This window comes from Massilia sp. 9I, assembly GCF_902506415.1.
Taxonomy (GTDB): Bacteria; Pseudomonadota; Gammaproteobacteria; order Burkholderiales; family Burkholderiaceae_D; genus Telluria.
The window spans coordinates 5,186,505-5,241,089 of record NZ_LR733275.1 but is presented as its reverse complement, the minus strand read 5'-3'; the positions used below and the strand labels follow the sequence as shown (position 1 = coordinate 5,241,089).

The 54,585-nt window shown below is 64.9% G+C and carries 58 protein-coding genes and 1 tRNA gene (1 of these 59 cut by a window edge); 13 read left to right on the top strand and 46 right to left on the bottom strand.

Features of this window, described 5'->3' with window-relative positions; all coding sequences use genetic code 11:
• Window position 1: 1 nt before the first annotated feature.
• From GV068_RS23500 to GV068_RS23455, 10 genes are all read right to left on the bottom strand, one after another.
• On the bottom strand, window positions 2–478 hold the full coding sequence (locus GV068_RS23500) for an NADH-quinone oxidoreductase subunit B family protein (RefSeq protein WP_020654624.1): 477 nt from the start codon (window positions 476–478) through the stop codon (window positions 2–4).
• 3 nt (window positions 479–481) lie between these two features.
• Window positions 482–841, bottom strand: coding sequence for an NADH-quinone oxidoreductase subunit A (locus GV068_RS23495; protein ID WP_159703729.1), 360 nt, complete (start codon window positions 839–841; stop codon window positions 482–484).
• A gap of 165 nt (window positions 842–1,006) precedes the next feature.
• Window positions 1,007–1,091: transfer RNA gene (locus GV068_RS23490), tRNA-Leu, on the bottom strand.
• A gap of 222 nt (window positions 1,092–1,313) precedes the next feature.
• Entirely contained in the window at window positions 1,314–1,790 is a 477-nt protein-coding gene (gene secG, locus GV068_RS23485) for a preprotein translocase subunit SecG (protein ID WP_159703727.1), read from the bottom strand.
• Window positions 1,791–1,837: 47 nt separating this feature from the next.
• Complete coding sequence (tpiA, locus tag GV068_RS23480) at window positions 1,838–2,587, bottom strand: triose-phosphate isomerase (protein ID WP_159703725.1); 750 nt, start codon at window positions 2,585–2,587, stop codon at window positions 1,838–1,840.
• Window positions 2,588–2,683: 96 nt separating this feature from the next.
• Complete coding sequence (locus GV068_RS23475; RefSeq protein WP_159703723.1) at window positions 2,684–3,664, bottom strand: NAD(P)H-quinone oxidoreductase; 981 nt, start codon at window positions 3,662–3,664, stop codon at window positions 2,684–2,686.
• Window positions 3,665–3,745: 81 nt separating this feature from the next.
• Window positions 3,746–4,189, bottom strand: a complete 444-nt coding sequence (locus GV068_RS23470) for a hypothetical protein (protein WP_159703721.1) — start codon at window positions 4,187–4,189, stop codon at window positions 3,746–3,748.
• Window positions 4,190–4,485: 296 nt separating this feature from the next.
• The gene (locus tag GV068_RS23465; RefSeq protein ID WP_159703719.1) at window positions 4,486–5,472 is read right to left on the bottom strand and encodes an MYG1 family protein; all 987 of its coding nucleotides are present in this window, start codon (window positions 5,470–5,472) and stop codon (window positions 4,486–4,488) included.
• A 45-nt stretch (window positions 5,473–5,517) separates the two neighbouring features.
• Entirely contained in the window at window positions 5,518–6,357 is an 840-nt protein-coding gene (fdhD, locus tag GV068_RS23460) for a formate dehydrogenase accessory sulfurtransferase FdhD (protein WP_159703716.1), read from the bottom strand.
• The gene (locus GV068_RS23455; RefSeq protein ID WP_159703713.1) at window positions 6,354–8,657 is read right to left on the bottom strand and encodes an FdhF/YdeP family oxidoreductase; all 2,304 of its coding nucleotides are present in this window, start codon (window positions 8,655–8,657) and stop codon (window positions 6,354–6,356) included. Before GV068_RS23455 ends, fdhD begins: the two co-directional genes overlap by 4 nt.
• A 272-nt stretch (window positions 8,658–8,929) precedes the next feature.
• Here GV068_RS23455 and GV068_RS23450 point away from each other — a divergent pair, with 272 nt between their 5' ends.
• Window positions 8,930–10,279 carry an SGNH/GDSL hydrolase family protein gene (locus tag GV068_RS23450; RefSeq protein WP_159703710.1) on the top strand — a complete coding sequence of 450 codons (1,350 nt, stop codon included), beginning with the start codon at window positions 8,930–8,932 and terminating at the stop codon, window positions 10,277–10,279.
• A 46-nt stretch (window positions 10,280–10,325) separates the two neighbouring features.
• Here GV068_RS23450 and GV068_RS23445 read toward each other — a convergent pair whose 3' ends face one another.
• Window positions 10,326–10,937, bottom strand: coding sequence for a tetratricopeptide repeat protein (locus GV068_RS23445; protein WP_159703707.1), 612 nt, complete (start codon window positions 10,935–10,937; stop codon window positions 10,326–10,328).
• Window positions 10,938–11,015: 78 nt separating this feature from the next.
• Entirely contained in the window at window positions 11,016–11,798 is a 783-nt protein-coding gene (locus GV068_RS23440) for a GIN domain-containing protein (RefSeq protein ID WP_159703704.1), read from the bottom strand.
• 361 nt (window positions 11,799–12,159) lie between these two features.
• On the opposite strand from GV068_RS23440, the gene GV068_RS23435 reads away from it, so the two are divergent.
• Together GV068_RS23435 and GV068_RS23430 are read left to right on the top strand one after the other, a co-directional pair.
• Window positions 12,160–13,521 (top strand): pitrilysin family protein, encoded by a 1,362-nt coding sequence (locus GV068_RS23435; protein WP_229464445.1) that lies wholly within the window; start codon window positions 12,160–12,162, stop codon window positions 13,519–13,521.
• Between the two features lie 11 nt (window positions 13,522–13,532).
• Window positions 13,533–14,945: a pitrilysin family protein gene (locus tag GV068_RS23430; RefSeq protein ID WP_159703698.1), complete on the top strand. Its 1,413-nt coding sequence runs from the start codon at window positions 13,533–13,535 to the stop codon at window positions 14,943–14,945.
• Between the two features lie 60 nt (window positions 14,946–15,005).
• On the opposite strand, the gene sugE is transcribed toward GV068_RS23430, so the two are convergent.
• The 7 genes from sugE to GV068_RS23395 form a co-directional block, all read right to left on the bottom strand.
• The gene (gene sugE / locus GV068_RS23425; RefSeq protein WP_159703696.1) at window positions 15,006–15,323 is read right to left on the bottom strand and encodes a quaternary ammonium compound efflux SMR transporter SugE; all 318 of its coding nucleotides are present in this window, start codon (window positions 15,321–15,323) and stop codon (window positions 15,006–15,008) included.
• 93 nt (window positions 15,324–15,416) lie between these two features.
• Window positions 15,417–17,321 (bottom strand): response regulator, encoded by a 1,905-nt coding sequence (locus GV068_RS23420; RefSeq protein WP_159703693.1) that lies wholly within the window; start codon window positions 17,319–17,321, stop codon window positions 15,417–15,419.
• On the bottom strand, window positions 17,318–18,700 hold the full coding sequence (locus GV068_RS23415) for a sensor histidine kinase (protein ID WP_159703690.1): 1,383 nt from the start codon (window positions 18,698–18,700) through the stop codon (window positions 17,318–17,320). The genes GV068_RS23420 and GV068_RS23415 overlap by 4 nt, the downstream gene beginning before the upstream one ends.
• 1 nt (window position 18,701) lies before the next feature.
• A complete protein-coding gene (locus GV068_RS23410) occupies window positions 18,702–19,724 on the bottom strand; it encodes an ATP-binding SpoIIE family protein phosphatase (protein ID WP_159703687.1) in 1,023 nt (340 codons plus the stop codon).
• Window positions 19,712–20,179 carry an anti-sigma regulatory factor gene (locus GV068_RS23405; RefSeq protein ID WP_159703684.1) on the bottom strand — a complete coding sequence of 156 codons (468 nt, stop codon included), beginning with the start codon at window positions 20,177–20,179 and terminating at the stop codon, window positions 19,712–19,714. The genes GV068_RS23410 and GV068_RS23405 overlap by 13 nt, the downstream gene beginning before the upstream one ends.
• Complete coding sequence (locus GV068_RS23400) at window positions 20,179–20,535, bottom strand: STAS domain-containing protein (RefSeq protein ID WP_159703681.1); 357 nt, start codon at window positions 20,533–20,535, stop codon at window positions 20,179–20,181. Before GV068_RS23400 ends, GV068_RS23405 begins: the two co-directional genes overlap by 1 nt.
• 11 nt (window positions 20,536–20,546) lie before the next feature.
• On the bottom strand, window positions 20,547–21,407 hold the full coding sequence (locus GV068_RS23395) for an STAS domain-containing protein (protein ID WP_159703678.1): 861 nt from the start codon (window positions 21,405–21,407) through the stop codon (window positions 20,547–20,549).
• Between the two features lie 332 nt (window positions 21,408–21,739).
• On the opposite strand from GV068_RS23395, the gene GV068_RS23390 reads away from it, so the two are divergent.
• Window positions 21,740–22,855: an acyltransferase gene (locus GV068_RS23390; RefSeq protein ID WP_159703675.1), complete on the top strand. Its 1,116-nt coding sequence runs from the start codon at window positions 21,740–21,742 to the stop codon at window positions 22,853–22,855.
• Here GV068_RS23390 and GV068_RS23385 read toward each other — a convergent pair.
• From GV068_RS23385 to rpsO, 3 genes are all read right to left on the bottom strand, one after another.
• A complete protein-coding gene (locus GV068_RS23385; RefSeq protein ID WP_159703672.1) occupies window positions 22,838–23,209 on the bottom strand; it encodes a hypothetical protein in 372 nt (123 codons plus the stop codon). The genes GV068_RS23390 and GV068_RS23385 overlap by 18 nt on opposite strands.
• A gap of 164 nt (window positions 23,210–23,373) precedes the next feature.
• A complete protein-coding gene (gene pnp, locus GV068_RS23380) occupies window positions 23,374–25,476 on the bottom strand; it encodes a polyribonucleotide nucleotidyltransferase (protein ID WP_159703669.1) in 2,103 nt (700 codons plus the stop codon).
• Window positions 25,477–25,645: 169 nt separating this feature from the next.
• Window positions 25,646–25,915, bottom strand: a complete 270-nt coding sequence (rpsO, locus tag GV068_RS23375; protein ID WP_027867691.1) for a 30S ribosomal protein S15 — start codon at window positions 25,913–25,915, stop codon at window positions 25,646–25,648.
• A 172-nt stretch (window positions 25,916–26,087) separates the two neighbouring features.
• On the opposite strand from rpsO, the gene GV068_RS23370 reads away from it, so the two are divergent.
• Window positions 26,088–26,591: a hypothetical protein gene (locus GV068_RS23370; protein ID WP_308637575.1), complete on the top strand. Its 504-nt coding sequence runs from the start codon at window positions 26,088–26,090 to the stop codon at window positions 26,589–26,591.
• 3 nt (window positions 26,592–26,594) lie between these two features.
• Here the strand turns inward: GV068_RS23370 and GV068_RS23365 are convergent, their stop codons facing one another.
• Window positions 26,595–27,473: an alpha/beta hydrolase gene (locus GV068_RS23365; RefSeq protein WP_159703666.1), complete on the bottom strand. Its 879-nt coding sequence runs from the start codon at window positions 27,471–27,473 to the stop codon at window positions 26,595–26,597.
• 253 nt (window positions 27,474–27,726) lie between these two features.
• Between GV068_RS23365 and GV068_RS23360 the strand changes: the two genes are divergently transcribed.
• Both GV068_RS23360 and GV068_RS23355 read left to right on the top strand, forming a co-directional pair.
• On the top strand, window positions 27,727–28,593 hold the full coding sequence (locus GV068_RS23360; RefSeq protein ID WP_159703663.1) for a hypothetical protein: 867 nt from the start codon (window positions 27,727–27,729) through the stop codon (window positions 28,591–28,593).
• Window positions 28,594–28,606: 13 nt separating this feature from the next.
• Window positions 28,607–29,665 carry a hypothetical protein gene (locus GV068_RS23355; RefSeq protein WP_159703660.1) on the top strand — a complete coding sequence of 353 codons (1,059 nt, stop codon included), beginning with the start codon at window positions 28,607–28,609 and terminating at the stop codon, window positions 29,663–29,665.
• 24 nt (window positions 29,666–29,689) lie between these two features.
• Here the strand turns inward: GV068_RS23355 and GV068_RS23350 are convergent, their stop codons facing one another.
• The 10 genes from GV068_RS23350 to GV068_RS23305 form a co-directional block, all read right to left on the bottom strand.
• Complete coding sequence (locus GV068_RS23350) at window positions 29,690–31,237, bottom strand: 2-isopropylmalate synthase (protein ID WP_159703657.1); 1,548 nt, start codon at window positions 31,235–31,237, stop codon at window positions 29,690–29,692.
• A 59-nt stretch (window positions 31,238–31,296) separates the two neighbouring features.
• Window positions 31,297–32,169 (bottom strand): CDP-diacylglycerol--serine O-phosphatidyltransferase, encoded by an 873-nt coding sequence (gene pssA, locus GV068_RS23345; protein WP_159703654.1) that lies wholly within the window; start codon window positions 32,167–32,169, stop codon window positions 31,297–31,299.
• A gap of 73 nt (window positions 32,170–32,242) precedes the next feature.
• Entirely contained in the window at window positions 32,243–33,034 is a 792-nt protein-coding gene (locus GV068_RS23340; RefSeq protein WP_159703651.1) for an SIMPL domain-containing protein, read from the bottom strand.
• A gap of 167 nt (window positions 33,035–33,201) precedes the next feature.
• The gene (ilvC, locus tag GV068_RS23335; protein ID WP_159703648.1) at window positions 33,202–34,218 is read right to left on the bottom strand and encodes a ketol-acid reductoisomerase; all 1,017 of its coding nucleotides are present in this window, start codon (window positions 34,216–34,218) and stop codon (window positions 33,202–33,204) included.
• 47 nt (window positions 34,219–34,265) lie between these two features.
• A complete protein-coding gene (ilvN, locus tag GV068_RS23330) occupies window positions 34,266–34,757 on the bottom strand; it encodes an acetolactate synthase small subunit (protein WP_027867685.1) in 492 nt (163 codons plus the stop codon).
• A complete protein-coding gene (locus GV068_RS23325; protein ID WP_159703645.1) occupies window positions 34,757–36,484 on the bottom strand; it encodes an acetolactate synthase 3 catalytic subunit in 1,728 nt (575 codons plus the stop codon). Before GV068_RS23325 ends, ilvN begins: the two co-directional genes overlap by 1 nt.
• A 397-nt stretch (window positions 36,485–36,881) precedes the next feature.
• Window positions 36,882–37,748 (bottom strand): ABC transporter permease, encoded by an 867-nt coding sequence (locus GV068_RS23320; RefSeq protein ID WP_159703642.1) that lies wholly within the window; start codon window positions 37,746–37,748, stop codon window positions 36,882–36,884.
• Window positions 37,741–38,574 carry an ABC transporter ATP-binding protein gene (locus GV068_RS23315; protein ID WP_159703639.1) on the bottom strand — a complete coding sequence of 278 codons (834 nt, stop codon included), beginning with the start codon at window positions 38,572–38,574 and terminating at the stop codon, window positions 37,741–37,743. The genes GV068_RS23320 and GV068_RS23315 overlap by 8 nt, the downstream gene beginning before the upstream one ends.
• Window positions 38,575–38,576: 2 nt before the next feature.
• Window positions 38,577–39,581, bottom strand: a complete 1,005-nt coding sequence (locus tag GV068_RS23310; protein ID WP_159703636.1) for an ABC transporter substrate-binding protein — start codon at window positions 39,579–39,581, stop codon at window positions 38,577–38,579.
• Window positions 39,582–39,594: 13 nt separating this feature from the next.
• A complete protein-coding gene (locus tag GV068_RS23305) occupies window positions 39,595–40,470 on the bottom strand; it encodes a TauD/TfdA family dioxygenase (RefSeq protein ID WP_159703633.1) in 876 nt (291 codons plus the stop codon).
• 212 nt (window positions 40,471–40,682) lie between these two features.
• Between GV068_RS23305 and GV068_RS23300 the strand changes: the two genes are divergently transcribed.
• The 5 genes from GV068_RS23300 to GV068_RS23280 all read left to right on the top strand — a co-directional run bounded on the left by GV068_RS23300 (window position 40,683) and on the right by GV068_RS23280 (window position 43,966).
• Complete coding sequence (locus tag GV068_RS23300; RefSeq protein ID WP_159703630.1) at window positions 40,683–41,252, top strand: RNA polymerase sigma factor; 570 nt, start codon at window positions 40,683–40,685, stop codon at window positions 41,250–41,252.
• Window positions 41,249–41,647 (top strand): DUF3619 family protein, encoded by a 399-nt coding sequence (locus tag GV068_RS23295; RefSeq protein WP_159703627.1) that lies wholly within the window; start codon window positions 41,249–41,251, stop codon window positions 41,645–41,647. Before GV068_RS23300 ends, GV068_RS23295 begins: the two co-directional genes overlap by 4 nt.
• Window positions 41,644–42,402: a DUF3106 domain-containing protein gene (locus GV068_RS23290; protein WP_159703625.1), complete on the top strand. Its 759-nt coding sequence runs from the start codon at window positions 41,644–41,646 to the stop codon at window positions 42,400–42,402. The genes GV068_RS23295 and GV068_RS23290 overlap by 4 nt, the downstream gene beginning before the upstream one ends.
• A 25-nt stretch (window positions 42,403–42,427) precedes the next feature.
• Complete coding sequence (locus tag GV068_RS23285; RefSeq protein ID WP_229464443.1) at window positions 42,428–42,904, top strand: RDD family protein; 477 nt, start codon at window positions 42,428–42,430, stop codon at window positions 42,902–42,904.
• A gap of 96 nt (window positions 42,905–43,000) precedes the next feature.
• Entirely contained in the window at window positions 43,001–43,966 is a 966-nt protein-coding gene (locus tag GV068_RS23280; RefSeq protein WP_159703619.1) for an SDR family oxidoreductase, read from the top strand.
• Here GV068_RS23280 and GV068_RS23275 read toward each other — a convergent pair.
• The 12 genes from GV068_RS23275 to GV068_RS23220 form a co-directional block, all read right to left on the bottom strand.
• Complete coding sequence (locus GV068_RS23275) at window positions 43,963–44,703, bottom strand: rRNA pseudouridine synthase (protein ID WP_373888429.1); 741 nt, start codon at window positions 44,701–44,703, stop codon at window positions 43,963–43,965. The two genes, GV068_RS23280 and GV068_RS23275, sit on opposite strands and share 4 nt — an antisense overlap.
• A gap of 2 nt (window positions 44,704–44,705) precedes the next feature.
• Window positions 44,706–45,740: a low-specificity L-threonine aldolase gene (ltaE, locus tag GV068_RS23270; protein ID WP_159703613.1), complete on the bottom strand. Its 1,035-nt coding sequence runs from the start codon at window positions 45,738–45,740 to the stop codon at window positions 44,706–44,708.
• Between the two features lie 7 nt (window positions 45,741–45,747).
• Window positions 45,748–46,626, bottom strand: coding sequence for an SAM-dependent methyltransferase (locus tag GV068_RS23265; protein WP_159703610.1), 879 nt, complete (start codon window positions 46,624–46,626; stop codon window positions 45,748–45,750).
• Window positions 46,613–46,807, bottom strand: coding sequence for a Fe-S cluster assembly protein IscX (gene iscX, locus GV068_RS23260; protein ID WP_159703607.1), 195 nt, complete (start codon window positions 46,805–46,807; stop codon window positions 46,613–46,615). The genes GV068_RS23265 and iscX overlap by 14 nt, the downstream gene beginning before the upstream one ends.
• 14 nt (window positions 46,808–46,821) lie before the next feature.
• Window positions 46,822–47,163, bottom strand: a complete 342-nt coding sequence (gene fdx / locus GV068_RS23255) for an ISC system 2Fe-2S type ferredoxin (RefSeq protein WP_159703604.1) — start codon at window positions 47,161–47,163, stop codon at window positions 46,822–46,824.
• A gap of 106 nt (window positions 47,164–47,269) precedes the next feature.
• Window positions 47,270–49,159: a Fe-S protein assembly chaperone HscA gene (hscA, locus tag GV068_RS23250; protein ID WP_159703601.1), complete on the bottom strand. Its 1,890-nt coding sequence runs from the start codon at window positions 49,157–49,159 to the stop codon at window positions 47,270–47,272.
• A 94-nt stretch (window positions 49,160–49,253) separates the two neighbouring features.
• Window positions 49,254–49,769, bottom strand: a complete 516-nt coding sequence (gene hscB / locus GV068_RS23245; RefSeq protein ID WP_159703598.1) for a Fe-S protein assembly co-chaperone HscB — start codon at window positions 49,767–49,769, stop codon at window positions 49,254–49,256.
• A 19-nt stretch (window positions 49,770–49,788) separates the two neighbouring features.
• Window positions 49,789–50,112, bottom strand: coding sequence for an iron-sulfur cluster assembly protein IscA (gene iscA / locus GV068_RS23240; RefSeq protein WP_159703595.1), 324 nt, complete (start codon window positions 50,110–50,112; stop codon window positions 49,789–49,791).
• 27 nt (window positions 50,113–50,139) lie between these two features.
• A complete protein-coding gene (gene iscU, locus GV068_RS23235; protein ID WP_036213867.1) occupies window positions 50,140–50,529 on the bottom strand; it encodes a Fe-S cluster assembly scaffold IscU in 390 nt (129 codons plus the stop codon).
• Between the two features lie 24 nt (window positions 50,530–50,553).
• Window positions 50,554–51,810 carry an IscS subfamily cysteine desulfurase gene (locus GV068_RS23230; RefSeq protein ID WP_159703592.1) on the bottom strand — a complete coding sequence of 419 codons (1,257 nt, stop codon included), beginning with the start codon at window positions 51,808–51,810 and terminating at the stop codon, window positions 50,554–50,556.
• Window positions 51,811–51,830: 20 nt separating this feature from the next.
• Window positions 51,831–52,310: a Fe-S cluster assembly transcriptional regulator IscR gene (iscR, locus tag GV068_RS23225; RefSeq protein WP_159703589.1), complete on the bottom strand. Its 480-nt coding sequence runs from the start codon at window positions 52,308–52,310 to the stop codon at window positions 51,831–51,833.
• 196 nt (window positions 52,311–52,506) lie between these two features.
• Window positions 52,507–53,283, bottom strand: coding sequence for a uracil-DNA glycosylase (locus tag GV068_RS23220; RefSeq protein ID WP_159703586.1), 777 nt, complete (start codon window positions 53,281–53,283; stop codon window positions 52,507–52,509).
• A gap of 123 nt (window positions 53,284–53,406) precedes the next feature.
• Between GV068_RS23220 and GV068_RS23215 the strand changes: the two genes are divergently transcribed.
• Window positions 53,407–53,853: a CBS domain-containing protein gene (locus GV068_RS23215; RefSeq protein WP_201303340.1), complete on the top strand. Its 447-nt coding sequence runs from the start codon at window positions 53,407–53,409 to the stop codon at window positions 53,851–53,853.
• Window positions 53,854–53,983: 130 nt separating this feature from the next.
• Here the strand turns inward: GV068_RS23215 and maiA are convergent, their stop codons facing one another.
• Window positions 53,984–54,585, bottom strand: the 3' portion of a protein-coding gene (gene maiA / locus GV068_RS23210) for a maleylacetoacetate isomerase (RefSeq protein WP_159703583.1). 43 nt of this gene lie beyond the right edge of the window; 602 of the gene's 645 nt are visible here — the last part of the coding sequence; its start codon lies beyond the right edge, outside the window — the gene reads right to left on this strand; the stop codon is at window positions 53,984–53,986.

The window sequence follows — 54,585 nt, the reverse complement described above, 5'->3', positions numbered from 1 at the left end:
CTTAGCGCGCGATGGTGTTGGTGCGCTTGATCTTGTTCTGCAGCTGCATGATGCCGTACAGCAGGGCTTCCGCGGTCGGCGGGCAACCCGGCACGTAGACGTCTACGGGGACGATGCGGTCGCAACCGCGCACCACCGAGTACGAGTAGTGGTAGTAGCCGCCGCCGTTGGCGCAGGAACCCATCGAGATCACCCAGCGCGGTTCGGCCATCTGGTCGTACACCTTGCGCAGGGCGGGAGCCATCTTGTTGCACAGCGTGCCGGCGACGATCATCACGTCGGACTGGCGCGGCGACGGGCGGAACACAATGCCAAAACGGTCGAGATCGTAGCGGGCAGCGCCCACATGCATCATCTCGACCGCGCAGCATGCCAGGCCAAACGTCATCGGAAACATCGATCCCGTGCGCGCCCAGTTGATCAGCTTATCGGCTGTGGTGGTAATGAAACCTTCGTTTAATACGCCTTCAATTGCCATGGCTTATTCCCAATCAAGGGCACCTTTCTTCCAGATGTACCAGAATCCGACGATGAATTCGGCGATGAACACCATCATCGTGACGAAACCGGTCCAGCCCAGTTCGCGCATCGAGACGCCCCATGGGAAGAAGAATGCCGTTTCCAGATCAAACAAAATAAACAGGATCGCCACGAGGTAGTAGCGAACGTCGAACTTCATGCGCGCATCTTCGAAGGCTTCGAAGCCGCATTCATACGGGGACAGCTTGGCCGCATCGGGACGGTGCGGACCGAGCAGACGGCCAAGCACCTGGGGAGCAACGCCGACGCCGACGCCAATCAGGATAAAGAGAAGAACGGGGAAGTAATTTTCGAGGTTCACGGTGAAGCCTATTTGAACGATCGGTTAATCAAACACTGCAGGGCTGCAGCGCCGAATCGCGCGAACCTGGCTCGGGCCTTCTACCAGGACCACTCGAATCGTAAAAAAGCCAGCGCAGGCAGGAGAGCGATTGCTCATTGCGCCCTTGCTGGCTTCTTTGTATCTTGGTGCCGACGGCGAGACTCGAACTCGCACAGCTTGCGCCACTACCCCCTCAAGATAGCGTGTCTACCAATTTCACCACGTCGGCTGGAGACCAGTATTTTACCCTGCTTTAGCACTACTTTTCAATGCACAAATTGCGCTAGCACAAGGAAATTACTAAATTACTCAACATTTCCTTGATGCTTGCCAGACTTCATTGCAGGGCTGGCAGCATTGAGCGGGTTTTCACCCATTACCAGAGGCGGCGCGCCCACATGGCGAGGCGCATTCTACCTTGATTCCGGAACGGACGTGCGTCCGTCCCGTTTTACTTGGTCGGTGCCGGTGCCGGTGCGGCCGGTGCAGCAGCTGGAGCTGCGGTCGACGGCGCCGGGTTGGACACGCCCGGGGTCTGCGGAATGTCGTTGACCGGAACGGCCGGGGCAGTTGCCGGGCCGGCGTTCGGGCCTGCGCCCGGGACGTCGTTCGGAATGCCGGTGGCGGGCGCCTTCGACGACGGCACGGTCACGCGCTCCATCACGCCGCCGTCGGTGGTCGGGGCGCTACGGTTGCTGGTGGACCAGGCCAACGCCAGGGTCGACGCGAAGAACACGGCGGCCGCGACGGCGGTCGACTTCGACAGGAAGTTCGACGAGCCCGAGGCGCCGAACAGGCTGCCCGAAGCGCCCGAGCCGAAGGCCGCGCCCATGTCGGCGCCCTTGCCGTGCTGGACCAGCACCAGGCCGATGATGGCCAGGGCCGAAATAACCTGCACAACAATAATCAGATTGAACATGGTGTTCATTGCAATTCCATTTCCAAGTTAACGACGTTTAAATATTGATTCTTATCTTATTGCGCGGCGCGGATGATGCCGAGGAAGTCCGCTGCCTTGAGTGCCGCACCGCCGATCAGACCGCCGTCGATATCCGGCTGCGCCATCAGGTCCGCAGCATTATCCGGCTTCATGCTGCCGCCGTACAGCACCAGCGTCGTTTCGGCCGCTTGAGCGTTGCAAGCGCGCAGTTTTTCGCGCACGGCGGCGTGGACTTCCTGGGCCATGGCCGGGGTCGCCGTCTTGCCGGTGCCGATTGCCCACACCGGCTCGTAAGCCAGCACGATTTGATCGACGGCTTCCGGGCCGACGGCTTCCAGCACGGCGTCCAGCTGGGCGTTCACGACCGTCATGGTCTGGCCGCCTTCGCGCTGCACCAGGGTTTCGCCGATGCAGACGATCGGGGTCAGGCCCGCTTCGAGCGCGGCCTTGGTCTTCTTGGCCACGAGTTCATTGGTTTCGCCATGGTAGGCGCGGCGCTCGGAGTGGCCGACGATCACGTAGCGGCTGCCGAAATCCTGCAGCATCGACATGCACACTTCGCCGGTATAGGCGCCGACCGGATGGCAGGACACGTCCTGCGCACCCCAGGCGATCGGAGAACCCTTCAGGATTTCTTCGGCCTGGAACAGGTAAGGCGCCGGCACGCAGACCGCGACCTGGGCCTTAACATCGGTAATGCCTTCGAGAATGCCGGTCAGGAGCGCAGCGTTGGCGGCGCGGCTGCCGTTCATTTTCCAGTTACCTACGACGAGTTTGGGACGCATAGTACCCTATCGATAAATTAACCCGCTATTCTAGCGGTCGAATATGGTGCGGTCAAACAATGGCTGAGCACGCACTTCCCTTTTTGATTCAATCTCTTAGGCGACTTCCAGCACAATTTTTCCGACGTGCGTGCTGGACTCCATCAGCGCGTGGGCTTCGGCGGCCTGGGCCAGCGGGAAAGTCCGGTAGATCACCGGTTTGAGCTTGCCCTGCCCGAACAGCGGCCACACGCGCTCGCGCAGGCTGCGCGCGATCGCGGCCTTGAAGGCCACCGGACGCGGACGCAGGGTCGAGCCGCTGATGGAGAGGCGCCGGCGCAGCACCTGGCCCAGGTCGATCTCGGCCTTGGCGCCGCCCAGCAGCGCGATCAGGGCAATGCGGCCGTCGTCGGCCAGGCAGTCGATCTCGCGCGGGATGTAGTCGCCTGCCACCATGTCGAGGATGACGTCGACGCCCTTCCCGCCCGTCAGTTCCTTGACCACGGCGGCGAAATCTTCGGTCTTGTAATTGATGCCGCGCTCGGCGCCCAGCTGTTCGCAGGCGCGGCACTTGTCGTCGGAACCGGCAGTCGCGAACACGCGGTGCCCTAAAGCCGTGGCGAGCTGGATCGCGGTCACGCCGATGCCCGAGGTACCGCCCTGCACCAGCAGGGTTTCACCCGGCGCCAGGTGGGCGCGGTCGAAAATATTTGTCCAAACGGTAAAAAACGTCTCGGGCAGCGAGGCCGCTTCGAGCGCCGTGAGCCCTTCCGGCAGCGGCAGGCATTGCTCGGCGGGCGCGGTGCAATACTCGGCATAGCCGCCGCCCTGCACCAGCGCGCAGACCAGGTCGCCCTTGGCGAAGCCGGCCGCGGCGTAGTCGCCATCGACGATCTCGCCGGCCACTTCCAGGCCCGGCAGGTCGGACGCGCCCGGCGGCACCGGGTATTTGCCGAGGCGCTGCAGCACGTCCGGGCGGTTGATGCCGGCCGCGTGCACTTTGATCAAAACCTCGCCGGCTTTCGGCACCGGCATCGGGCGCTCGCACAGCTGGAGGACGTCCGGCTTGCCGGGCTGCGTAATTTCGATGGCGCGCATGGAGAACTCCCGTGTTGAAAAAACCGCAATTGTAAGGGAGTCGGGAAAAATGTGCGCCTGCGCTGGCGTTGCGCGCGCCGCTTACCGATGCCAGGGACTGCCGAATTCCTCGTGGGGCACACAGTGCTCCGTACGTTCGCGAACGCAGGCGCGCCCGTCGTGCGACGCCAGGTGGAGGGTGCAGAGGAAAGGATCGCCATACTCGATGTAGCCGGGGCGCTTCGGTACCGCAGGCAGGCCGAATGTGACTGACAGCCTGGCGACTGCCAGGTCTTCAGGAGAGGCTGCGTGCCGGTGCAGCGCCTGCTTCAGGTAGGACGCCCAGGTGCGGGCCAGGCTCGCACACGCAGGCGTTGCCGGCTGGGCAGTGCCCGCCAGCAGGTCAAATTCCACCCGGTTGGCAGCCGCACGCGCTTCCGTGTACAGCACGCCAAGGGCCCAGTACCACTCGTAGTTGTTATTGCGCCCGATGAACTTGTCGAGCAGTCCCGCCGTCGTATGGCGCAGCTTGTACCTGGAGAGCACGTTCCCTTTCAGTAGCGCGCTTGCCTCTCCGCCTCCTGTGGGGCCACGCTCACGCCTACCAACGTATCCCGGCGCAGCCGTACCCGCGTGTGCGGGACGCGGATGCCGGCCGACATGCCCCACGCGGCAGCCCAGCGCAGCGCCCGATCCGTTTCCGGTCCGAAGGGGCGCGCAGCGGAGGCCCGGTTCAGCGCGGCCGACATACGCTGCATTGCGTAAAGCTTTCTCATCGAAACAATCTTGGCCATGTGACCAAGATAGCGGCGATGGCCGCGGCTGACCGTGCCTTACCTAACTCAGGACGTGATCATCTCGCGCGGGCTGAACAGCGGCGTCAGGCCGGCGTCCACGGCCTGCAGGGCCTGCAGCGCCATTGCGTAGGCGCCGTCGTAGGTTTTCGCGGCAGCAATGAAGCGGCCGTTGTGGCAGAACTTCGCGTCCGCCACGCCGGTCACGGCGGCAAGGTCCTGGTCGCGCAGGCCGGCCCAGCTCTCGGGCAAATCCGCGCGCGCTTCGAAGGTGTCGGTGGTGGCGGGCACGGTGTGCAGCATGTAGCGGTCTTCCGACAGGCTATGGCTGAGCACAAAGAGCACCTTCGGCATTTCCTTGCGCACCACCGAACTCCATGGCAGCGCCGCATTCTTCAGGAACAGCAGGCGGCCGTCTTCCAGCACCTGCGACTGGCGCACCTGCGCGAGCGCGAGGATGGCGCCGACGCGGTACTTGACCGAATTGACGATGACGTCGGTGAGGAAGGCCATCGCCTTGCGGAACTGGGCCAGGCGGTAGGCTTCCGCTTCCGCACCATAGCCAAGGCGCTGCTCGTCCAGCCAGTTCGGGTTGTAGCCGGACACCACGGCCGACATGCCGTAGCCGCCCGGCGCATTCTTGGCCGCACCGACATCCGACAGGTCGAGGTACTGGACGATGTCGGCATCGATGGCGTAGGCCATCTGCTGGGCGGTGTCATCCTCCAGCTGGTGCCCGGTGTGCGCGGCGGCCAGCGCGGCGACACAGCGTGCGCCGTATTCGCGCCAGACCAGGCCCGCGCTGGCATAGGGCACGCCGCTGGCGCGGGCGCCCTCGAAACCTTTCTGGTGGTGGTCGAAGCGGCCGGTGGCCGGATCCCAGATGCCGCCGACGTCGACCACGAAGTCCGCGGCTTCGATGATCGATGGTTCGCGCGTCCTGACGATCTCGGCGTCGGGGAAAAGGATGTGCAGGACGGCCACCGCCCATGCGTCGTCGGCGTGGAACTTGCCGTTGTGGGTCACGATGACCATTGAGTGCTCCAGGATGCTTTGTTCGAGGAGCGCATCATACCGGCTTCACCCATGTTCCGGCGCGAGCCGCTCCGGATGGCTGTAGAGCACGTGCCGCCCTCCCCGCACAAAACCCGCCAGGGTCAGCCCCGCGTTCTGCGCCAGCTGCACCGCCAGCGCGGTCGGCGCAGAGATCGCGGCTAGCAGCGGGAAGCCGGCGCGCGCCGCCTTCTGCACCATCTCGAAGCTGGCGCGGCTCGTCACCACTGCGAAGCCGTTTGTGACATCGACATTGCCGCGCACCAGCGCGCCGACCAGCTTGTCGAGTGCGTTGTGGCGGCCGATGTCTTCGCGCACGCGCAGCAGTTCGCCGTCGGCATTTGCCCAGCCGGCGGCGTGCACGGCGCCGGTCGCATGATGCAGGTCCTGGCGCGCGGCCATCGCCGCCATCGCGCGGTGCAGTGCATCCGGGTCGAAACGCGCAGCGCTGGCGTTCATGCGCAACGCCAGCGCCTCGTCATCGAACCATGCCAGGCTCTCGATGCCGCACAGGCCGCAGCCGGTTTTCCCAAGGCGCGCACGGCGCGTTTCCTTCAGCTGCAGCATGGCGCCGGCCGCGATGCGCATCTCGATGGCGATTCCGTGGGCCGACTCTTCCACCTCGATGTCGTAGATGTCGCGCGCGTCCGGCACGATGCGTTCGGCCAGCGAGAAGCCGACCGCGAAGTCTTCCAGGTCCTGGGGCGAAGCGAGCATCACCGCATGGCTGATGCCGTTGTAGACGAGCGCCACCGGCACCTCGTCCGCCACCAGTTCGGAGCCGCTTTCCAGCTGCCCCTCGGCCCAGCGCGCGGCCGGCAGGCGGCAGGCGCCCGGCGGCGCGAAGAAGCCTTCGCCCGCGTTCATGACGGCCTCCCGCTGCGCTCCAGGACGACGTCGATCGCCTTCGCCGCCGGCACCTTGCTCTCCTTGGCATGGTGCCACAGCGGGATGAGGGGATTCAGCTCTGGGAAGTAGCCGGCGATGCAGCCCTGCGGCACGTCGTAGGGCACCACCGCCAGGCCGGAGACGCGCCGCTCGACGCCGTCGTCGGCGGCGCAGCGCAGGTCGACCAGGTCGCCCTGCGCCAGCGCGTACTTCGCCATGTCGGCGCGTCCCATGAAAATCACCATGCGGCTGCCGTAGACGCCGCGGAAGCGGTCGTCGTGACTGTAAATGGTGGTGTTGAACTGTCCGTCGCTGCGCACCGTGAACAGGCGCAGCGTCGCGGCGCCGCCTTTCAGGTCCGGATTGCCTGCGAGCGCTTCCGGCACTGTGAATTCCGCTTTGCCGCTCTCGGTCTTCCACACGCGGTGCGCGGCGCCCAGCGGCTTGCGAAAACCGCCCGGCGTCCACATGCGCGCATTGAAGTCGTGGAAGATGTCGGGATAGGTTTCGGCGATCGCGTCGCGCACGGTAGCGTAGTCGCCTACCCAGCGGTCCCAGTCGACGCGCGGGTTCGGGGCCAGCGTGGCCTTGGCGATGCCGGCCACGATCGCGGGTTCCGACAGCAGCGTAGTGGCTACCGGCTCGGCCATGCCGCGTGAGCCGTGCATGCAGGCGGTCGAGTCCTCGATCGTCACCGCCTGTTCCACCCCGCGCTGGCGGTCGATCTCGATCCGTCCCAGGCAAGGCAGGATGTAGGAGGCTTTGCCGTGTACCAGGTGGTTGCGATTGAGCTTCGTCGAGACCTGCACCGTCAGCGGAATGTCGCGCCAGGCCGCTTCCATCAAGCCGCGCTCCGGCACCGCGCGCACGAAATTCCCGCCCAGGCCGATGAAGGCTTGCACCTTGCCGGCCAGGATGCCTTCACAGGCCTCGACCGTGTTCATGCCCTGCTCGCGCGGCGGCTCGAAACCATACTGTTCCTTGATCTTGTCGAGCGGCGCCAGCTCGGGCTTTTCGGTGATGCCGACCGTGCGCTGGCCCTGCACGTTGGAGTGGCCGCGCACCGGACACACGCCGGCGCCCGGCTTGCCGACATTCCCGCGCAGGAGCAGCAGGTTGACGACCATCGCCACGTTCTGCACGCCGTTGCGGTGCTGCGTCAGGCCCATGCCGTAGACCGCCATCACGGCGCTTGAGCTGCAGTAGACCTCGGCCGCGCTTTCCAGCGCCGCGCGGCGCAGGCCGGATTCGCGTTCGATGTCGGCCCAGTCGCAGGCACGCACCGCGGCCTCGAATTCGGCCAGGCCGTGGGTGTGCTCCAGCAGGAAGTCCATGTCGAGCACGCGCTGCGCTCCGGCCGCATGGGCTGCGTCGTCGCGCGCGAAGATCGCCTTGCACAGGCCCATGATGGCGGCGGTGTCGCCGCCTGGTTTCACTTGGTGGTACTGGGTGCTGATCGGCGTCTCGGCCCCGGTCAGCATCTCCGTCGGCGACTGCGGATTGGTGAAGCTCACCAGGCCGCGCTCGCGCAGCGGGTTGAAGGTGATGATCGGCACCCCGCGCCGGCGCGCTTCCTGCAGCTGGTGCAGCATGCGCGGGCTGTTCACGCCCACGTTCTGGCCGAAGAAGAAGATGCAGTCGGTCTTCTCGAAATCTTCCAGCAGCACGGTGCCGACCGGGACGCCGATCGTCTTCTTCAGCCCCACGGAGGTGCTTTCGTGGCACATGTTCGAGCTGTCCGGCAGGTTGTTATTGCCGTACATGCGCGCCAGTAGCGCGTACATGTAGGAGGTCTCGAGCGAGGCGCGCCCCGAGCTGTAGAACACCACCTGCTTCGGGTCGAAGCCGCGCAGCGCCGCGCCGATCTCGGCGAAAGCGGCGTCCCAGGATATCTCGCGGTACTTGTCGAGCTGGGCGTCATAGCGCAGCGGGACCGTCAGGCGGCCCTGGTCTTCCAGCCGGTGGTCGTCCCATGCTTCCAGCTCGGTGACGGTATGGCGCTCGAAGAAATCGGCGCCAATCGCCTTGCTGGTGGTCTCCCAGGCGGTGGCCTTGGCGCCACTTTCACAAAATTCGAAGGGATGCGGATTGGCCGGCTTGGCCCAGGCGCAGCTGACGCACATGAAGCCGTCCGGCTTGTTTTGCCGCAGCAGCAGGCGGCTGTCCTTCAGCGGCACGCGCTGGTGCAGCAGGATGGTGGTGACCTCCTGCACCGAACCCCAGCCGCCGGCCGGCATGGTCGGGTTCTCGATCCTCAGGTCTTCGGAATGCTTGCTCATGACCGCTCCCTCGTCAGTGGAACTGCCACGCTAGTCCTGTTTGCCGAATCGCTCGGTGCGCCTGCCCACAGACCGGGCCACAGCATGGGTCAATTACCGGACAAGATTTCTTTTCGATCCACGGAACATTCTTGCAGGAATATTAATCTTTCGAGGCTTCGATGCCGCGCAAAGGAAGGATGCGCCGCGGTCTTGTCCACGGGCGACGGGGTAGCTAGATTGACAAGACGAGCTCATGCGTAAGGCATGTGCACCACCTGGAGGAGCATCCGATGAACCGCTTCCTGTCCGTGCTGCATGATGCAGCCCACCGCTTCAGGGATTTGATCGACGTCCAGCCTGCCCGCATGCCGCCGGCCCGCCGGCGCCTGCTGCTGGGCAGCGCCATGCTGGCCGCCGCGATCGCCCTGCCCTCGCATCCCGCCGGGGCCCAGCCCTGGACCACCGAGCACTGGACCGGCGCCTGGGGCACGGCCCCGGCCGGCCCGCCACCCGAGGCCAGCTTGCAGACCTTTACCGACCAGACCGTGCGCCTGATCGTCCACACCAGCATCGGCGGCAACCGCGTGCGCATCCGCGTGTCGAACGAACTCGGTTCCACCGCCCTGACGATCGGCGCGGCTAGAGTCGGCCTGCGCGCCGGCGGTTCCGACGTGGCGGCCGGCACCAGCCGCCCCCTCACCTTCGGCGGCCGCAGCGTCGTCACGATTCCGCCCGGCGCGCCCGCCGTCTCCGATCCGGTGGAGCTGAACGTGCCGCCCCTGTCCGACCTGGCGGTGAGCCTCTACCTGCCCGGCACCATGCAGGCCACCACCGTGCACCAGCTGGCGCTGCAGACCAACTACGTCTCGTTGCCCGGCAACTTCACGGCCGCCTCGCCGCTGCCGGTGCAGCGAACGATCCAGGTCTGGCCCTTCCTCACCGAGGTCGATGTCGACACCGCAGGTCCGGCCATCGTCACCCTGGGCGACTCGATCACCGACGGCACCCGCAGCACGCCGGACACCAACAACCGCTGGCCTGACTGGCTGGCGCGCCGCCTGCAGACCGAGCGCGACCCGGTCATCGGCATCAATGCCCGCATCGGCGTGGTCAACCGCGGCATCAGCGGCAACCGCCTGCTGAGCAATTCGCCCAACACCCTGTCCGGCCGCAGCGCGCAGGAACGCTTCGACCGCGACGTGCTGGCGACGAACGGCGTGCGCTACCTGGTGGTCCTCATCGGCATCAACGACATCGGTAACAGTTCGGCCACCGCACCGGTGACCGCGGAAGACCTGATTGCCGCCTACCGCCAGCTGATCCACCGCGCGCATGCCAAGGGCATCAGCGTCATCGGCGCCACCCTGACGCCGTTCGAAGGCGCGGCTTATTACTCACCCGAGAAGGAAACGCTGCGGCAGGCGGTGAACAACTGGATCCGCAACAACGACGAGTTCGACGCGGTGATCGACTTCGACCGCGTCACCCGCGACCCGGTGCGGCCGACGCGCTTCCTGCCGGCCTACGACAGCGGCGACCACCTGCATCCGAACGACCTGGGTTACCAGGCAATGGGCAGCGCGGTGCCCTTGACCCTGTTCCGCAGCGCCGCCAAAGCGCAAGTCACACGGCCGCTATGAGGCTCAAATAAAAACAGCCGGGCGGGGCCGGCGGTTCTGGACTGGATCAGGAACTGGTTCCCGTGCGCGAACTGGTCGGCAGCGGCTTGCCCGGCTTCCACAGCCGTGACAGCGACTGCGCCTCCTCGATCTGCTCCTGGGTCATCTGGCGCGAGATCGCGGCGCGCTGCTCGACCGCGTTGTGGTTGCCGCCCGCGGCGGACAGATTCCACAGCATGTAGGCCAGCACCATGTCCTGCGGCATGCCGGCCTGGTGATAGCGGTACATCAGGCCGAGCGCATGCTGGGCCTCGGCATGGCCCTGCTCGGCCGCCTTGCGGAACCAGGTCACGGCGTGGCGCTGGTCCTGCGGCACGGCGTTGCCGGTGTAATACATGGCCCCGACCACGTACTGCGCGTCGGCCTTGCCCTGCTGGGCCGCCTTGAAGTGCCAGGTGAAGGCCTGCTTGTAGTCGCGCGTGACGCCGCGGCCCATGTAATACATCAGGCCCAGCAAATGCTGTGCGTCCGCATGGCCGGACTTGGCAAGCGGGACGATCTCTTTCAGTGCTGTCGCGTAGTTGCGCGCGTTATACGCGCTGGCCCCTTCCGCGAAGCCCGCATGCGCCCCGGCCTGCAGGCCGAGCACGAGTGCGATCGCTACGAATAGTTTTTTCATGTCTCGTTCATGGATCAGGATCTCTGCGTACCCTTGGTCCTGGTTATGGGCTCACTTTGTTCTTGTACGTTCTGCCGCTTACTTCCAGTTCACCTTGCCCAGGCCGTCGACGCTCTGCTTGCGGTTCTGCGGCTTGCCGTAGACCGTCACCGAACCCAGGCCCGACAGGGTCAGGTTGGCGCTGTCCCTGGCGGTCACGGTGGCATTGCCGAGGCCGGACAGCTCGAGGGTGACGTTTTCGGCGGAGAACTGCTGGGCATCCAGCCCGCCCAGTCCGCCGAGTTCCGCCTTGAGCTTGCGGCTGCGGCCCGACAGGGTCACGTAGCCGGCGCCGCTCAGGTTCAGCTCGACGCTCTCGCTGTTGATGCCATGTATTTTCATGCTGCCGACGCCGCCCAGGTTGGCGGTGAGCACCCTGTAATTACATGATACATTCATCGAGCCGGCCCCATCGAGGTTAAGCTCGAGTTCGTCGCCCGAGAAACCGGTGACGGCGGTGCCGCCCACGCTTTCGGAAGTCACTTCGCGCAGGTTCGGCAGCGTCAGTTCCGCGTGCAGACCCATGCTGCGGCCCAGGTTGATGCTGACGCCGCGGGTTTCGGTGCCGATGTTCAAGGTGTCGCCGCTTTGCAGCGTGGTGGTCTTGCCGAGCAGGCGTGGATCGCCGGTCAGCACCAGCAGCGGCGTGTTGCCCTGGCGAATCTTCAGGTCGACCACGCCGTCGAGCTTGACGCGCACCACGCGCGCATCGACCTGGCGCGTCTCGGTCACCACTTCCGCCGCCTGCGTGATCCCCATGCAGGTCAACAGCGAGGCGCACAGTGCCGCGAAAGCCAGGCCGATCTTGGAAAGCTGCTTCATCGAATTCTCCGAATACCTATTCTTGGTTGTGTTTGCTGCCGGCCTCGTGGGCTAGCTCTACCGCAACATTACCAGCAAGTGGGTTTCTCCACTGCATGGTCTTAGCATGTTGCAACTATATCCTCTCGCCCCGCCGGTGCATACGGATCTGCGACGGACTGCAAAAAACGCGGCCCAGAGCGGCATATACCGGGATGGCCGCCCGTTGCGCCGCTTCGACATAGCGCAAACTTATTGCCGAAAATAGATTACTTATTGGCATTCCATTGCGCTAAGATGCAGCGCATGACAGCCGGGACTGTCACCACAACATTTACAACATTTCAGCTTCCCGAAATCACAACGAGGTCAATCCATGCGCATGCGCCAACTACCTGTTTTACTGGCCGGGCTCAGCTTCTCGCTGTCGGCCTTTGCCGCCTCCGCGGACCAGTGGACCCTGCCGGTCGCCGTCAAGAAACTCGATAACGGCCTGACCGTCATCGTCACCGAAGACCACAGCTCGCCGACCGTCGGTGTGTCAGTCGTTTACCACGTCGGCATGCGCCTGGAGCCGAAGAACCGCACCGGCTTCGCGCACCTGTTCGAGCACCTGATGTTCCAGGGCACGCCGAACGCCAAGAAGGGCGTGTTCGACACCACCATCACCGGCGGCGGCGGCCGCAACAACGGCTCGACCCGCCCCGACTTCACCAACTACATCGAGACCGCGCCGGTATCCGCGCTGGAACCGATCCTGTGGCTGGAAGCGGACCGCATGAAGACCCTCGACTTCAACCCGGCCACGCTGAAGAACCAGCAGGACGTGGTGAAGGAAGAGATCCGCGTGAACGTCAAGAACCAGCCCTACGGCGGCTTCTACTGGATCGACATCGGCCAGCACGCGTTCCAGAAATGGGAGAACAACCACGACGGCTACGGCAGCTTCGAAGACCTCGAGAACGCCAGCCTGGACGACGTGCGCGCCTTCCACCGCGACTACTACGGCCCGAACAATGCAGTGATCGCGATCGCCGGCGACGTCACCCCGGCGCAAGGGTTCGCACTGGCGCAGAAGTACTTCGGCGGCATCCCGGCGCGCGCCACCCCGAAACCGACCGACTTCAGCGAAGGCCTGAACACCGTCGAGAAACGCGTCGAGCAGAGCGACGCCCTGGCCCAGGTGCCGGCGATCGCCGCGGCCTGGAAGGTGCCGCCGCGCGGCCACCGCGACCAGGCCGCCGTCGCCGTGCTGGGCGAGCTGCTGGGCGGCGGCGACGCTTCGCTGTTCTACCAGGGCCTGGTCAAGGGCCGCGAGATCGCGCTGAACGTCGACACCCTGTTCGGCCTGACCGGCCCGTTCGAGTACAACGGCCCGACCGTGATGACCGTGTTCGCGCTGTACAAGCCGAACAGCAGCGCCGACGCCATGCTCAAGGCGATGGACGAAGAGATCGCCAAAGTGGTGCAGAACGGCGTCGACGCCGCCACCCTCAAGCGCGTCAAGACCCGCATGCTGGCCGACTGGAACAACAAGCTGGAAAGCTTCATCAACCGCGCCGACACCGTGGCCAAGATGCAAGTCCTGTGGGGCGACGCCAACGTGGTCAACAAGATCCCCGGCTGGATCGAAGGCGTGACCTCGGAAGACATCCAGCGCGCGGCCCGCACCTACCTGGTGTCGACCAACCGCACCGTCATTGACCGCAAGCCTGCCGCGATGGCCGGCGGCGCTAACAAATAAGGAGCGCATCGATGAAAAAACTGATGCTTGCAATCGCCGTCTCGGTCGCGTTCGCGCCGGCGGCTTACGCTGCACCCGCTGCGGAAAAGAGTCTGCCGATGCCCGCCTACGGCAAGGACAAGCCCATTCCGGTCCCCAAGATCAGCAAGAAGACCCTCAGCAACGGCCTGACCGTGTGGGTGGTGCCGCGCAACGGCCTGCCGCGCGTGGACTACGTGCTGGCGATCCGCGGCGCCGGCTTCGCCGCCGACTCGCCTTCGACCCCGGCCTTCGCCAACATGATGGCCGGCCTGCTCAACGAAGGCACCGCCAAGCGCGACTCGCGCGCGATCGCCGAAGCGGCCCAGGGCATGGGCGGTGAAGTCGCCGCCGGCGCCTCGTCGGACGGCATCGTCGTTTCGGCCAACGCGCTGGTGTCGCAGGCCGCCCCGATGATGCAGCTGTTGGCCGAAGTCGCCCGCACCCCATCCTTCCCGGAAAACGAAGTCGCGCTAGCCAAGGCCAACGCCTTGCAGTCGCTGCGTGTGTCCGAGACCCAGCCGGGCTTCCGCGCCGAGCGTGCAATCAGCCGGGCGGTTTACGGCGACCACCCTTATGCGCGCACCACCCCGACGGTGGAAGCGATCAACGCCGTGACCCAGGACATGCTGCGCGCTGAACACGCGAAACGCATCCGTCCCGACCGCGCCCTGCTCGTGATCACCGGTCCGCTCAAGGAAGCCGACGCGCTCAAGCTGGCCGAAAGCGCCTTCGGCGACTGGAAGGCGAGCGGTTCGGCGCTGCCGGAAACCGCGATGGCGCCCGCCAATGCCAAGCCGGCGCGCATCCTGCTGCAGCGCGGCGGCAGCGTGCAGTCGACCGTGCGTCTGGGCGGCCCCGGCATCGCCGCTAGCGCCGAGGACCAGATCCCGCTGCGCCTGGCCAGCACCATCCTGGGCGGCGGCTTCTCGAGCCGCGTGAACATCAACCTGCGCGAAGAAAAGGGTTACACCTACGGCGCCTCGGCCGGCGCGCGCATGAACCGCGCAGGCGGCGCGATCGTCGGCGGCGCCGACGTGCGCAACGAAGTGACCGGCGCGGCGCTCAAGGAGTTCATGGGCGAGTACAAGCGCATCGGCAGCGACCTGGTGCCGGCCAAGGAAATGGACATGAACAAGCGCTACGTCGCAGGCGGCTACATGATCAGCAACCAGCTCCAGGGCGCGGTCGCCCGGACCTTGGCCCAGAACTGGCTGGTCGGCCTGCCGGCCGAGTTCCTGGGCGAGTATGTGCCGCGTATCCAGAAGGTCACGCCGGAACAGGTGCGATTGGTGTCGAAGAAGTACTTCTCGCCGGAGAACCAGTCGATCGTCGTGGTCGGCGACCAGAAGGCGGTGGGCGAACAGCTCAAGGCCTATGGCGACTTCAGCGTGATGGAGAAATAAGGCCGGCTGCACCAGACGTAAAAAAGCCCCGCGATATTTCGCGGGGCTTTTTTTATGGCCTCAATCAGCGGAAAGCTTCATCAGCACCAGCCCGGACACGATCAGCACCGCCGCGACGACCCGCATCGTACTGAGCTGCTCGCCCAGCATGATGACGCCGGCCACGAAGGCGCCGACCGCACCGATGCCGGTCCAGATCGTATAGGCGGTACCGAGGGGAATGCTGCGCATCGCAGCGGACAACAGCACAAAACTGACAATCGCGCCGACGAACGTGATAATCGAAGGCCACAGCCGGGTGAAGCCTGCCGAGTACTTCATCCCGATCGCCCACACCACTTCAAACAGTCCTGCCAACACCAACATCAACCAAGCCATGATCGGCTCTCCTTGCGAAAACCCGGGCCGTCCCGGTTATTGTTCCCACGCTGGGGGAGGCCGTCCTCCTGCTGCCATTTTAACTCAGCCGTGCTAGCCCTTCAGGGCGCGCTCCAGGTCCGCCAGCTCGGCCGGCTTGACCAGGTGGGCGTCGAAGCCGGCGTCCATCGCGCGGCGCCGGTCTTCCGGCGAGCCGTAGCCGGTGTGGGCCACCAGCCGGATATGGGCCAGCGCCGGGTTCTTCTTGATACGGCGCGCGACTTCGTAGCCGTCGATGCCCGGCAGGCCGATATCGAGCACGATCACCTGCGGACGATGGCGCAGGGCCAGCTCTTCGATTTCGGCGGCGTCGGAGGTGGTGCAGGTCTCGTAGCCCATCTCGGCCAGCAGGAAGCCCATCATTTCCATGGCGTCGACGTTGTCGTCGACCAGCAGCACGCGCATGCCGCTGCCGCCCGTGTCGCCCGTCTCGCAATGCGCCAGGCTGGCCGTCGGCGCACTTACGCGCAGCAGCGGCAGCTCGACCGTGAAGGTGCTGCCCATGCCAATGCCCTCGCTCTGCGCCGACAGGTGACCGCCATGCAGCTCGAGCAGGTGCGATACCAGCGACAGGCCGATGCCCAGGCCTTCCGGCGCGCGGTCCGGCGGCACGTCCACTTGGGCGAACATGCCGAAGATGCGCGGCAGGTTGTCCTCGGCGATGCCGATGCCGTTGTCGCGCACCGCGATCTGGACCCGCTCGTTGCCGGCCAGGCTGACAGAGACGCGGATCTCGCCGCCCTTGGGAGTGAACTTGGCCGCGTTGTGCAGCAGGTTGCCGACCGACTGCGCCAGGCGCACCGGGTCGCCCTTGACCCACACATGCTGCTCCGGCAATTCCACGTCCAGATGGTGGCCGCGCGCCGTGATCAGGGGGCCGGCGGTTTCGATCGCCTGCTGGATCACCGCGCCCAGGTCCACTTCTTCGGTGCGCAGCACGATCTTGCCTTCCGAGATGCGGGCGACGTCGAGCAGGTCGTCCACCAGGTGCGCCAGGTGGTCGACCTGGCGCGTGATCACTTCGCGCGCGCGCGCCTGGCGCTCGGCGCCGCTCGGGCCGCTGCCTTCGCTGGTGGAGCCCAGCAGCGCGGCGGCGTTGCGGATCGGGCTGAGCGGATTGCGCAATTCGTGCGCCAGCGTGGCCAGGAACTGGTTCTTGTTGCGGTCGGCCGCGCGCAGCAGCGCTTCCATGTCCTTGCGGGTGGTGATGTCGCTGGTCACGCGCGCCACGCGGTACACCTCGCCGCGCGCATCGCGGACCGCGAACAGGCGGTCGCGCACCCAGTGGGTGCGGCCGTCCGGGCCCAGGATGCGGAATTCGTCGTCGTAGTGCGGCACATCCGGCAGCTGACGCCAGCGCTGCGCGATGCGCTCGCGGTCTTCCAGGTGCACCGCGTCGAGCCAGGCGTCGGGCCGTTCGCGCAGGACGTCCACGCTCGCGCCCCACAGGTCCGTATAGGCGGGGCTGACGTAGACCAGGCGGCCGTCCGGGACCCCGAACATCCAGAACACGTCGTCTATGTTGTCGGTGATCTGGCGGAAGCGTTCTTCGCTGTCGCGCAGCTCGACCTGGGTCTGGCGCATGCGCACCAGCGCGTTGACGTTGGCGATCAGCTCGTCGGCCTCGATCGGCGCCGCCAGGTAGTTGTCGGCGCCCCCTTCCAGGCCACGGATCTTGTCGGCGCGGCCGGTCAGCGCGGCCGAGGTCTGCAACACCAGTACCATGGCGCTGTCGGGATTGGCCTTGATGCGGCGGCAGACCTCGATGCCGTTAATGTCGGGCAGCTTCACGTCGAGCAGCACCAGCGCGGGGCTCAGGCGCTTTACCAATTCCAGCGCATCGGTGCCGTTGGTCGCCTCCACCACTTCGAAGCCCGCCCCCTGCAGGATGCGGTTCTTGGCATAGCGGGCGCCGTCGTTGTCGTCGACGTTGAGGATCAGGGTCGAATTGGCTTTCATGATTCGGTTCCGTCTAGGCTTGGCTGCAGGTCGTGCTCGGGCATGCGCCGCGGCAGGGTCAGCGTGAAGGTCGATCCCGCGCCGACTGTACTGGCCACGTCGACGCGTCCATGCAGCAGTTCGGCCAGTTTACGGCAAAGCGGCAGGCCGAGGCCAGTCCCCTTGCTGCGCCGCTGGAGCGGATGCTCGATCTGGCTGAACTCTTCAAAAATCAGTTGCAAATTGTCGGGGCTGATGCCGATCCCGGTATCGACGACCGCAAACGCGATCGTGTCCTGCTGCGCATCGTAGCTGGCCGAGACCCGCACCTCGCCGCGCTCGGTGAACTTGAGCGCATTGGAGATAAAGTTGCGCAGGATCTGTGAGATCTTCCCCTCGTCGGAGTCGAAGGCGTCGGTGAATTCGCTCGGCTCGAAAACCAGTTCGACCCGGCCTTCGTCGACCAGCGGCCGCATCATGCCTTTCAAGGCGCGGAACAGGTTGTCGACCACCACCGGCGCCAGCTGCACGTCGACCTTGCCGGCCTCGATCTTGGCCAGGTCGAGCAGGTCGTTGACCAGGTCCGACAGGTCATTGGCGGCCTTGGCGATGAACTGCACCTGGCGCTCCTGCTCGCCGGTCAGGTCGCCGTCCATGCGGTCCAGCAGCAGCTGCGCCAGGGCGCGGATCGAGGACAGCGGCGTACGCAGCTCGTGGCTGGTATTCGACAGGAAGCGCGACTTCATTTCGTCGGCGCGGCGCAGGCGCTCGGCCTTGTCTTCGATCTCGGCGTACAGCGCGACGATGCCGCGGTTGGTGTCTTCCAGTTCGCGCGTCAGCGACAGCAGGTCTTCCTGGCGCTCGCGCAGCTCGGCCAGCGTGGCCAGCAGTTCGTGGTTCTGCTGTTCCAGTTCCTGCAGCGTGTTCGATACCGGGCTGCCGGCCAGGCGCGTGCTCATCTCCGCCAGGCGCGCGCTGTCGATCATCACGTGCGGCGGCAGGGCCTTGCGCATGGTGACCGCGGTGACCGCACCCTGCTCCGGCTCGACCTCGCAGGAGTCCATCAGGCGGTGCGCGCTGATCAGCGCCAGTTCCGGCAGCGTGCGGCTGAAGCCCTCGTCCAGCGCGGCCGGCCCGGGCGAATGCCGCGCGCCCATGCCGGGATGGATCGTGACCTCCAGGTGCAAGCGGCCCAGGTTGCGGCCCAGCAGGAAGGCCGCACGGCCGCCTGATCCCTGGTGGCATGCGGCACGCGCGATCTCGGACACGGCGGTGGCGATGCGCACCTGGTCCTGCTGAGAAAAGCCGAGCAGCTCCGAGACCTGGCGCGCACGCTGGCGCACCGCGACCACGTCCTGGTCGCTGTCGAGGGCAAGGTTGAGGATGCGGTGCAGGCTCATGTCAGCTCCCGTGGCGGCGCACGACCAGCACCATGGCGTCGTCGCGGCGGCGGATGAAGTCGCGCATCAGGACCGCCGCGATCAGGGCCGGGCTGCGCCCTGCCAGGCCCGGGTACTTGTCCAGGTCCCACTGGGTCTGGATGCCGTCCGAATGCATGATGCACACCGCGCCCGGCCCGAAGGGCAGCGGGAACTCCTGCACCTTGCGCATGTTGTGGCCGACGATGCCGTTGTGCGACACCAGGGCGCGGCGCTTGTCGTCGATGACGCAGCCGGCGATGTTGCCGACGCCGGCGAAACGCAGCTCATCGGCCTCAAAGTCGATGCGCGCGGTCGCCAGCGCCGCACCGCGCGTGGGGCGCAGGGCGTCGTGCGCGGCCTGCATCAGCTCACCCGCTCCGCAGGCTTTGCCTGCTTCCAGCGCCTTGATGGCCGCGGCAGCGGCGCGCGCCGCTTCCGGACCGTGACCCAGCCCGTCGGCCGCCAGTAGCGTGGCGCCGTAGCCGTCGCAGCGTACCGCCCAGCCGTCGCCGCATTCTTCTTCGCCGGCCATCGGCGTCCACAAGGCGCCCACCTCGACGCCGCAAGGCTGCGGCGCCGGCATGTCGCGCCACAGGCGCATGAAGAAGGCGGAACCGGCGCCAGCTTGGGTGTAGGCGTCGAATTCGTCGGACAAACGGCCCAGCGCGCCCAGGCCGGTGCCCGCGGTGCCGGCAGTGGACACGCCATCGATCAGGCTGGCGTCGAGGTCGGCGATCCCGGGGCCCTTGTCGACCGCCAGCACGTCGACCCCCGCGCCGGCGCCGGATTGCGCCGGTCCGATGTGGATCTCGCCCTCGCCGGCGTGCTTGAGGATGTTGGTAGCGGCCTCGGTGATGATCAGCGCCAGCTGGCCGGCGCGCGTCTCGTCGAAGCCGAGGGCGTCGGCCAGCTTCTGGCCGCTGCGCCTCACCGCCGCCACGTCGCTCGCATGGTTGATCACGAACACCTGCTGAGGTGTAAGTGAACTGATCAGCGCTTCCATTTCACCACCAGCACGGCAGTGCCCTCTCCCGGACGGCTGTCGATGTCGAATTCGTCCCCGAGGCGCTTCGAACCGCCCAGGCCGAGGCCAAGGCCCCCGCCGGTGGTGAAGCCATCGCGCAGCGCGCTCTCGATGTCGGGGATGCCCGGCCCGGCGTCGACGAACAGCAGGCTGATGCCCTGGCGGATGCCGTCGGCCAGGCTGTCGAGGTGGACCTCGCCGCCGCCGCCGTACTTGATCGTATTGCGTCCCAGCTCGCTCGCGGCGGTAACCAGCTTGGTCTGGTCGACCAGCGACAGGGCAATGGCCACCGCCCGCTCACGCACCTGCTTGCGCAGGCCTACAACGTCCTCGTCCGACTTCAGGCGCAGTGTCACGCGTGCGGTCCGGTGCTGGCGGTGGCGATCCAGCAGCGCGGTGTCGAACAGGACTGCGTCGATATGCGCGCCGTTCATTAGTTAAAATTCTTTCCCAGCAGGGCCATGCCCTTTTCGACGTTCAGGGCGGTCTTCACGCCGTGCAGGGTCAGGCCCAGCTCGACCAGCGTGATCGCAACGGCCGGCTGCATGCCGACCACCACGGTGCGGGCGTCGAGCACGCGCGCCATGGCGGCGGTGTTGCTGATCATGCGGCCGATGAAGGAGTCGACCAGGTCGAGCGCCGAGATGTCGATCAGGACGCCCTTGGCGCCGTCGCTCACGATGCGCTCGGTGAGGTCGTCCTGCAGCTGCATGGCGAGGCGGTCGTGCATGTCGACCTGGATCGTCACGAGCAGCAGGTCGCCCATGCGCAGGATAGGAATGCGTTCCATGGCGGTTTCGCTTACGACTTGGCGACGATGGTGGTGCCGGTGCGCTCGAGCGCGACCATGAAGGCGTCGGCCAGGGTGGCCTTGGTGACCACGTCCTCGAGGTTCACGCCAAGGTGCACGATGGTCTGGGCGATCTGCGGGCGAATGCCGCTGATGATGCAGTCGGCGCCCATCAAGCGCGCGGCGGCGATGGTCTTCATCAGGTGCTGGGCCACCAGGGTGTCGACGGTCGGCACGCCGGTGATGTCGATGATGGCGATGATGGCGCCGGTGTCGACGATCTTCTGCAGGATGTTTTCCATCACCACCTGGGTGCGGGCCGAATCCAGGGTGCCGATCAGCGGCAGCGCCAGGATGCCGTTCCACAGTTTGACCACCGGCGTCGACAGCTCGAGCAGCTCCTGCTGCTGGCGCACGATGATCTGGTCCTTGGTCTTCTGGAACACTTCGATGGTGTACAGGCCCAGCTTGTCCAGCAGAGTGCTGATGGTCCACGAAGCTGCGGCCATGCCTTCGGCGTCGCCGTCGAAACCGGCGCGCAGGCGCGCGAACATGGCCTGCTTCAGCGAAAAGACGAAAGTCGCGGTCTCGCTCGGGGTCGATCCCGACCTGGCGCGGGTCGACGAGATCTCGGCCAGCAGGTCGCGCACCTCGTCCCACGAACGGTGGTCGATATTGTCCAGTTCACCCGCGCGGGTGGCCACGCCGAACGCGGCCAGGAACTGCTCGCAATGCTTGCGCAGCTGTTCTTTCGAGCTGGATGTTCCGCGCACGATCAGCGCTTCCAGCTGCGCAATCCATTCCGCGCCGATTTCGGCCTGGTGTTCCTGGATGAGCTGGCTGATGCGGGCGGCGTAATCCTTCGTGGTCATCGGTTCGATTCCTAGAGTTGGATGATTGAATTCAGTGGGCGCTACGCGGAACACGGGCGTGCGAACCCATCGTTGAGTAAATAAATAACTATAACACTTATTGCATTACGGTTACGACACACTTGTACCGTGCGCGATGGGTTTTCGCGGCGGCGTGTTCTCTCCAGAGGAATAGTCTGAGAAGCAATATTTGTTACTTCCCAGTATTGCGTGGGCAAACCCTTCCCGGTCCGCTAAGATGCCGGCGCCCGGCAGCAGCACCGCACTTTCGCCTCATCCCAGCCGGGTGCAGCATCAATGAATGAAGGTCGTAGCGCGTGGTCGAGAACGTAGTGGGAGTAGTAGCCGGGACTGCCCCGGCAAGCCAGAAACAATTCGTCCTGATTAATTTGTTAAAAGGCCTGGCGGCGCAGCTGATCGTGCTGCATCACCTGGCCTTCTACGGCCCCATGTCCGACCATGCGCGACGGCTAGCGCCCGCGCTCGTCGACTGGCTCTACGACCATGCGCGCATCGCGGTCCAGGTCTTTCTGGTAATCAGCGGCTTCCTGGCCGCGAAATCGCTGGCGCCCGCCGGCCTGCCTGTAACGGGCAATCCCCTGCACCGCATCGGGCGCCGCTACCTCAAGCTGGCGCCGCCCTTTTTCGTCGCGATGCTGCTGGCCGTGGCCTCCTCCAGCCTGGCGGGCAACTGGATGACCCACGACTCCATCTCGCCCGCGCCGACCGCCCTGCAACTGGGCGCGCACGCCCTGCTGCTGCACGGCGTGCTGGGCGTCGAGTCACTCTCCGCCGGCGCCTGGTACGTGGCGATCGACTTCCAGCTGTATGCCTTGATGACGCTGCTGGCCTGGCTGTGCGGAACACGCGCGAAGCCCTGGCTGCTGCCCGCGCTGGTCGCCGCCGGCATCGCCGCCTCGCTCCTGCATGTCAATCTGGATGCGGACTGGGACGTGTGGGCGCCCTACTTCTTCGGCAGCTACGGACTGGGTGCGCTCGCATGGTGGGCCAGCGATCCGGAGCGCCGGTCCGGCGCCAATGCCTGGCTGCTGGGCGCAATGCTCCTGCTGCCTTCGCTGGCCTTGCTGCTGGAATTCCGCAGCCGCATCGCGCTGGCCTTCGCGGTCGCCTGCGCGCTGTTCCTGTTCGGGCGCGTGCGGCCAAGGGCCAGTGCCGGCGGCGTACTGGCCGCTGTCAATTACGCGGGCAAGGTGTCGTTCTCGGTCTTCCTCGTCCACTTCCCGGTTTGCCTGCTGGTGAACGCGGCCTTTACGCGTTTCGTCCCGGATGGGGCGCATGCGCAGGCAGCCGGCATGCTGCTCGCGTGGATTGCCAGCCTGGCGGCCGGCGCGGCCTTCTGCCGCTGGGTGGAAACACCGCTGGGCGCGCTGTTCACACGTTCTCGCCAGATGCGATCGGCGCAAGCATCGCTAGCCTGGCGTACGTAGCACGGCCTCGATCACCCGTCCACTGCGGCGGTCGACCCTGAACACCAGCAGCTGCTCCTTGCCGGCGCTGCCGTTCGATGCGGACTGCGCGACCAGATAGGCCGGGTCCTCGAAATCGGCATACACGCTGGGCTCTCCCAGCAACAGCTTGATCTCGGCAACCGACATCCCCGCCGGCGGATATTTGTCGAGCAGGGAGGCCATCATGCAGCCCCGCTTGACGCGGTCGGCGTGCGCCCACCCGTCGCGATCGAAGTCGCACGAGCCCCATTCGAATACCAGGACGACGGCGGTGTTGCCGCCGCAGGCGTGCAGGCACAGCGACAACACGATCATGGAAAGCAGGGAACGCATGCTTTGCCCCGAAAGAAAGGACATCAGCTTACGATTCTCGGATGATGCCTCCCGGACTTGTTGTGCCGTCTCAAACCAGAATGCCTTGCCGATAAAAAAACCGCCAGGCTCACGCACTGGCGGTTCTCGTGTCGAGCGGCGAACCGCTCAGGCTTGACGCAGGATTACTGCGCCGCGCCTTCGACCGGATCGGCAGCCTTCATCGACAGCTTCAGGCGGCCGCGCTCGTCGGTCTCGAGGACCTTCACGCGCACTTGCTGGCCTTCCTTCAGGTAGTCGGCCACGGCGTTGACGCGCTCGTTGGCGATCTGCGAGATGTGCAGCAGGCCGTCCTTGCCCGGCATGACCTGGACGATCGCGCCGAAGTCCAGCAGCTTGAGCACGGTGCCGTCGTAGGTCTTGCCCACTTCGACCGATGCGGTCAGCTCTTCGATGCGGCGCTTGGCTTCCTGGCCGGCGGCGGCATCGACCGACGCGATGGTCACGACGCCTTCGTCGGTGATGTCGATCTGGGTGCCGGTTTCTTCGGTCAGCGCGCGGATGACGGCGCCGCCCTTGCCGATCACGTCACGGATCTTTTCCGGGTTGATGCGGATGGTGATCAGGCGCGGTGCGAAGTCCGACAGTTCGGTCTTCACGCTCGGCACGGCGCGCTGCATCTCGCCCAGGATGTGCTGGCGGGCTTCCTTGGCTTGCGCCAGCGCCACCTGCATGATTTCCTTGGTGATGCCCTGGATCTTGATGTCCATCTGCAGCGCGGTGATGCCTGCCGGGGTACCGGCGACCTTGAAGTCCATGTCGCCCAGGTGGTCTTCGTCACCCAGGATGTCGGTCAGGACTGCGAACTTGCCGCCTTCCTTGATCAGGCCCATGGCGATGCCGGCGACGTGCGCCTTCATCGGCACGCCGGCGTCCATCAGTGCCAGGCAGCCGCCGCAGACGGAGGCCATCGACGAGGAACCGTTCGACTCGGTGATTTCCGAGACCAGGCGCACCGAGTAGCTGAACTCGTCAGCCGATGGCAGCGCAGCGACCAGCGCGCGCTTGGCCAGGCGGCCGTGGCCGACTTCGCGGCGCTTCGGGGTGCCCACGCGACCGGTTTCGCCGGTGGCGAACGGAGGCATGTTGTAGTGCATCATGAAGTCGTCGGTGTACTCGCCCATCAGCGCGTCGATCTTCTGGCTGTCGCGCGCGGTGCCGAGGGTGGCGACCACGAGTGCCTGGGTCTCGCCGCGGGTGAACAGGGCCGAACCGTGGGTACGCGGCAGCACGCTGGTGCGGATCGCGATCGGACGCACGGTGCGGGTGTCGCGGCCGTCGATACGCGGCTCGCCGTTCAGGATCTGCGAACGCACGACCTTGGCTTCCATGTCGAACAGGATGTTGCCGACTTCGGCAGCATCGGCAGCGACGCCCTGGGTTGCCAGGCCGGCCATCACTTCAGCCGAGATCGACTTCAGCTTCTGCTGGCGCGCCGATTTTTCGCGGGTCTGGTAAGCGTCACGGACTTTTTCCGAAGCCAGGTCGCTCACGCGGGCGATCAGTTCTTCGTTCTTCGGCGCCGGGCTCCACTCGACTTCCGGCTTGCCGCCTTCGGCCACCAGGTCGTGGATCGCGTCGATGACGGCCATCATCTGGTCATGGCCGAAGACGACCGCGCCCAGCATGACTTCTTCCGACAGTTGCTGCGCTTCCGATTCCACCATCAGCACGGCGGTTTCGGTGCCTGCCACGACCAGGTCCATCTGCGAGGTCTTGAGCTGGGTGGTGGTCGGGTTCAGGATGTACTGGCCGTTCGCGTAGCCGACGCGCGCTGCGCCGATCGGGCCGTTGAACGGGATGCCGGCGATGCACAGCGCAGCCGAGGCGCCGATCATCGACGGGATGTCCGGGTCGATCTCAGGGTTGACCGACAGGACGTGGATGATGACCTGGACTTCGTTCAGGTAGCCTTCCGGGAACAGCGGGCGGATCGGACGGTCGATCAGGCGCGAGGTCAGGGTCTCTTTTTCCGAAGGACGGCCTTCGCGCTTGAAGAAGCCGCCCGGGATCTTACCGGCAGCGTACGTTTTCTCCATGTAGTCGACGGTCAGCGGGAAGAAATCCTGGCCCGGCTTCGCGTCCTTCTTGGCGACCACGGTGGCCAGGATGACGGTGTCTTCGACCGACACGACGACGGCGCCGCTTGCCTGGCGCGCGATTTCACCCGTCTCCAGGGTGACCGTGTGTTGACCGTACTGGAAGGTTTTCGTAACTTTGTTAAACATGGGTAATCCCTTTCATTTTGCCGACAGATTTTCAGGGGCTGTCGTTCACCTCACCACGGACGGAGCATTTCCGTCATTACTGCAAAACAACTAACAAATCACAAACAAAAAATGCCCGCGACAGGTATCTGGCGCAGGCATTTCGTGACTAAATCGTCTTGACCAACGATTACTTACGCAGGCCGAGCTTGGCGATCAGGTCGCGGTAGCGGTTTGCGTCTTTGCGCTTCAGGTAAGCCAGCAGGCTCTTACGACGGTTAACCATCATGATCAGGCCACGACGCGAGTGGTGATCTTTCTGGTGTGCCTTGAAGTGGCCGTTCAGCTCGTTGATGCGTGCGGTCAGCAGTGCAACTTGGACTTCCGGCGAACCGGTATCGTTCTGGCCACGTGCGTTGTCCGCGATAATCGCGGCTTTGTTGATGTTTTCTACGGTCATGATGTTACCTTTCACATGCGGTGCAAGAGTCGCAACCCAGCGCACCGTGATTGTTGAATTACCTGCCCAAAACGGACAGACCCGCCAGTATAGGGGAAAACGGGGCGTGCGGCCACTGTTTGCGTCGTCCCAAAGGTGGATCATGGGGTTTTCGCGGCATTTGGCGGGGTGAATGATGAACACATTGATCAAAATTACAACACTCGCAGCGGCGCTGGCCCTGGGTGGCTGCGCCGGGCTGATCCGGCAGGCGCCCAGCCTGGGCGATCCGGTGGCGGTGGTCCAGCAGAAGATGGGCATGCCGACTTCGATCTACCGAATCGCGGACGAGCAGCTGTTCGAGTACGCGACCGGGCCCATGGGGCAGCAGACCTATATGGCGCGCATAGGGGCCGATGGGCGGCTGGTGTCCTACGAGCAGGTACTGACCGGCGAGAAGTTTGCGACCATCAAGGTCGACAGCGCAAACAAGGAAGATGTACTGCGCATAGTGGGAAAGCCGGCCGAGAAATCCTTCGTGGCGATGCGCGACTGGGAAGTGTGGTCCTACCGCTACAAGGAAGCGGGCGTGTGGAACTCGCTGATGCATGTGCATTTCGACAGGCAGGGTGTCGTGCGGCAGATGCTCAATGGGCCAGATCCCATGTACGAGCCGAAGGAAAAGATGGGCTGGTAGGTTCTATTTGTCGCGACCGCCGTCGCTGCGCACGAATTCCTCCACCGTGTCGAGGGTCGGCGCCAGGCTGCGCAGGGAGGTCGAGAGCGAGGCCACCAGGGTGGCGTGGCTGACGCCATCGTAGTAGACCTCGCGCACCGGCACGTGCGCCGCACGCAGCCGCTGCGCCATGGTGCCGGTGTTGCGCATTGGATTGACGACCGAATCCGATTTCGCCGCGATCAACAGGGCCGGCGGCGCCCTGGCGCCGACGTGGGCGAGCGGCTGCGAATCGGGCGGCGTGTCCGGGAAGTTGAAGACAGGACGCGTCGTCGGATTCTGGATCGGCAAGAAGTTGTAGGGCCCCGCCAGGCCGATCCAGCCGCGCAGCGCCTGCGGCTTGCTGCCCTGCTTCCCGAGCCAGCGATCGTCGAGCGCCAGCATGGCCGCGTTGTAGGCGCCGGCGCTGTGTCCCATCACGAACATGCGGGACGGGTCGCCGCCATAGCCGGCGATTTCGCGCCGGGTCCAGGCTACTGCCTGCGCTGCATCGTCGAGGAAATCCGGATAGCGTACTTGCGGATACAGGCGGTAATCCGGAATCACCACCACGAAGCCGCGCGCGGCGAGCGCCTGACCGACGAAGGCGTAGTCGCCGCGGCTGCCGCTGACCCAGTTACCACCAAAGAAGAAGACGATCACCGGCGCCTTGTCCACGCCGGTCGCCGGCTGATAGATGTCCAGCATGTGGCGCTCGCCAAGGGCGTAGGAAAGGGAAGACGTGCGCTTCGCTGCGCCATCGGGCGAGACCGCATTGACGATGGAGAGCGGGGAACAGGCGGAAAGTGCGCCCGCTAGCAGCAGGATGGCTGCAATGGATAGGGTGATGGCGGCTCGGGTCATGGGCCGAGTATATCGGGCCGATCCGGGACACCGCGCGCGTCAGCAGTCCGCTCGGCAAGGCTCGGATATGTTGTTAATGCAACACACCCGTGACGACTTTTGGTTTCCCGACAACATCGTCTTATCATAAAATATTGCCGTTTAGCACGACAATATATGCATCGCTACCCTTCGACGCGCCGGAAATGACTCCACGCGCGACGCTGTCCTGTACTCCCAGCGCCCGATTCAACAAAACAGCAAGGCAATCCGCATGAACCCAAGCGACCACCCAAGCCCGGGTAACCGGCTTTTCCTCAGCGCGGCCCGCAACAGCGCCAGCCCCAGCCTCCTCGCCGTGATTTTCTCCGTCGCCATGGGCCTGCTTCTGCCCTCCCTGGCCCACGCATGGCAGCTCAGCATCTGGTTCCCCTGCACAGGCAGCAAGGCCAAGGCCGAAAAGCGGACAACGGATATCCGCAGCTCCCTGGGAGTCAATACTGTCGGCATGAACATCGATGACATCGAGGACTTGTATTGCGTCACGCGGGAAAAATGCGTCGCCCTCGGCCATTGCAAAGCGTCTTCGCCTGAAGAACAGGCAGCGGCTGACAAGCTGAAAAAGCAACTGGCGGCGGAAGAAGCACGGATGCAGCGCGAACGCCAGGCCAAGGCCGCCCAGGCCGAACGCGACCGCGCGCTGGCGCGCCAGAAGGCCGAGGAGGAACGCCGGCAGAAGGAAGCCGCCGAGCTTGCCGAGAAAAAACGTCGCGAAAAAATGGTTGCGGACGATGCCCAGCGCCTGAAGCTCTCGGCCGCGGAAGCCAAGCGCCTGGTGGATGCGCGCGAGGAAGCCCGCAAGAAGATGCCCAAGCAGCCCGAGAAGTGCACGCTTGACTATCCCGCCTATTCGCAAAAACTGGACCTGACGCCCACCATCGTGCTGGAAGCCGAGGGCAGGAAAAACTACGCTGCGATCGACGCAGCAAAAATGTGCAATGGCCGCCCGGGCAAGCTCGACCCCATGCAGTGCGACAAACCAGCCGACTTCTTCGGCCTGAAGTTCGCCGCCTGCTCGGCAATGATGCATTGCCCTGCACGCCAGGAAACCAAGACCTGTGCCCGCGCCAGCGCCCAATAATCGAAAGCACCTCATGAAGCCTGTTCAGCGACTTTTCTCGCTCCTCCAAACCTGCGCCTTTGGCGTCCTGCTGGCGTCGTGCGCCACGACCATCCCCGGCCTCGAGGGAGAAGCCTGGCGCCAGTTCGCCGCGGCCGCCGATACCCAGTCGACCAGGACCGGCGCCGTCAGCCTGCAGTTCGCCTGGGAGATCCCGAAGCAGCGCCTGCTGATGCTCGCGCGTGCCGACGAAACCCGCATGGCCTTGTACCAGATCGAGCCCAAGGCGACGTTCAAGCCGGGCCAGGAAGGCGGACGCATCAACTGCTACACCCAGGGAAATGAGCTGTACTGCGCCGCTCCCGGCCAGGCCGCGCCCTCGCTCGTGGCGAGCCCTGGCGCCGACCTGTGGGCGGCGGTCCAGGCGCACGCCGCGAACCTGATCCCGAAACTGAACGCGGATGGCCGCACGCTGCTGCAGGCCCAGCTGGCCAGGCAGCGCCCCGGGCCGCGCATCGACATCACCCGGCAGCGCCACCCGTTCGAGTGGGGCGGCGAGCACGAGACCATCGAGAATGCGCAAGCCTTCCTTGAAGCCGTCACTGCGCAGGGCACGCCTTTCCGCAGCCTGTGGCCGCAGACGCCGGCCCTGGGATCGAACTGGAACGAGTGGCAGAACGAGAACGACAAAGTCACCCTGAAGACGACCGGCCGCTGCCTGAGCCTGGCCAGTTCGCCCTCGCGCACCGCCTTCCACACCAATCACGACTTCTGGGCAGCCGAGGGCGTGAAATTCCAGACGATCTACCGCTGGCAGCAGCCGATCGAGTGGGGCAATATCAAGGGCACCGAGGCGGACAAGGACGGCGTCTTCATGCACGGCCGCTACACCGGATCCTTCCAGGGCCAGGGGCTGGCCTACGTCAGCGGCTGGAGTCCTGACATCCTGACTGCAAATGCGACCAGGTTTGATCCCGCGAAGTACAGTGTCGCCGCGTGGAACCTCCACCTGCTGCTGCCGGCGACGAACGGCATGCGCGAGCGGGTCCATTACGCGGTTACCTACCTCAACCTCATGTGCGCCAAGGGCTGATCCGGCGCCGCGCCGGCCAGGTGCTTACACGCCCTGGGGATTGACCCGCTCCACCTTCGAGTGCAGCTTGTTCAGCCCCGACAGGTAAGCCTTGGCCGAGGCCACGATGATGTCCGGGTCGGCTCCGACGCCATTCACGATGCGCCCCGAGTGCGACAAACGAATCGTGACCTCGCCCTGCGATTGCGGCCCGTTGCTGATCGCATTAATCGAAAACAGCACCTGCTCCGCACCGCTCTTCACCACGCTCTCGATCGCACTGACCACCGCGTCCACCGGCCCGTCGCCCGAGGATTCGGCCGTCACTTCCCTGCCCTCCACCGCGAACACGACCTTCGCATGCGGCAGCTCGCCGGTCTCGGAGCGCTGCGCCAGCGACACCAGGCGATAAGTCTCGCCTTCCTGCGCATGGTCCTCGGCGGACACCAGCGCCATGATGTCCTCGTCGAAGATCTCGGCCTTGCGGTCGGCCAGCTCCTTGAAGCGGGCAAAGGCCGCATTCACTTCGGCTTCCGATTCCAGCTCGATGCCCAACTCCTGCAGGCGCGACTTGAAGGCGTTGCGGCCCGACAGCTTGCCCAGCACGATCTTGTTCGCGGTCCAGCCCACGTCTTCCGCGCGCATGATCTCGTAGGTCTCGCGCGCCTTCAGGATGCCGTCCTGGTGGATGCCCGAGGCGTGCGCAAAGGCGTTCGCCCCCACCACCGCCTTGTTCGGCTGCACCGCGAAGCCGGTGATCTGCGAGACCATTTTCGAGGCCGGCACGATCTGCGTGGTGTCGATCCCGACCGCCAGGTTGAAGTAGTCGTGGCGTGTGCGCAGCGCCATCACGACTTCTTCCAGCGAGGTGTTGCCCGCCCGTTCGCCGAGGCCGTTGATGGTGCACTCGATCTGGCGCGCGCCGCCGATGGCCACGCCGGCCAGCGAGTTGGCCACTGCGAGACCCAGGTCGTTGTGGCAGTGCACCGACCAGATGGCCTTGTCCGAGTTCGGCACGCGCTCGCGCAGGCGACGGATGCGTTCGCCGAACTGCTCGGGCACGGCGTAGCCGACGGTATCCGGGAAGTTGATGGTGGTCGCGCCTTCCGCGATGACCGCTTCCAGCACGCGGCACAGGAACTCCTCATCCGAGCGGCTGCCGTCCTCGGGCGAGAACTCGATGTCGTCGGTATGGTTGCGCGCGAAGCGGATCGCCAGCTTCGCCTGTTCCAGCACCTGCTCGGGCTCCATGCGCAGCTTCATCTGCATGTGCAGGGGCGAGGTCGCGATGAAGGTGTGGATGCGCTTGCGCGCGGCCGGGGCGAGCGCCTCGGCGGCGCGGGCGATGTCGCGGTCGTTGGCGCGCGACAGGGAGCAGATGGTGGACTCGCGCACACTTGCAGCAATGGCGCGGATGGCTTCGAAGTCGCCCGGCGAGGCGGCGGCAAAACCGGCTTCGATGACGTCCACCCGCAGGCGCTCGAGCTGGCGCGCGATGCGCACCTTCTCGTCCTTGGTCATGGAGGCGCCCGGCGACTGTTCGCCGTCGCGCAGGGTGGTGTCGAAAATAATCAGGCGGTTCTGGTCAGGCATTGCGGGCTCCGTATGCTAAACAAAGTTAGCGGGCGCCCTGCCCGACCCGAAGGTCCGCGCTAGCGGCGCACGCCGTCGTCCGGCTCGTCGTCGTCGAGCGGGATGATACTCACCGGCTTGCCCTTGGCTGCGCGCCAGGCAAACACGGCATATCCCGACAAGCCGTAAATCACAAAAATCGGCCACAGGACTTTCGGTGGGTCGATCGCCACCAGCGCGAAGCCGAGGGCAATCAGGAACACCACGATGAACGGCACCGACTTGCGGAAGTTCACGTCCTTGAAGCTGTAAAACGGTACGTTCGACACCATCGTCAGGCCCGCGAACACCGCGATGCCCCAGCTTACCCAGTCCACCTGGCGCGAGCTGACGTTGATGTCCGGGTCGGTCATCATCATGATGAAGCCGACCACCAGGGCCGCCGCCGCGGGACTCGGCAAGCCCTGGAAAAAGCGCTTGTCCACCACCTCGATGTTGGTGTTGAAGCGCGCCAGCCTCAGCGCCGCGCCCGCGCAGTACACGAAGGCGGCGATCCAGCCCAGCTTGCCCAGACCGCGCAGCGACCATTCATAAATCACCAGCGCCGGCGCGGCCCCGAAGGACACCATGTCCGACAGCGAGTCGTACTGCGCGCCGAACTCCGACTGGGTGTTGGTCAGGCGCGCAATGCGCCCGTCCAGCCCGTCCAGGATCATCGCGATGAACACCGCCCAGCACGCGTGCTCGAAGCGCTGGTTCATCGCCATCACAATGGCGTAGAAGCCGCAGAACAGCGCGCCGGTCGTGAATGCGTTCGGCAGCAGGTAGATACCGCGGCCGCGTTCGCCCTGGACTCGGTCTTCCGCGCGACGCCCGAAGCGTTTTTTCAAACGGGAAAATCGTGGCGCTTTGGGCGCTGCCCCCGGGGTGCGTCGTCGTGGAAAAGTTGGCATAAGGATCCGTATTCAAGTAATGCAGTTCCCAGCATTATAGAGGCGGGAAGCGCATGTTAGCGAATCGCTATGCTTACTTGAATCGCACCTTTCCTACCAGACGCATCTGCAGGGTCGTTTCTCCCGGTTCGAAGCTCGGTTCCGGCATCTGGTCCGCCGCTTCCTTCATGGCGCTGGCCCGCATCATCATCGGCGCCGGCGCAGCCTGCCCATCGCCCGCGTAATTGCCCGATCCCTCGAAATCGACCGTCTCGATCACGGCTGTGCGCAGCGAGCGCCCCATCGCGTTGGCGATCGAGGCCATGCGCTCGTTCAGGTTGCGGTAGGTGGCGGCGATACGCTGGTCGTCCAGGCGCTTTTCCAGTTCCGGGCTCAGGCCGAAGCTCACATTATTGATCTGCAGAACTTTCTGGGCGGCGGCGGCGGTCTTCGGCAGATCAGCCAGGTTGCTCGTCTTCACTTCCAGGTACTGGCCGACGCGCCAGGCGATCGGCACCGGCTTCACCGGCGCCACGGATGCCGGCTGCGGCATCGGCGGTACTTCGGGGTAAACCGGGTAGGTGTAGTAACCCATGGTCTTGAGCTCGGCCTTCGGATCGGCGCGGCGCACGATCTCGGTTCCCTCCTTCATCTTGCGGTTCACGCGCGCCGCAGCGGCATTCTTGTCCTTGTCGTGCTCTTCGACGGCGAAGGTAACGGTGGCCTGGTCGTTGGCATGCTTCACTTCGCCGAAGGCCGGCACCACGACCAGCGTCCCGGCGGTCGATACCCTGCCCGGGCCCTCGGGCGCGGCGGGGACGGTCTGCGCATGGGCCTGGAATGCGAGCACCAATGCGGCGGCGATGAGCGGTTTCGAGATCTTCATTTATTGTTCTCCAGTAAGTTACGACGGATGTCCGCGTCACTTATACGATACCGGCCCAGCAACTTGTATCGTGATTTTGTAATGGATCGTTGCAACTGAGCCTTGGGAGAAACACCTGTCTCGAATTGTCGCGGGGCACGGATCTCGCCGTGCCCCGCGGGTAGAGCTTAGTTTTTCGACTGGTCGACCAGCTTGTTCTTCGCGATCCACGGCATCATCGCGCGCAGCTTGGCACCGACTTCCTCGATCGGGTGCTCGGCGGTCAGGCGGCGGCGCGAGATCAGGGTCGGGGCGCCGGCCTTGTTCTCGAGGATGAAGCTCTTCGCGTACTCGCCGGTCTGGATGTCCTTCAGGCACTGGCGCATCGCATCCTTGGTGGCCGAGGTGACGACTTTCGGGCCGGTGACGTACTCGCCGTATTCCGCGTTGTTCGAGATCGAGTAGTTCATGTTGGCGATGCCGCCTTCGTAGATCAGGTCGACGATCAGCTTCAGTTCGTGCAGGCACTCGAAGTAGGCCATTTCCGGTGCGTAACCCGCCTCGGTCAGGGTTTCGAAGCCTGCCTTGATCAGCTCGACGGCGCCGCCGCACAGTACGGCCTGCTCGCCGAACAGGTCGGTCTCGGTCTCTTCGCGGAAGTTGGTCTCGATGATGCCGGCGCGGCCGCCGCCGTTGGCCATGGCGTAGGACAGCGCGATGTCGCGCGCCGAGCCGGATTTGTCCTGGTAGACCGCGACCAGGTGCGGCACGCCGCCGCCCTGGCGATAGGTGCCGCGCACGGTGTGGCCCGGCGCTTTCGGGGCGATCATGATGACGTCGAGGTCGGCGCGCGGCACCACCTGGCCATAATGCACGTTGAAGCCGTGGGCGAAGGCCAGCGCGGCGCCCTGCTTCGCGTTCGGTTCGACGTTGTTCTTGTAGACCTCGGCGATGTTCTCGTCCGGCAGCAGGATCATGATGACGTCGGCGTTTTTCACGGCTTCATCGACTTCCGCCACCTTCAGGCCGGCCGCTTCGACCTTGTTCCAGGACGCGCCGCCGCGGCGCAGGCCGACGGTGACGTTGACACCGGATTCGGAGAGGTTCTGCGCGTGGGCGTGACCCTGCGAGCCGTAGCCGATGATGGCGACGTTCTTGCCTTTGATGAGGGAGAGGTCGCAGTCTTTGTCGTAGAAAACTTTCATGATCATTCCTTAATTTTTAATGTATTGGGTGCGATTTGCTTCGCGTATCAGACTTTGAGGATGCGTTCGCCGCGGCCGATGCCGGAGCCGCCGGTACGGACGGTCTCGAGGATGGAGGCGCGGTCGATGGCGTCGATGAAGGCATCCAGCTTGCTCTTGGCGCCGGTCAGCTCGATCGTGTAGGTCTTTTCGGTCACGTCGATGATCCGGCCGCGGAAGATGTCGGCGGTGCGCTTCATTTCTTCGCGCTCCTTGCCGACCGCCCGCACCTTGATGAGCATGAGCTCGCGCTCGATGTGCTGCCCTTCGGTGAGATCGACCACCTTCACCACCTCGATCAGGCGGTTCAGGTGCTTGGTGATCTGCTCGATGATGTCGTCCGAGCCGCTGGTCACGATGGTCATGCGCGACAGGGTCGCGTCTTCGGTCGGGGCCACGGTCAGGGTTTCGATGTTGTAGCCGCGCGCCGAGAACAGGCCCACCACGCGCGACAGGGCGCCGGCTTCGTTCTCGAGGAGGACGGAAATGATGTGTCGCATTACAGGTCCTCCGAGCCGAGCAGCATTTCATTCAGGCCCTTGCCGGCCTTGACCATCGGCCAGACGTTCTCGCTCTGGTCGGTGATGAAGTTCATGAACACCAGGCGGTCCTTCATGGCGAAGGCCTCGCGCAGCGAACCCTCGACGTCGCCCGGCTTCTCGATGCGCATGCCGACGTGGCCATAGGCCTCCGCCAGCTTCTCGAAGTCCGGCAGCGAATCCATATAGGACTCGGAATAGCGCGAGCCGTAGTCGATCTGCTGCCACTGGCGGACCATGCCGAGGAAGCGGTTGTTCAGCAGGATGATCTTCGGGGTCAGGTGATACTGCTTGCAGGTCGCGAGCTCCTGGATGCACATCTGGATCGAGCCCTCGCCGGTGACGCAGGCGACGGTCGCATCCGGGTTCGCCATCTGCACGCCCATCGCGTACGGCAGGCCGACGCCCATGGTGCCCAGGCCGCCCGAGTTGATCCAGCGGCGCGGCTTGTCGAAGCCGTAGTACTGCGCGGCCCACATCTGGTGCTGGCCGACGTCCGAGGTGATGAAGGCGTCGCCGTCCGTCACGCGGTGCAGCTGCTCGATCACCGACTGCGGCTTGATCAGTTCATTGGATGGCGCATAGGCCAGGCATTCCTTGCCGCGCCACTCGGCGATCTGCTTCCACCAGGCTTGCAGCGCGTTGGCGTTCGGCTGCGCCGGGCTGGCGTCCAGCTGCGACAGCAGCTCGACCAGCACGTCCTTGACGTTGCCGACGATCGGAATGTCGACCTTCACGCGCTTCGAGATCGACGATGGGTCGATGTCGATGTGGATGATCTTGCGCGGGTTGGAGGCGAAGTGTTTCGGGTTGCCGATCACGCGGTCATCAAAACGGGCGCCGATGGCGATCAGGACGTCGCAGTGTTGCATCGCCATGTTCGCTTCGTAGGTGCCGTGCATGCCCGGCATGCCGACGAAATGCGGGCTGGACGAGCGCGAGGCGCCCAGGCCCATCAGCGTGTTCGTGACCGGGAAGCCGGTCTTCTCGACCATGCGGTTCAGCTCATTCGAGGCGTTCGCCAGGATGACGCCGCCGCCCGCATAGATCATCGGGCGCTCGGCCTGCTGCAGCAGCTGCACGGCCTTGCGGATCTGGCCGGCATGGCCCTTGTCGACCGGCTTGTACGAACGCATCTCGATCTCGCGAGGGTAGTCGTACACGCACTTGTGCATGCTGATGTCCTTCGGGATATCGACCAGCACGGGGCCGGGGCGGCCGGTACGGGCGATAAAGAAGGCTTTCTTGATGGTCGATGCCAGTTCCTTGACGTCCTTGACCAGGAAGTTGTGCTTGACCACCGGGCGGGTGATACCGACGGTATCGCATTCCTGGAAGGCATCCTGGCCGATCGCATGACTCGGCACCTGGCCGGAAATCACGACCATCGGGATCGAATCCATGTAGGCCGTCGAGAGGCCGGTGACGGCATTGGTCACGCCCGGACCGGAGGTCACGAGGGCGACGCCGACGGTGTTGGAGCTGCGCGAATAGGCGTCTGCGGCGTGGACCGCGGCCTGTTCGTGACGGACCAGGACGTGCTGGAACTTGTCCTGTTTGAAGATGGCGTCGTAGATATAGAGGACTGCCCCGCCGGGATAACCGAAGACGTGCTTGACGCCCTCTTCCGCGAGACAACGCACCACAATTTCAGCACCCGTGATCGGGGCTGATGTTTCGTTATTCATGTTCATTCCTTTCAAGACCCAATGGGAATTTGATCGGATGCCCGTTCCTAACGAGGTGCCAAGTGCGCAACAACCCTCATGCGTCCCTTCTCTCTGCGGTCGCGACTGTGCTTCGGGTCACCGTAGGGACCTTACGCACGGGCGCTGGGCGCAACTCGTTCGGCTTGAGTGTTTGTGGCGTTCTTGTGCATCTCTCGCGCTTTTGGCGCGGGTCGGAGCAAACTGCCTACAAATGAAAGCGCGTCAGTCCGGAGATGGCTTGTGGGCCGTAACCGGGTGACCGGAGAGCTTTGGGGATGCAAAGCGTTGGAACACATTACTGCGTTGCACCATTTTGGTCAAGGGCATAAAGAAGATTATTTTTATTGAACCAAAATGGTGCGGCAACACGGTGGGGCTAGCGCTGCATGCCCCAGCGGCGGATGGTGAAGCGCTCCAGGGTCTGGAACACGATGTGTTCGACAGCCAGCCCAATGAGGATGACGGCGGCCAGGCCGGCGAAGACCTTGTCGGTGAAGAGTTCGTTGCGGCTCTGGAAGATGTACCAGCCCAGTCCACCCTGCCCCGAGGTGCTACCAAAAACCAACTCAGCAGCGATCAGGGTGCGCCATGCAAAAGCCCAGCCGATCTTCAGGCCGGACAGGATCGAGGGCAAGGCGGCCGGGATCAGGATCTGCAGCACCATGCACAAACCGCCCAGTCCGTAGTTGCGGCCGGCCATACGCAGGGTGTCGGGCACCGAGCGGAAGCCCGCGGTGGCGTTCAGGGTCAGCGGCCACAGCACGGAGTGGACGAGCACCATCAGCAGGCTGCCCTTGCCCAGGCCGAACCACAGCAGCGCCAGCGGCAGCAGCGCGATTGCCGGCAGCGGGTTGAACATCGAGGCCAGGGTATCGATCAGCTCGCGGCCGACCTTGCCCGAGACCGCCAGCCAGGTCAGCAGGAAGGCGCCGCCGACGCCGAGTACGAAGCCCTGGGTCAGCACCTTCAGCGAGACGCTCACATAGCCCCACAGCTCGCCCGAAGCGACACCTGCGGCAAAGGCCTTGCCGGTCTGGATGGCGCCGGGCAGCAGCAAATCGTTGTCGAACCAGCGCGCCAGCGCTTCCCAGATGACCGCGATGGCGAGCAGGATCAGGAGCTTGCGCAGCCAGGCGAGGTCCGGCAGGGTGAACGTGGGTGCTTGAGGAATCGACGGTACCGATCGAGGCGCCGATAGCGGAACATCGAGGACGTACTCAGGCCGGATTGGCGGATTAACCATGTGCCACTCCCGTAGGGTGGGCGGATTCCCCGCCCACGCGGTCGCCACCGTCACCAAACAACAATCCATGGATCCGCTGCGTCGCCGCCTGGAATTCCGCGCTGCCCGCGCTGGCGAGACTGAATTGATGACTGTTAAGCTCCGCCCTCACCCGCCCCGGGTGCGGCGACAGCAGCAGGATGCGGTTGCCCACCACCAGCGCTTCCTCGATCGAGTGCGTCACGAACAGCATGGTGAAACCAATCTCGTCCCACAGCGCCTGCAGCTCTTCCTGCATGGTGCGGCGGGTCAGCGCATCGAGCGCCGCGAAAGGCTCGTCCATCAGCAGGATGGACGGCTGCATCGCCAGCGCCCGCGCAATTGCCACGCGCGCCTTCATCCCGCCCGACAGCGTGTGCGGATAGGCATCCGTAAAGCGCGCCAGCCCGACCTTGCCGAGCCAGTGACGCGCGCGCTGGTCCGCCTCCTTGCGCTTCACGTCGCTGGCGAGCATCGGGAACATGACGTTTTCGCGCACGGTCTTCCAGGGCGGCAGCTGGTCGAACTCCTGGAACACGACGATCCGGTCCGGACCCGGCCGGGTGATCGCCTTGCCGTCCAGCCTCAAGCTGCCCGCCTGCGGCGCGATGAAACCGCCCACCGCTTTCAGCAGGGTCGACTTGCCGCAGCCGGACGGCCCCAGCAGCACGAAGCGGTCGCCGCGGTGCACGTCGAAGCTGACGTCCTCGGTGGCGCGCACGATGCCGCGCTCGCCCCGGTACTCGAGCGTGACGTGCTCGGCCCGCAGCAATGGCTCGGACGGCGGCACCAGGTTCAGCGGGCTCATGATCAGCTTCCCTTATCCAGTGCCGGATGGGCGAAGAAGTAGTCGCGCCAGCTGGCCGGCTTGGTCTTGATCGCACCGACTTCGTGCAGGAACTGCGCTAGCCCGAGGGTATTCTGCGGCGCCACCTTGAACTGCACCTGCGGGTTCTTGATCACCTTGATCAGGAGATTGCGGTCGATATTGCCCTTGTTGACGCGCAGGTAGGCGTCCGCCGCCGCTTCCGGGTTGCTGGAGGCCAGCTGCGCCGCTTCCACCAGGGCGTCGATGAAGGCGCGGTAGGTCTTCGGGTTCTCCTTGACGTACTTTTCGGTGGCGTACAGCACGGTGGCCGAGCTCGGGCCGCCCAGCACCTCATAGGAGTTGAGCACGATGTGCGCTGCCGGATTGCCGGCCAGTTCCTGCTCCTGGAAGGGTGGATTGCCGAAGTGGGCGTTCAGCTCGGTCTTGCCGGCGATCAGCGCGGCCGCCGCGTCCGGGTGCGGTACGGTCTGGGTGATCGGGTCGAGCTTCTTGAACTCGGCCTTGCCCCACTGCTTGGCGGCGGCCATCTGCAGGATGCGCGCCTGCACCGACACCGTCACGGCCGGCAGCGCGATACGGTCCTTCTGGCTGAAGTCGGCGATGCTTTTCACCGCCGGGTTGGTGCTGACCAGGTAATACGGGAAGTTGCCCAGGGAGGCCACCGCGCGCACGTTCTGGCGGCCGGCGGTGCGGTCCCAGATGGTGAACAGCGGCCCCAGGCCGGCGCCGGCCACGTCGATCGAGCCCGACAGCAGCGCGTCATTGACGGCCGAGCCGCCCGACAGCTTGACCCAGTCGACGTCGATGTCGACGCCCTGCTTCTTGCCGTGCTTCTCGATCAGCTTCTGGTCCTGCGCCACGTTCAGCAGCAGGTAGACGATGCCGAACTGCTCGGCGATGCGGATCTTGCCTTCAGCCTGGGCGGTCGAGGACACGCCGAGGGCCAGCGCGGCCGCAGCGGCCACGAATTTCATTTTTAGCGTCATGTTATTTTCCGGTTCAGAAAGGGACGTCGCCCTCGATGGTCGTGCGGTAGAGCTTGCGGCGCTGCTCTTGCGGGAACGCGGTCGCCAGGTGCATCAGCGAGCGGTTGTCCCAGAACACCATGTCTTTCGGCTGCCACTGGTGGCGGTAGACGAATTCCGGGCGGGTGCTGTGGGCGAACAGCTCATCGAGCAGCGCGCGGCTGCGCTCTTCCGGCAGGCCGACGATGCAGGTAGTGAAGTGCTCGCTCACGAACAGGGCGCGGCGGCCGGTCTCCGGATGGGTGCGCACCACCTTGTGCACGGCCGGCACCACCTCGTCGATCTGCTCCTGGGTCAGCTTCGGCCGCCACGGGTTGCGCTGGCGCAATTCTTCGTATTTCGCCAGGTAGCTATGCTCGGCCTGCAGATCCTCGATCTCGCGCTTGAGCCGCTCCGGCAGCGCGTCGTAGGCTGCGTGCTGGTTGGCGAACAGGGTGTCGCCGCCCTCCGTCGGCAGCTCCTGCGCGTGCAGCATCGAACCCAGGCTCGGCACCGCCTTGTACGACAGGTCCGAGTGCCAGAAATGGCCGGCGTCGCCCAGGCCGATCGGCTGGCCGTTTTCGCGGATGTTCGAAATCACCAGCACTTCTTCCTGCTCGGGCAGCTGGAACTGGCGCAGCACGTGGATCTGCAGCGGGCCGAAGCGGCGGCTGAAGGCCACCTGCTCGGCCGGGGTGATGGACTGGTCGCGGAACACCAGCACGTGGTGGTCCAGGTGGGCGCGGTGCAGGCGGCGGAAATCCTCCTCGCCGAGCGGGCGGCCGAGGTCGAGCCCGAGCACTTCGGCGCCGAGCGGCTGGTTGACGAGGGGGCGGATGTCGAAATCCTGGCGGGGCGAATCGAGCGGCATGATGGCTAAGCTTGAGTGAACCTGATTCCAGAATAGCCACGCACAACTGCCTCAACAACGAATCATTTCGACTAAGCTCCTGCGTTTTTTGACAGCCTAGAAGGTGCCCACTAAGTAAGCAATGCGCGATTTCGATGCGTGAAACATGGTTTTTTGCTAGGATTCGATAGTTTTCCTTACGGCATTCGCATCAAGCGCCCTTCCAACAACGCATGGCCACAGACAAAGAACTCAACGACTTCCTTGCGAATGTCGAACGGCGTGCGTTCAAGCAGGCGGTGTATGCGGTCCGCAAGGACGAATCGGCGCTGGACATCGTGCAGGATGCGATGATCAAGCTGGCCGAAAAATACGGCGACAAGCCGGCCGCCGAACTGCCGATGCTGTTCCAGCGCATCCTGCAGACCACCATCCTCGATTACTTCCGCCGCGAAAAGGTCCGGAATACCTGGGTCAGCCTCTTTGGGGGCTTCAGCCGGCAGGAGGGAGACGATGAGGAATTTGATATACTTTCTTCCTATGAAGCGGAGGAAGGAACGGCTGCCGCCGAGTCGAGTGCCGATCAGTTCGAGCGCGCCCAAACCTTGCGCCTGATCGAAGAAGAAGTGGAAAAGCTCCCAGCGCGTCAACGGGAAGCCTTCCTCATGCGTTACTGGCAGGATATGGACGTGGCCGAGACGGCCGAAGCGATGGGTTGCTCCGAGGGAAGCGTAAAAACGCACTGTTCCCGCGCAACCCACGCCCTCGCCGAGGCGCTCAAGGCCAAGGGAATCAAGCTATGAACACGGACGACATCAACCTGGCGTACAAGATACGCCATGCCCTGAACGAGAACCTCGACGCGCTGCCGGTTTCGACAACCGAGCGGCTGGCTGCGGCACGCGCGCTCGCCTTGTCACGCAAGAAGCCTGACGCGGCGCCCGTCAAAGCCGGCAAGCGCCCGCTGTTCGACTTCAATGCCCTCTTCACCGGCCCGGCACTGGCGCGCATCGCCGTTGCGGTCCCGATGCTGGCGCTGGTCATCGGCATGGGCGGCGTGTACCAGTACGAGCAGCAGCAGCGCCTGGCCGCGATGGCCGAAATCGACGCCGCCGTGCTGGCCGACGAGCTGCCGCTGACCGCGTACCTCGACCATGGCTTCAACGCCTACGTGGAGTCGCAACAGCGCCAGCAATGACGAAAACCGCGCCGAAGCCCCGCATCGCCGTTGTTGCAACTGCGGCAGCGGTCTTGATTGCCGGGGCTGCGACCTGGGCGGTCTACAACCGGTCCGAATCCACCGCGCCTGCCGCCCGCGGCGCAGGCAGCCCTCCGACGACCGCTGCCGGCGCCAAGCCACCCGCCAAGACCCTCGACAAGCCGCTCTGGCGCGAACTGACGCGCTCCCAGCAGGCCGCGCTCAAGCCACTGCAGCCCGAATGGGATGGCCTGGACGGCATGCGCAAGCGCCGCTGGCTCGAACTGTCGGCCCGCTTCGCCTCCATGACCCCGGCCGAGCAGCAGCGCGTGCACGAGCGCATGCGCCAGTGGATGCGCCTCACGCCCGCACAGCGCAACCTGGCGCGCGAAAACTTCAACAAGACCCGCAAGCTCGATCCCGGCCAGAAAGCCGCGACCTGGGAGAGCTACAAGCAGCTGTCCGAGGAAGAAAAGCGTCGCCTGGCCCGCGCCGGCGCAGCGCCGGGGGCGCCCGCATTGCCGCATTCGCCCGTCATCGCCGCGCCGACCAGCTGCCCGCCGGGCGCCGTCCGCCGCGGCCTCTCGTGCATGTTGCCCACGCCGGCGGCCCCTGCCACGGCCGCCAGTCCCACCCCGGCGCCGCCCGCCGCAGCGCCGGCATCTAACCCAGCCGCCTCTGCCACCGCCGCCCCTTCCGTCCAGAATGCCCCCAATGCCAGCAGCCCAAGCAGCGCCAGCAACGCCACCAACTAAGACGGCGAGGGTCGAGACGCCGAGCGTGCGGCGCCGCCTGATGGCGATGGTGTACGAGGCCTTCTGCCTGTTCGCGGTGGGCGCGTTCGCGATCGGGCTGTACATGCTGCTGACCCTGAACAGCCAGCACCCGCTGGCCAAGTTCGGCATGAACCTGTGGCTGATCGGCGTCGCCGGCGCCTACTTCATGTGGTGCTGGATCGACAGCGGCCATACGCTGGCCATGAAGACCTGGCGCATGAAGGTGGTCAAGCCCGGCCACCACAAGCTGCCGTTCAGGACGGCGCTGCTGCGCTACGTGCTCGCCTGGGGCTGGTTCGCGCCCGCGTTGGCCGTGTGCTGGGCCTTCGGCCTGCACAAGCCCGGCCAGATTGGGATCGCGCTCGCGATCGGGATCGTGCCCTGGGCGATGACTGCGCTGTTCGACAGGGACCGCCAGTTCCTCCATGACCGCCTGGCCGGGACGCTCCTGATCGCGCTGCCGAAAAAGGCCAAGCGCTAAGCGGCTCCTCTTGCTGCGTGGCATTCGAACGCGGCAAGGGCAAAAACACCGGAATAATCGCAGGCTTCAGATATCCATCTTGAAGAAAGGTGAGCCATGGAGCTATCAAACATCCGCGTCGTCATCATGGGCGCATCGAGCGGCATCGGCGCCGCGACGGCCGTCGCCTTTGCGCGTGAAGGCGCCCGGCTGGTGCTCGGCGCGCGCGGCAAGGAAGGCCTGGACGACGTGGCGCGCCGTTGCCGCGAAGCCGGCGGCGTGGCCGAGGCGCTGGTGGTGGATGCGATCGACGCCGACGCGGTCGCCGACTTCGCCCGCAAGGCGCGCGCTATCCTGGGCAGGATTGACCTGTGGTTCAGCAATGTCGGCGCCGGCGCGGTCGGCAAATATGCCGAAGTGCCGATGAGCGACCACCGGCGCGTGATCGAGACCAACCTCATCACCCACATGAACGACGCCCACGCGGTGATGCCGATCTTCCTCGAGCAGGATCGCGGGATCTGGGTCAACATGATCTCGGTCGGCGGTTTCGTCGCCTCCCCTTACGCCGCGGCCTACACAGCCAGCAAGTACGGCCTGCGCGGCTTCAGCGAGGCCCTGCGCGCCGAACTGGGCAAGCGGCCGAACATCCACGTGTGCGACGTGTATCCGACCTTCGTCGATACGCCGGGATTCCGCCACGGCGCCAACTATACGGGCGCGAAGCTGTCCTATCCACCGGGTGTGCTGGCGCCTGAAAAGGTGGCGGATGCGGTCGTCGCCCTGGCGCGCCATCCCCGCCCTACCTCGGCGGTGGGGGCGCCGGCCCTGCTGTTCAGGCTGACGAATTTTGCGACGCCGAACCTGGTGGCTTCCGGCATGAACGCCTTCCTGGACCGGTGGGCAAGGCGCGCAGAGCGCGTGCCGGAGACGCGCGGGACGCTGTACGCGCCATCACACGGCGCGAGCGGCATCCACAGCGGACAGCGGCGCCCGGAACCCTCCAACAAGGCGATGGTGGCGGGCGCCGTAGCGCTGGCGGCTCTACTTGGGGTGCAGCTGCTGCGCAAGCGCTCGGACTAGAAGCGCTCGTAGTCCAGCAGGTAGCGCCACTGGCCTGGCTGCAGGCCGGCCATCGGCACGCGTCCGATGCGGATGCGGCGCATCTCGACGATCTCCAGGCCCACTTCGCGGCACATGTGGTCGATCAGGCCCGGCTTGACGCCCTTGAGGGCGAAACGCAGGCGGTGCTCGTTCTGCCAGCTGACCTTCATCGGCGCGATCGGCTTGCCGTTGAAATGCAGGCCGTGGTTCAGCAGCGCCAGGCCGCCTTCCTTGATCGTGCCGGTGACGTCGACGATGTATTCCTGCTCGACGCGCTCGCCCTCTTCCACCAGCTTGCGCGTCACGCGGAAGTCCTGGGTCAAGACCACCAACCCGCTCGCATCCGTTTCCAGCGGCGAGGTCAGGGTCAGTTTGGCCAGATGACGCTTGAGGAAGCGCGGCTGGCCGTGGCCCTGCGCCAGCGATTCCTCCGTCAGGCAGCCAAGAGCAGGCTCGCCACGCGCGCCGACGCCGGAATTGAAACCGGCCGGCTTGTGCAGCAGGATGGTCACCGGCGGCGCTTCTTCCGCCGATGCACCCGGCAGCACGCGCACCTCCTGCGACGGCAGGACGCGGCTGGCGGGGTCTTCGACGACCTTGCCGTCGACGCTGACGCCGCCGCCGGCGATGTAGCGCTCGGCCTCGGCGCGCGAGCAGCCCAGCTGCGCGGCGACGCGCTTGGCCAGGCGGATGGCGTCGTCCGCTTTATTTTCCATGCTCATGCGCGCCAATCAGCGAAGAAGGCCTTGAACACCTCGACGGTGCGCGCCACGTCGGCGGCGCTCACGTCCAGGTGCGTCACCAGGCGGGTACGCGGGCCGATCGAGGCGCGGATCTGCGCGCGCGCCAGGGCTTGGCGCAGCGGCTCGCAAGCGGCGGCCGGGATGTCCAGCCAGAAGATGTTGGTCTGCGGGGTGCCGACGTTCAGCACCGAAATCTCGGACAGGCCGCGCGCCAGCGCAGCGGCGTTGTCGTGATCTTCCGCCAGGCGCTGCACGTTGTGCTCCAGCGCGTACTGCGCGGCTGCCGCCAGCACGCCGGCCTGGCGCATGCCGCCGCCCAGCATCTTGCGCCAGCGCTTGCCCTGCTCGATGAAGGCCTTCGGGCCCAGCAGCACGGAGCCGACCGGTGCACCCAGGCCCTTCGACAGGCAGACCGAGACGGTATCAAAGCCCTTGACCACGTCGCGCAGGCTGATGCCCTGCTTGACGGCCGCATTGGCGATGCGGGCGCCGTCCAGGTGGGTGGCCAGGCCCTTGCTGTGCGCCAGATCGGTCGCTGCCTTCACGTAGTCCTGCGACAGCACGCGGCCGCCGATGGTGTTTTCCAGCGCCAGCAGGCGGGTGCGCGCGAAGTGCATGTCGTCGGGCTTGATGTAGGCCTCGATGTCCGACAGCGAGATCGAGCCGTCCGGCTGGTTGGCGATCGGCTGCGGCTGGATCGAACCGAGCACCGCGGCGCCGCCGCCTTCGTATTTGTAGGTGTGCGCTTCCTGGCCGACCAGGTACTCGTCGCCGCGGCCGCAATGGGTCATCAGCGCGATCAGGTTGGTCTGGGTGCCCGACGGTGCGAACATGCCGGCCTCATAGCCGAACAGGTCGGCGGCGTAGTCCTGCAGGCGGTTGACCGAGGGGTCGTCGGCGTACACGTCATCGCCGACGTCGGCGGCCGCCATGGCGGCACGCATGGCTTCGGAAGGTTGGGTGACGGTGTCGCTGCGCAGGTCGATCCACTTCTGGTTCATGTCGCTCATGTCGTTCTCAGTCTGCAGTTACGGGTGTGTAGAAACGCTGCTTCATTTCGTCGAGGCCCAGTTCGGCCATCACTTCCTGCAGGCGCTCGGTCGGGCGGCGGCGCGGCAGGTTCTTGTAGGTCGCCACGATGAGCTCATTCTTCATCGAGTGCTCCCAGCCTACCAGTTCGGTCACGGTCACCTGGTAGCCGTGCGCTTCCAGCTGCAGGCAGCGCATCACGTTGGTGATCTGGCTGCCGAACTCGCGGGTGTGGATCGGGTGGCGCCAGATCTCGGTCAGCGCACTGCGGCCCAGGTCCTTGCCCTTGTTCTTGCGCAGCACGCTCGCCACTTCGGCCTGGCAGCACGGCACGAGCACCATGTGCTTGGCCTTCTTCTTCAGCGCGAAGTCGATCGCGTCGTCGGTGGCCGTGTTACAGGCGTGCAGTGCGGTGACGATGTCGATCGTCTCGGGCAGCTTGTCGGAGGTAGTCGATTCCGCCACCGACAGCGGCAGGAAGGACATGCCGCCGAAGCCCAGGCGCGCCGCCAGCTCGGCCGATTTACTCACCAGCTCTTCGCGCGTTTCGATGCCGTAGATGTGCGAGCCGTCTTCCAGGCCTTTGAAGAACAGATCGTACAGGATGAAGCCGAGGTAGGATTTGCCGGCGCCGTGGTCGACCAGCGAGACCGTCCCCTTCTCGGCGCGGACATCCTTCAGCAGCGGCTCGATGAAGTTGTACAGGTGGTAGACCTGCTTGAGCTTGCGGCGGCTGTCCTGGTTCAGTTTGCCGTCGCGCGTGAGGATGTGGAGTTCCTTCAGCAGCTCGATCGACTGGCCGGGACGGACCTCCGGTGGCAGCTCGGGCGCTGCCGTGGGTTTGGGTGTTTGCTTAGCGTGCTTCATCGATCCATGCTGCCTGAATGGCTTCCAGTACGCGTTCACCGCCGCGCGTGCGGTCGTCGCCGAAGCCGTCGAGACCGACGACCCAGTTGTGCAGGTCGACGAAGCGCACGGTGGCGGGGTCGACGTCCGGATACTTCTCGTACAGGGCCTCGGCGATGGCCGAGACGTCAGTCCACTTCATGGCAGTCCTCCTGCTCAGTGGTTCTTCTCTGCTGCGTGGTTGATGGTGTATTTCGGGATCTCGACGACCAGGTCTTCCTCGGCGACGATCGCCTGGCAGGACAAGCGCGAGTTCGGCTCCAGGCCCCAGGCCTTGTCCAGCATGTCCTCTTCCTTTTCTTCCTGCTCGTTCAGCGAATCGAAGCCTTCGCGCACGATCACGTGGCAGGTGGTGCAGGCGCAGACGCGGTCGCAGGCGTGCTCGATCTCGATGTCGTTTTCCAGCAGGACGTCGCAGATCGACTTGCCGGCCGGGGATTCCAGGACGGCGCCGTCAGGGCAGAAGACTGGATGAGGGAGGATGACGATTTGTGGCACTTGATAACCTCGTATTATGTTTTTCGTAGGGTGGGCGGCTTGCCGCCCACGCGGTGATCGTTACCGCGTGGGCAGGAAACCTGCCCACCCTACCTATAGATAACGCTTAGACCTCGTCCAGCGACTTGCCCGCCAGGACCTTGCGGACACTCTTGTCCATGCGGCGTGCCGCGAATTCTTCGGTGCCCCGGGCCAGTGCCTGGACCGCCGCATGCAGCCCGTCCTGGCGCTGCCCTGCTTCGATCGACGTGTCGTTCGAGCGATGGACTGCGTCGCGCACGCCGTGCACCAGCTTGGCCACTTCGTCCTGCTCCGCGTCGCTCAGCAGCTCGGCATCCAGATCCAGCGCCGATTGCGTGGCCAGCAGGATGCGCTCGGCCTCGACCTGCTCTTCGCGCAGCGCGCGCATCTGCATGTCGCCCTGCGCCGAGCTGTACGAGTCCTGCAGCATGCGCGCCACTTCGTCGTCGCCCAGGCCGTAGGACGGTTTCACAGTAATCGAAGCTTCCACACCCGAGCGGGTCTCGCGCGCCGACACCGACAGCAGGCCGTCGGCATCGACCTGGTAGGTCACGCGGATGCGCGCAGCGCCGGCCGCCATCGGCGGGATACCGCGCAGCTCAAAGCGCGCCAGCGAACGGCAGTCCGACACAAGCTCGCGCTCGCCCTGCACCACGTGCACCGCCAGTGCGGTCTGGCCGTCCTTGAAGGTGGTGAATTCCTGCGCGCGTGCGCACGGGATGGTCGAGTTGCGCGGGATGATCTTTTCGACCAGGCCGCCCATGGTCTCGATGCCGAGCGACAGCGGGGTCACGTCCAGCAGCAGCCAGTCGTCGCCTTCGGCGCGGTTACCGGCCAGCAGGTTGGCCTGGATGGCGGCGCCCAGCGCCACCACCTTGTCCGGGTCGATGTTCGCGTGCGGGATGGTGTGGAAGAACTCGGACACCGCGCGGCGCACGTGCGGCATGCGGGTCGCGCCGCCCACCATGACCACGCCGTCGACGTCTTCGACGCTCACGTCGGCGTCGCGCATCGCCTTGCGGATCGCATTCATGGTCTTGCCGACCAGGTGCTTGGTGATCTCGGCGAAGGTGTGCGCGGTGATGGTCACCTGCACGATCTCGCCCGATTTCAGGATCGCTTCGATCGTGGTTTCTTCATTGGTCGACAGCAGCTCCTTGGCCTGGCGCGCTTTCACCATCAGGGTCGCGGTGTCCTGCTCGGACAACGGTGCCAGCTTGGCCTGCTCGTTGATCCAGCAGAACAGGCGGTGGTCGAAGTCGTCGCCGCCCAGGGCCGAGTCGCCGCCGGTGGACAGTACTTCGAACACGCCTTTCGACAGCTTGAGGATCGAGATGTCGAAGGTGCCGCCGCCAAGATCATAGACCGCGTAGACGCCTTCCTTGCCGTGGTCGAGGCCATAGGCAATGGCGGCGGCGGTCGGTTCGGACAGCAGGCGCAGCACATTGATGCCGGCCAGCTGGGCGGCGTCCTTGGTGGCCTGGCGCTGGGCGTCGTCGAAGTAGGCCGGCACGGTGATCACGGCGCCGACCAGGTCGTCGCCGAGCGAATCTTCGGCGCGCTGGCGCAGCGTGGCCAGGATCTGGGCCGAGGTCTCGACCGGGCTCTTGACGCCGGCGACCGTGTTGATCTGGACCATGCCGGGTGCGTCGACGAAATCGTACGGCAGGTTCTCGGCGTGGGCGATGTCCTTCAGGCCGCGGCCCATGAAGCGCTTGACCGAGACGATGGTGTTCTTCGGGTCCTGGGTCTGGCAGGCCTGGGCCTTGTGACCGATGTTGGCGTTGCCGTTCGGGAGATAACGCACGACCGATGGCAGCAGCGAACGGCCGTCCTCGTCGCTCAGCACTTCCGGGCTGCCGCTGCGGACGGTCGCAACCAGCGAGTTGGTGGTGCCCAGGTCGATGCCGACCGCCAGGCGGTGCTGGTGCGGGGCGGTGGACATGCCGGGTTCGGCGATTTGGAGTAGTGCCATTGTCGTGTTACCTGTTTATTTTTCTGTGCTGCCATGTGGGCGGGGCCGTTCATGCCATCGGCACAAACGACCCCGCGCATGAAACGGACATCCCTTACGCGTCGATCGCTTCGAACGCGTACTGTACCTCTTCCCCGAATTTATCGAGGAACATCAGGGCGCGCACGGTCTGCGCCGCGCCGTGATAGTCGCCGGCATCGAGCTGTCTGCCGGCCTGCTCAAGCATCCCCTTGCGTTCGCGACGCACCTGGGCGTCGAGCCCATCCAGTGCACCCGCATCCTTCACCGCGCGCGCTTCTTCCAGCTCCTCACGCCATTCCATCTGCTGCATCAGGAAGGCTGGCGGCATCGCCGTGTTCGACTCGGTCTGCAAGTCGACGCCGTTGAGCTCGCAGAGGTACTGCGCCCGCTTCTGCGGATTGCGCAGCGTCTGGTAGGCCTCGTTGGCGCGCGTCGCCCACTGCATGGCGACGCGCTTTTCGGCGTCGGTGGCGTTGACGAAGCGGTCCGGGTGCACGCGGCCCTGGACTTCGCGGTAAGCCGCGTCCAGCGCATTGCCGTCGACCGCGAACGTGGCGGGCAGCTGGAACAGCTCGAAGTGGTTCTGCATAGTCGGCTTGGATGCTCCCTTAGATGCGGAAGCTTTCGCCGCAGCCGCAGTTGTCCTTGACGTTCGGGTTGTTGAAGCGGAAGCCTTCGTTCAGGCCTTCGCGCGCGAAGTCCAGTTCGGTGCCGTCGATGTAGGGCAGGCTTTTCGGGTCGACGAAGACCTTCACGCCGTGCGACTCGAAGACCTTGTCGTCCGGGGTCGCATCATCGACGTACTCGAGCTTGTAGGCCAGGCCGGAGCAGCCGGTCGTGCGCACACCGAAGCGCAAGCCGATGCCCTTGCCCCGGCGTTCGAGGTAACGGTTGACGTGCTTCGCGGCTTTTTCAGTCAGGGTGATTGCCATTACGCTTGCTCCAGTCTGTGCTAACTATTACGCCTTCTCGGCGTGCTTTGCCTTGTAATCGGCCACGGCGGCCTTGATCGCGTCTTCTGCCAGGATCGAGCAGTGGATCTTCACCGGCGGCAGCGCCAGCTCTTCGGCGATCTGGGTGTTCTTGATCGCCAGCGCTTCGTCCAGCGACTTGCCCTTGACCCATTCGGTCACGAGCGAGCTCGATGCGATGGCCGAACCGCAGCCGTAGGTCTTGAACTTCGCGTCTTCGATCAGGCCCTGGTCGTTGACCTTGATCTGCAGCTTCATCACGTCGCCGCAGGCCGGCGCGCCGACCATGCCGGTGCCGATCGCATCGTCGCCCTTGTCGAAAGCGCCGACGTTGCGCGGGTTTTCGTAGTGGTCCAGTACTTTGTCCGAATATGCCATTTTGATGCTCCTAGTGTTCTTGAATTAGTGGGCTGCCCATTGGATCGAATTCAAGTCGATCCCTTCTTTGAACATGTCCCACAGCGGCGACAGTTCGCGCAGTTTGCCGACCTTCGACTTCAGCAGGTCGATGGCGAAGTCGATGTCCTCTTCGGTCGTGAAGCGGCCGATGGTGAAGCGGATCGAGCTGTGCGCAAGTTCGTCGCTGCGGCCCAGGGCGCGCAGCACGTAGGACGGCTCCAGCGAGGCCGAGGTGCAGGCCGAGCCCGAGGACACGGCGATGTCCTTGATCGCCATGATCAGCGACTCGCCTTCGACGTAGTTGAACGAGACGTTCAGGTTGTGCGGCACGCGGTGGTCCATGTCGCCGTTGATGTAGACCTCTTCGATCTCCAGCAGGCCCTTGGCCAGGCGGTCGCGCAGCGCTTTTACGCGTGCGAGTTCCGACGCCATCTCTTCCTTGGCGAGGCGGAAGGCTTCGCCCATGCCCACGATCTGGTGGGTCGGCAGCGTGCCCGAACGCAGGCCGCGCTCGTGGCCGCCGCCGTGCATCTGCGCTTCCAGGCGCACGCGCGGCTTGCGGCGCACGTACAGGGCGCCCACGCCTTTCGGGCCGTAGGTCTTGTGCGCGGTGAAGGTCATCAGGTCGCATTTGGTCTTGTTCAGGTCGATCTCGACCTTGCCGGTCGCCTGCGCGGCGTCGCAGTGGAAGATGATGCCCTTCGAGCGGCACAGTTCACCGATTTCGTCGATCGGCTGGATCACGCCGATCTCGTTATTCACCAGCATGACCGAGACCAGGATGGTGTCCGGACGGATCGCGGCTTCCAGCTGGGCGACGGTGATCAGGCCGTTATCCTGCGGCTCGAGGTAGGTCGCCTCGAAACCCTGGCGCTCCAGTTCACGCACGGTGTCCAGCACGGCCTTGTGCTCGGTCTTGACCGTGATGATGTGCTTGCCCTTGGTCTTGTAGAACTGGGCAGCGCCCTTCAAGGCCAGGTTGTTCGATTCGGTCGCGCCCGAGGTCCAGATGATCTCGCGCGGATCGGCGCCCACCAGGGCCGCCACGTTGGCGCGCGCTTCCTCGACCGCCGCTTCGGCGCTCCAGCCGTACATGTGGCTGCGCGACGCCGGATTGCCGAACTGCTCGCGCAGGTAGGGAATCATCTTGTCGGCCACGCGCGGATCGATCGGCGTCGTCGCCGAGTAATCCATGTAGATCGGGAAATGCGGCGCAGTCACGAAGCTCTGCTCGGTTTGTTTGTCCAAAGGCGCGTTCATCTGTTTACTCCGGTTTCAACTCAGTTTTGTACGGCGGCGCTGGCGGCGGCACGGTGCACCACCACGACGTTTTGTTCTTTCTGCTTCTGCTGGTCGACCAGGTCTTGCAGCGAGACCGAATCGAGGTAGTCGACCATCTTGGCGTTCAGCGTGGTCCACAGTTCGTGGGTCATGCAACGGGTACCGGAAGCAGCGTCGGCGCCGTGACAATTTTCTTTGCCGCCACACTGGGTGGCATCGAGCGGCTCGTCGACCGCGATGATGATGTCGGCCACCGTCACCTTGTCGGCCGAGCGGGCCAGGCTATAGCCGCCGCCGGGGCCGCGGATCGACTCGACGATCTCGTGGCGGCGCAGCTTGCCGAACAGTTGCTCCAGGTACGACAGCGAAATGGCCTGGCGCTGGCTGATGCCCGACAGCGTAACCGGACCATTGCCCTGGCGCAGGGCAAGATCGATCATCGCGGTAACAGCAAAACGGCCTTTGGTGGTCAGACGCATCACAACCCCGGTTAGTGTTAAAATATTGCTCTTATCCAAACATCGGTGCGGCGCAACAAACAATCTGTTGATGTCGCTTATTGAATAACCCGATTAGTTGAATGATTTAGTCAAGTATAGCAAATCCTGACTCGCTTGTCTTGGAGGCCCCCAAAACCGCGGGGCCTGCCCCCTCCCCCGCCTTCACTTCCGCCGCCTATCGCAGGCGCAGCAATTCCATCGGTCCAAATAGCTCCTGCATACCCTTGTGCTGGATAAAGGAAAGGTTATACGGGTGCTCGGCATGGATCTGCGGCAGGCGCGCCGTTTCCGGCAGCTTTTTCAATTGTTCAGCGATCTTGCCCCACAAGACCAGGGTCGGCGGCTGCGGTTGGCTTGCCAGGGCCGCAAGCACGGTCTGGAGGAAAGGCTGCCAGGCGCGCGCATCGATGGCGGGCGGGACGTGCTTGCGGAACACCAGGGCTGCATTCAGCAGCAGGAAGCCGTGGCCGAGCAGCCTGTCCTGGAGCTGGGCCAGGGTCTGGGTGACGCCCGAGCCGGGCGTGCGCGCCTGCTGTGCCACCGGGGCCATGGCGCTGCCGCCAGTGTCTTCTGCCTGCAATTGTCCGTTTGCCACCAGCAGCATTTTCATGAAGTTGCGCAGCGAAGTGGCGCGGTTGACCGGCTTCGACAGGCCGGTTTCCGACCACAGCTCCCCGACCGCCCCGTCCATGAAGCAGACCCCGGTCGCGCTTTCGGCGCGCGGGTACGGGCCCTCCCCCACCAGTACGTGTTTCACTTTCTCCAATGGCTGGGCGAAGGCGGCGAAGATGCGGCACTCCGTCGGCAGGTAGTCGTCGGCGGCCAGCGCCGGCAGGTAGGCAGGATCGGCGCTGGCGACTGCCTGCAGGCCGGCTTCCAGGATCGGGCGCCAGGAGGCGTCGGCACGGTCGAGGGCGGCGAGTATGGGGGCTGGAATTGGGTGATTGGACATGGCGGAAGTACAAGTCGACAGGAGGCGCGATTGTAGCTGGTTCCCACCGTCAATCTAGCGTCCGCCTTTGGCATTTCAAGGCATGATTTTTCTTCATTTCGACCAACCATGCAGGAGACAGCCATGCAAACGATTCGTGAAGTGATGACGCCCAATGTGCAAACGATCTCTCCGAAGGAGACCGTGCAGCGCGCGGCGCAGATGATGGATGACCTCAACGTCGGCGCGATCCCCGTGTGCGACGGAGACCGGCTGGTCGGCATGATCACCGACCGCGACATCACGGTGCGCTCTGTGGCGGCCGGGCAGTCGCCGGACCAGTGTTTCGTCGGCGACGTGATGAGCACCGACGTGCGCACCTGCTACAGCAACCAGGACATCGACGAGGTGCTGGACAAGATGGGCGACGTGCAGATCCGGCGCGTGCCGGTGATCGACGAGAACTCCAAGCAGTTGGTGGGGATCGTGTCGCTGGGGGATATCGCCACCAAGACGCAGGGGGCGGCGGAAGGGGCGCTGGATGAGATTTCGTCGCCGTCGGAGCCGGATCGGTCGGAGACGCGGCATTGAGGCCACGTTAGTGGCTGCGGGGGGGAGAACTTGGATCCCGGCCTTCGCCGGGATGACGTGCTTGATGTGTTGGCCTTAAAACCGTCGTCCCGGCGCAGGCCGGGACCCAAGTTGACGTTCGCAGCTCAGCCTACTCCGCATCCGGCTGCTGCGACGGATGCGCCGCCTTGAACGCCGGCAAATCCACACACAAATCATTGATGCGCGCAATGGTCGGATACGCCGTGATGTCGATATCGAAGCGCTGCGCATTGAACACCTGCGGTACCAGGAAGCAGTCGGCGATGGTCGGCGTGTCGCCATGGCAGAAGCTGCCCGTGCCCGGATTGCGCTCCAGGTGGGCTTCCAGCGAACGCAGCCCCTCGATCACCCAGTGGCGGTACCAGTCGATCTTCGCCTCGTCCGACTGCCCCAGGTGCCGCACCAGGTATTTCAGCACGCGCAGGTTGCAGATCGGGTGGATGTCGCAGGCGATGATCTGGGCCAGTTCGCGCACGCGGGCGCGGCCGATCGCGTCCCTCGGCAGCAGGGGCACCATGGTGTGCACTTCTTCCAGGTACTCGAGGATCGCCATCGACTGGGTCAGGGTGATCTCGTCGTCCTGGAAGGCCGGCACCAGGCCGCTCGGATTTACGCACAGGTAGTCGTCCGCCAGGTGCTGTCCGCCGTCGCGCAGCAGGTGCACCGGCACCGCCTCATAGTCGAGGCCTTTTAAATTGAGCGCAATGCGCA

Excerpts from the sequence above, each read along its gene's own strand:
- iscU (WP_036213867.1), bottom strand. The coding sequence starts at position 50,529 with ATGGCATATTCGGACAAAGTACTGGACCACTACGAAAACCCGCGCAAC.
- GV068_RS23355 (WP_159703660.1), top strand. The coding sequence starts at position 28,607 with ATGAAGCCTGTTCAGCGACTTTTCTCGCTCCTCCAAACCTGCGCCTTT.
- GV068_RS23365 (WP_159703666.1), bottom strand. The coding sequence starts at position 27,473 with ATGACCCGAGCCGCCATCACCCTATCCATTGCAGCCATCCTGCTGCTA.
- iscX (WP_159703607.1), bottom strand. The coding sequence starts at position 46,807 with ATGAAGTGGACTGACGTCTCGGCCATCGCCGAGGCCCTGTACGAGAAG.
- GV068_RS23405 (WP_159703684.1), bottom strand. The coding sequence starts at position 20,179 with ATGAACGGCGCGCATATCGACGCAGTCCTGTTCGACACCGCGCTGCTG.
- ilvC (WP_159703648.1), bottom strand. The coding sequence starts at position 34,218 with ATGAAAGTTTTCTACGACAAAGACTGCGACCTCTCCCTCATCAAAGGC.
- GV068_RS23385 (WP_159703672.1), bottom strand. The coding sequence starts at position 23,209 with ATGCGTTCCCTGCTTTCCATGATCGTGTTGTCGCTGTGCCTGCACGCC.
- iscR (WP_159703589.1), bottom strand. The coding sequence starts at position 52,310 with ATGCGTCTGACCACCAAAGGCCGTTTTGCTGTTACCGCGATGATCGAT.
- GV068_RS23290 (WP_159703625.1), top strand. The coding sequence starts at position 41,644 with ATGACGAAAACCGCGCCGAAGCCCCGCATCGCCGTTGTTGCAACTGCG.
- GV068_RS23410 (WP_159703687.1), bottom strand. The coding sequence starts at position 19,724 with ATGGAAGCGCTGATCAGTTCACTTACACCTCAGCAGGTGTTCGTGATC.
- GV068_RS23440 (WP_159703704.1), bottom strand. The coding sequence starts at position 11,798 with ATGAAGCAGCTTTCCAAGATCGGCCTGGCTTTCGCGGCACTGTGCGCC.
- GV068_RS23435 (WP_229464445.1), top strand. The coding sequence starts at position 12,160 with ATGCGCCAACTACCTGTTTTACTGGCCGGGCTCAGCTTCTCGCTGTCG.
- hscA (WP_159703601.1), bottom strand. The coding sequence starts at position 49,159 with ATGGCACTACTCCAAATCGCCGAACCCGGCATGTCCACCGCCCCGCAC.
- GV068_RS23500 (WP_020654624.1), bottom strand. The coding sequence starts at position 478 with ATGGCAATTGAAGGCGTATTAAACGAAGGTTTCATTACCACCACAGCC.
- GV068_RS23445 (WP_159703707.1), bottom strand. The coding sequence starts at position 10,937 with ATGAAAAAACTATTCGTAGCGATCGCACTCGTGCTCGGCCTGCAGGCC.
- GV068_RS23360 (WP_159703663.1), top strand. The coding sequence starts at position 27,727 with ATGAACCCAAGCGACCACCCAAGCCCGGGTAACCGGCTTTTCCTCAGC.
- sugE (WP_159703696.1), bottom strand. The coding sequence starts at position 15,323 with ATGGCTTGGTTGATGTTGGTGTTGGCAGGACTGTTTGAAGTGGTGTGG.
- pnp (WP_159703669.1), bottom strand. The coding sequence starts at position 25,476 with ATGTTTAACAAAGTTACGAAAACCTTCCAGTACGGTCAACACACGGTC.
- GV068_RS23350 (WP_159703657.1), bottom strand. The coding sequence starts at position 31,237 with ATGCCTGACCAGAACCGCCTGATTATTTTCGACACCACCCTGCGCGAC.
- GV068_RS23300 (WP_159703630.1), top strand. The coding sequence starts at position 40,683 with ATGGCCACAGACAAAGAACTCAACGACTTCCTTGCGAATGTCGAACGG.
- GV068_RS23275 (WP_373888429.1), bottom strand. The coding sequence starts at position 44,703 with ATGGAAAATAAAGCGGACGACGCCATCCGCCTGGCCAAGCGCGTCGCC.
- GV068_RS23280 (WP_159703619.1), top strand. The coding sequence starts at position 43,001 with ATGGAGCTATCAAACATCCGCGTCGTCATCATGGGCGCATCGAGCGGC.
- tpiA (WP_159703725.1), bottom strand. The coding sequence starts at position 2,587 with ATGCGTCCCAAACTCGTCGTAGGTAACTGGAAAATGAACGGCAGCCGC.
- GV068_RS23450 (WP_159703710.1), top strand. The coding sequence starts at position 8,930 with ATGAACCGCTTCCTGTCCGTGCTGCATGATGCAGCCCACCGCTTCAGG.
- GV068_RS23430 (WP_159703698.1), top strand. The coding sequence starts at position 13,533 with ATGAAAAAACTGATGCTTGCAATCGCCGTCTCGGTCGCGTTCGCGCCG.
- GV068_RS23265 (WP_159703610.1), bottom strand. The coding sequence starts at position 46,626 with ATGAAGCACGCTAAGCAAACACCCAAACCCACGGCAGCGCCCGAGCTG.
- GV068_RS23295 (WP_159703627.1), top strand. The coding sequence starts at position 41,249 with ATGAACACGGACGACATCAACCTGGCGTACAAGATACGCCATGCCCTG.
- GV068_RS23215 (WP_201303340.1), top strand. The coding sequence starts at position 53,407 with ATGCAAACGATTCGTGAAGTGATGACGCCCAATGTGCAAACGATCTCT.
- GV068_RS23475 (WP_159703723.1), bottom strand. The coding sequence starts at position 3,664 with ATGCGCGCCATCGAAATTACGCAGCCCGGCAAGCCGGACGTCCTCCAG.
- GV068_RS23310 (WP_159703636.1), bottom strand. The coding sequence starts at position 39,581 with ATGACGCTAAAAATGAAATTCGTGGCCGCTGCGGCCGCGCTGGCCCTC.
- GV068_RS23455 (WP_159703713.1), bottom strand. The coding sequence starts at position 8,657 with ATGAGCAAGCATTCCGAAGACCTGAGGATCGAGAACCCGACCATGCCG.
- GV068_RS23305 (WP_159703633.1), bottom strand. The coding sequence starts at position 40,470 with ATGCCGCTCGATTCGCCCCGCCAGGATTTCGACATCCGCCCCCTCGTC.
- GV068_RS23320 (WP_159703642.1), bottom strand. The coding sequence starts at position 37,748 with ATGGTTAATCCGCCAATCCGGCCTGAGTACGTCCTCGATGTTCCGCTA.
- GV068_RS23420 (WP_159703693.1), bottom strand. The coding sequence starts at position 17,321 with ATGAAAGCCAATTCGACCCTGATCCTCAACGTCGACGACAACGACGGC.
- ilvN (WP_027867685.1), bottom strand. The coding sequence starts at position 34,757 with ATGCGACACATCATTTCCGTCCTCCTCGAGAACGAAGCCGGCGCCCTG.
- pssA (WP_159703654.1), bottom strand. The coding sequence starts at position 32,169 with ATGCCAACTTTTCCACGACGACGCACCCCGGGGGCAGCGCCCAAAGCG.
- GV068_RS23465 (WP_159703719.1), bottom strand. The coding sequence starts at position 5,472 with ATGGTCATCGTGACCCACAACGGCAAGTTCCACGCCGACGACGCATGG.
- fdhD (WP_159703716.1), bottom strand. The coding sequence starts at position 6,357 with ATGAACGCGGGCGAAGGCTTCTTCGCGCCGCCGGGCGCCTGCCGCCTG.
- GV068_RS23340 (WP_159703651.1), bottom strand. The coding sequence starts at position 33,034 with ATGAAGATCTCGAAACCGCTCATCGCCGCCGCATTGGTGCTCGCATTC.
- hscB (WP_159703598.1), bottom strand. The coding sequence starts at position 49,769 with ATGCAGAACCACTTCGAGCTGTTCCAGCTGCCCGCCACGTTCGCGGTC.
- secG (WP_159703727.1), bottom strand. The coding sequence starts at position 1,790 with ATGAACACCATGTTCAATCTGATTATTGTTGTGCAGGTTATTTCGGCC.
- iscA (WP_159703595.1), bottom strand. The coding sequence starts at position 50,112 with ATGGCAATCACCCTGACTGAAAAAGCCGCGAAGCACGTCAACCGTTAC.
- GV068_RS23315 (WP_159703639.1), bottom strand. The coding sequence starts at position 38,574 with ATGAGCCCGCTGAACCTGGTGCCGCCGTCCGAGCCATTGCTGCGGGCC.
- GV068_RS23395 (WP_159703678.1), bottom strand. The coding sequence starts at position 21,407 with ATGACCACGAAGGATTACGCCGCCCGCATCAGCCAGCTCATCCAGGAA.
- GV068_RS23415 (WP_159703690.1), bottom strand. The coding sequence starts at position 18,700 with ATGAGCCTGCACCGCATCCTCAACCTTGCCCTCGACAGCGACCAGGAC.
- rpsO (WP_027867691.1), bottom strand. The coding sequence starts at position 25,915 with ATGACCGTAGAAAACATCAACAAAGCCGCGATTATCGCGGACAACGCA.
- ltaE (WP_159703613.1), bottom strand. The coding sequence starts at position 45,740 with ATGAGCGACATGAACCAGAAGTGGATCGACCTGCGCAGCGACACCGTC.
- GV068_RS23370 (WP_308637575.1), top strand. The coding sequence starts at position 26,088 with ATGATGAACACATTGATCAAAATTACAACACTCGCAGCGGCGCTGGCC.
- GV068_RS23325 (WP_159703645.1), bottom strand. The coding sequence starts at position 36,484 with ATGAATAACGAAACATCAGCCCCGATCACGGGTGCTGAAATTGTGGTG.
- GV068_RS23230 (WP_159703592.1), bottom strand. The coding sequence starts at position 51,810 with ATGAACGCGCCTTTGGACAAACAAACCGAGCAGAGCTTCGTGACTGCG.
- GV068_RS23220 (WP_159703586.1), bottom strand. The coding sequence starts at position 53,283 with ATGTCCAATCACCCAATTCCAGCCCCCATACTCGCCGCCCTCGACCGT.
- GV068_RS23400 (WP_159703681.1), bottom strand. The coding sequence starts at position 20,535 with ATGGAACGCATTCCTATCCTGCGCATGGGCGACCTGCTGCTCGTGACG.